51 protein-coding genes and 1 other annotated feature (1 of these 52 cut by a window edge) are annotated in these 57671 nt (G+C 43.2%); of the genes, 13 read left to right on the forward strand and 38 right to left on the reverse strand.

From position 1 onward, the window contains the following. Nucleotides 1-64 precede the first annotated feature (64 nt). Complete coding sequence (locus A5882_RS01480; RefSeq protein ID WP_016612776.1) at nucleotides 65-916, forward strand: MurR/RpiR family transcriptional regulator; 852 nt, start codon at nucleotides 65-67, stop codon at nucleotides 914-916. A gap of 258 nt (nucleotides 917-1174) precedes the next feature. Here the strand turns inward: A5882_RS01480 and A5882_RS01485 are convergent, their stop codons facing one another. The 3 genes from A5882_RS01485 to A5882_RS01495 all read right to left on the reverse strand — a co-directional run bounded on the left by A5882_RS01485 (nucleotide 1175) and on the right by A5882_RS01495 (nucleotide 3962). Continuing rightward, nucleotides 1175-1546 carry a YccF domain-containing protein gene (locus tag A5882_RS01485; RefSeq protein WP_008380564.1) on the reverse strand — a complete coding sequence of 124 codons (372 nt, stop codon included), beginning with the start codon at nucleotides 1544-1546 and terminating at the stop codon, nucleotides 1175-1177. A gap of 160 nt (nucleotides 1547-1706) precedes the next feature. Then, on the reverse strand, nucleotides 1707-2771 hold the full coding sequence (locus A5882_RS01490; protein ID WP_008380562.1) for a DUF1002 domain-containing protein: 1065 nt from the start codon (nucleotides 2769-2771) through the stop codon (nucleotides 1707-1709). A gap of 177 nt (nucleotides 2772-2948) precedes the next feature. Continuing rightward, a complete protein-coding gene (locus tag A5882_RS01495; RefSeq protein WP_016612780.1) occupies nucleotides 2949-3962 on the reverse strand; it encodes an acyltransferase in 1014 nt (337 codons plus the stop codon). 235 nt (nucleotides 3963-4197) lie between these two features. On the opposite strand from A5882_RS01495, the gene A5882_RS01500 reads away from it, so the two are divergent. Then, a complete protein-coding gene (locus A5882_RS01500; protein WP_008380558.1) occupies nucleotides 4198-4989 on the forward strand; it encodes a helix-turn-helix domain-containing protein in 792 nt (263 codons plus the stop codon). Nucleotides 4990-5035: 46 nt separating this feature from the next. Here the strand turns inward: A5882_RS01500 and A5882_RS01505 are convergent, their stop codons facing one another. Next, nucleotides 5036-5704: a CPBP family intramembrane glutamic endopeptidase gene (locus tag A5882_RS01505; RefSeq protein ID WP_034872126.1), complete on the reverse strand. Its 669-nt coding sequence runs from the start codon at nucleotides 5702-5704 to the stop codon at nucleotides 5036-5038. Nucleotides 5705-6100: 396 nt separating this feature from the next. Between A5882_RS01505 and A5882_RS01510 the strand changes: the two genes are divergently transcribed. The 3 genes from A5882_RS01510 to A5882_RS01520 are packed head-to-tail and all read left to right on the forward strand — an operon-like array spanning nucleotide 6101 to nucleotide 8654. Beyond that, a complete protein-coding gene (locus tag A5882_RS01510) occupies nucleotides 6101-7075 on the forward strand; it encodes an ATP-binding cassette domain-containing protein (RefSeq protein ID WP_016612782.1) in 975 nt (324 codons plus the stop codon). Continuing rightward, the gene (locus tag A5882_RS01515; RefSeq protein WP_086372351.1) at nucleotides 7072-7875 is read left to right on the forward strand and encodes an ABC transporter permease; all 804 of its coding nucleotides are present in this window, start codon (nucleotides 7072-7074) and stop codon (nucleotides 7873-7875) included. Before A5882_RS01510 ends, A5882_RS01515 begins: the two co-directional genes overlap by 4 nt. Nucleotides 7876-7880: 5 nt before the next feature. Beyond that, nucleotides 7881-8654, forward strand: a complete 774-nt coding sequence (locus A5882_RS01520) for an ABC transporter permease (RefSeq protein WP_016612786.1) — start codon at nucleotides 7881-7883, stop codon at nucleotides 8652-8654. 55 nt (nucleotides 8655-8709) lie between these two features. Here the strand turns inward: A5882_RS01520 and A5882_RS01525 are convergent, their stop codons facing one another. The 4 genes from A5882_RS01525 to A5882_RS01540 form a co-directional block, all read right to left on the reverse strand. Next, nucleotides 8710-9168 (reverse strand): PTS glucose transporter subunit IIA, encoded by a 459-nt coding sequence (locus tag A5882_RS01525; RefSeq protein WP_016612787.1) that lies wholly within the window; start codon nucleotides 9166-9168, stop codon nucleotides 8710-8712. A gap of 13 nt (nucleotides 9169-9181) precedes the next feature. Next, nucleotides 9182-10348: an MFS transporter gene (locus A5882_RS01530; protein WP_016612788.1), complete on the reverse strand. Its 1167-nt coding sequence runs from the start codon at nucleotides 10346-10348 to the stop codon at nucleotides 9182-9184. A gap of 65 nt (nucleotides 10349-10413) precedes the next feature. Then, nucleotides 10414-11745 (reverse strand): 6-phospho-alpha-glucosidase, encoded by a 1332-nt coding sequence (locus A5882_RS01535; RefSeq protein ID WP_010749959.1) that lies wholly within the window; start codon nucleotides 11743-11745, stop codon nucleotides 10414-10416. A 28-nt stretch (nucleotides 11746-11773) separates the two neighbouring features. Beyond that, nucleotides 11774-13345, reverse strand: a complete 1572-nt coding sequence (locus tag A5882_RS01540; protein ID WP_016612789.1) for an alpha-glucoside-specific PTS transporter subunit IIBC — start codon at nucleotides 13343-13345, stop codon at nucleotides 11774-11776. A 180-nt stretch (nucleotides 13346-13525) separates the two neighbouring features. Between A5882_RS01540 and A5882_RS01545 the strand changes: the two genes are divergently transcribed. Then, nucleotides 13526-14299: a MurR/RpiR family transcriptional regulator gene (locus A5882_RS01545; protein WP_010749961.1), complete on the forward strand. Its 774-nt coding sequence runs from the start codon at nucleotides 13526-13528 to the stop codon at nucleotides 14297-14299. Between the two features lie 27 nt (nucleotides 14300-14326). On the opposite strand, the gene A5882_RS19695 is transcribed toward A5882_RS01545, so the two are convergent. From A5882_RS19695 to A5882_RS01570, 6 genes are all read right to left on the reverse strand, one after another. Beyond that, nucleotides 14327-14572, reverse strand: a complete 246-nt coding sequence (locus tag A5882_RS19695) for a hypothetical protein (RefSeq protein ID WP_016608418.1) — start codon at nucleotides 14570-14572, stop codon at nucleotides 14327-14329. A 227-nt stretch (nucleotides 14573-14799) separates the two neighbouring features. Further along, complete coding sequence (locus tag A5882_RS01550; protein WP_086372352.1) at nucleotides 14800-15426, reverse strand: restriction endonuclease; 627 nt, start codon at nucleotides 15424-15426, stop codon at nucleotides 14800-14802. A 492-nt stretch (nucleotides 15427-15918) separates the two neighbouring features. Further along, entirely contained in the window at nucleotides 15919-16182 is a 264-nt protein-coding gene (locus A5882_RS01555) for a type B 50S ribosomal protein L31 (protein WP_008380527.1), read from the reverse strand. Between the two features lie 99 nt (nucleotides 16183-16281). Then, nucleotides 16282-17577 carry a transcription termination factor Rho gene (gene rho, locus A5882_RS01560; RefSeq protein WP_005233978.1) on the reverse strand — a complete coding sequence of 432 codons (1296 nt, stop codon included), beginning with the start codon at nucleotides 17575-17577 and terminating at the stop codon, nucleotides 16282-16284. Nucleotides 17578-17579: 2 nt separating this feature from the next. Further along, entirely contained in the window at nucleotides 17580-18839 is a 1260-nt protein-coding gene (locus A5882_RS01565; protein ID WP_005233977.1) for a UDP-N-acetylglucosamine 1-carboxyvinyltransferase, read from the reverse strand. Between the two features lie 173 nt (nucleotides 18840-19012). Further along, nucleotides 19013-19882 (reverse strand): class II fructose-bisphosphate aldolase, encoded by an 870-nt coding sequence (locus A5882_RS01570; protein WP_005228297.1) that lies wholly within the window; start codon nucleotides 19880-19882, stop codon nucleotides 19013-19015. A 368-nt stretch (nucleotides 19883-20250) separates the two neighbouring features. On the opposite strand from A5882_RS01570, the gene A5882_RS01580 reads away from it, so the two are divergent. Then, complete coding sequence (locus tag A5882_RS01580) at nucleotides 20251-20706, forward strand: YehR family lipoprotein (RefSeq protein ID WP_005233973.1); 456 nt, start codon at nucleotides 20251-20253, stop codon at nucleotides 20704-20706. Nucleotides 20707-20970: 264 nt separating this feature from the next. On the opposite strand, the gene A5882_RS01585 is transcribed toward A5882_RS01580, so the two are convergent. Then, entirely contained in the window at nucleotides 20971-22578 is a 1608-nt protein-coding gene (locus A5882_RS01585; protein ID WP_008380521.1) for a CTP synthase, read from the reverse strand. 748 nt (nucleotides 22579-23326) lie between these two features. Between A5882_RS01585 and A5882_RS01595 the strand changes: the two genes are divergently transcribed. After that, entirely contained in the window at nucleotides 23327-24007 is a 681-nt protein-coding gene (locus tag A5882_RS01595) for a hypothetical protein (protein ID WP_086372353.1), read from the forward strand. 55 nt (nucleotides 24008-24062) lie between these two features. On the opposite strand, the gene A5882_RS01600 is transcribed toward A5882_RS01595, so the two are convergent. The 8 genes from A5882_RS01600 to A5882_RS01640 all read right to left on the reverse strand — a co-directional run bounded on the left by A5882_RS01600 (nucleotide 24063) and on the right by A5882_RS01640 (nucleotide 31655). Continuing rightward, nucleotides 24063-24779, reverse strand: a complete 717-nt coding sequence (locus A5882_RS01600) for a zinc metallopeptidase (RefSeq protein WP_005233966.1) — start codon at nucleotides 24777-24779, stop codon at nucleotides 24063-24065. Nucleotides 24780-24864: 85 nt separating this feature from the next. After that, a complete protein-coding gene (locus tag A5882_RS01605) occupies nucleotides 24865-25197 on the reverse strand; it encodes a zinc ribbon domain-containing protein YjdM (RefSeq protein ID WP_005228268.1) in 333 nt (110 codons plus the stop codon). Between the two features lie 183 nt (nucleotides 25198-25380). Further along, complete coding sequence (locus A5882_RS01610) at nucleotides 25381-26040, reverse strand: methionine ABC transporter permease (RefSeq protein ID WP_086372354.1); 660 nt, start codon at nucleotides 26038-26040, stop codon at nucleotides 25381-25383. Then, on the reverse strand, nucleotides 26033-27058 hold the full coding sequence (locus A5882_RS01615) for a methionine ABC transporter ATP-binding protein (RefSeq protein ID WP_086372355.1): 1026 nt from the start codon (nucleotides 27056-27058) through the stop codon (nucleotides 26033-26035). The genes A5882_RS01610 and A5882_RS01615 overlap by 8 nt, the downstream gene beginning before the upstream one ends. Before the next feature lie 14 nt (nucleotides 27059-27072). Continuing rightward, nucleotides 27073-27930 carry a MetQ/NlpA family ABC transporter substrate-binding protein gene (locus A5882_RS01620; RefSeq protein ID WP_074934143.1) on the reverse strand — a complete coding sequence of 286 codons (858 nt, stop codon included), beginning with the start codon at nucleotides 27928-27930 and terminating at the stop codon, nucleotides 27073-27075. Nucleotides 27931-27980: 50 nt separating this feature from the next. After that, nucleotides 27981-28215, reverse strand: a binding site (T-box leader). Nucleotides 28216-28307: 92 nt separating this feature from the next. Then, the gene (gene dapF, locus A5882_RS01630; protein ID WP_086372357.1) at nucleotides 28308-29141 is read right to left on the reverse strand and encodes a diaminopimelate epimerase; all 834 of its coding nucleotides are present in this window, start codon (nucleotides 29139-29141) and stop codon (nucleotides 28308-28310) included. Nucleotides 29142-29164: 23 nt separating this feature from the next. Beyond that, nucleotides 29165-30481: a diaminopimelate decarboxylase gene (gene lysA, locus A5882_RS01635; RefSeq protein WP_005228260.1), complete on the reverse strand. Its 1317-nt coding sequence runs from the start codon at nucleotides 30479-30481 to the stop codon at nucleotides 29165-29167. Between the two features lie 4 nt (nucleotides 30482-30485). After that, nucleotides 30486-31655, reverse strand: a complete 1170-nt coding sequence (locus A5882_RS01640) for a M20 family metallopeptidase (protein ID WP_086372358.1) — start codon at nucleotides 31653-31655, stop codon at nucleotides 30486-30488. Between the two features lie 222 nt (nucleotides 31656-31877). On the opposite strand from A5882_RS01640, the gene dapA reads away from it, so the two are divergent. Genes dapA through dapD form a run of 3 tightly spaced genes read left to right on the forward strand, consistent with a single transcriptional unit; the run spans nucleotide 31878 to nucleotide 34254 of the window. Next, a complete protein-coding gene (dapA, locus tag A5882_RS01645; RefSeq protein WP_008380503.1) occupies nucleotides 31878-32759 on the forward strand; it encodes a 4-hydroxy-tetrahydrodipicolinate synthase in 882 nt (293 codons plus the stop codon). A 13-nt stretch (nucleotides 32760-32772) separates the two neighbouring features. Then, a complete protein-coding gene (dapB, locus tag A5882_RS01650) occupies nucleotides 32773-33528 on the forward strand; it encodes a 4-hydroxy-tetrahydrodipicolinate reductase (protein ID WP_086316561.1) in 756 nt (251 codons plus the stop codon). 12 nt (nucleotides 33529-33540) lie between these two features. After that, nucleotides 33541-34254 (forward strand): 2,3,4,5-tetrahydropyridine-2,6-dicarboxylate N-acetyltransferase, encoded by a 714-nt coding sequence (gene dapD, locus A5882_RS01655; protein ID WP_086372359.1) that lies wholly within the window; start codon nucleotides 33541-33543, stop codon nucleotides 34252-34254. A 144-nt stretch (nucleotides 34255-34398) separates the two neighbouring features. Here the strand turns inward: dapD and A5882_RS01660 are convergent, their stop codons facing one another. The 8 genes from A5882_RS01660 to A5882_RS01695 all read right to left on the reverse strand — a co-directional run bounded on the left by A5882_RS01660 (nucleotide 34399) and on the right by A5882_RS01695 (nucleotide 44935). Then, the gene (locus A5882_RS01660; protein ID WP_008380500.1) at nucleotides 34399-35352 is read right to left on the reverse strand and encodes a bifunctional oligoribonuclease/PAP phosphatase NrnA; all 954 of its coding nucleotides are present in this window, start codon (nucleotides 35350-35352) and stop codon (nucleotides 34399-34401) included. 54 nt (nucleotides 35353-35406) lie between these two features. Continuing rightward, nucleotides 35407-36738 carry a DRTGG domain-containing protein gene (locus A5882_RS01665; RefSeq protein WP_005233948.1) on the reverse strand — a complete coding sequence of 444 codons (1332 nt, stop codon included), beginning with the start codon at nucleotides 36736-36738 and terminating at the stop codon, nucleotides 35407-35409. A 37-nt stretch (nucleotides 36739-36775) separates the two neighbouring features. Then, complete coding sequence (locus A5882_RS01670) at nucleotides 36776-37459, reverse strand: metal-dependent hydrolase (RefSeq protein ID WP_005233945.1); 684 nt, start codon at nucleotides 37457-37459, stop codon at nucleotides 36776-36778. A 198-nt stretch (nucleotides 37460-37657) separates the two neighbouring features. Next, entirely contained in the window at nucleotides 37658-39097 is a 1440-nt protein-coding gene (locus A5882_RS01675; RefSeq protein WP_086372360.1) for an MFS transporter, read from the reverse strand. A 242-nt stretch (nucleotides 39098-39339) separates the two neighbouring features. Then, entirely contained in the window at nucleotides 39340-41022 is a 1683-nt protein-coding gene (locus tag A5882_RS01680; protein WP_005228243.1) for a ribonuclease J, read from the reverse strand. Between the two features lie 122 nt (nucleotides 41023-41144). Beyond that, the gene (locus A5882_RS01685; protein ID WP_008380394.1) at nucleotides 41145-42197 is read right to left on the reverse strand and encodes an aspartate-semialdehyde dehydrogenase; all 1053 of its coding nucleotides are present in this window, start codon (nucleotides 42195-42197) and stop codon (nucleotides 41145-41147) included. Between the two features lie 304 nt (nucleotides 42198-42501). Then, complete coding sequence (locus A5882_RS01690; protein WP_034872136.1) at nucleotides 42502-44289, reverse strand: glycoside hydrolase family 13 protein; 1788 nt, start codon at nucleotides 44287-44289, stop codon at nucleotides 42502-42504. 160 nt (nucleotides 44290-44449) lie between these two features. After that, entirely contained in the window at nucleotides 44450-44935 is a 486-nt protein-coding gene (locus A5882_RS01695; protein WP_034872137.1) for a MarR family winged helix-turn-helix transcriptional regulator, read from the reverse strand. 138 nt (nucleotides 44936-45073) lie between these two features. Between A5882_RS01695 and A5882_RS01700 the strand changes: the two genes are divergently transcribed. Together A5882_RS01700 and A5882_RS01705 are read left to right on the forward strand one after the other, a co-directional pair. Beyond that, nucleotides 45074-47416, forward strand: coding sequence for an ABC transporter ATP-binding protein/permease (locus tag A5882_RS01700; RefSeq protein ID WP_008380388.1), 2343 nt, complete (start codon nucleotides 45074-45076; stop codon nucleotides 47414-47416). 156 nt (nucleotides 47417-47572) lie between these two features. Further along, nucleotides 47573-48922 (forward strand): Nramp family divalent metal transporter, encoded by a 1350-nt coding sequence (locus A5882_RS01705; protein WP_086372361.1) that lies wholly within the window; start codon nucleotides 47573-47575, stop codon nucleotides 48920-48922. 42 nt (nucleotides 48923-48964) lie between these two features. Here A5882_RS01705 and A5882_RS01710 read toward each other — a convergent pair whose 3' ends face one another. From A5882_RS01710 to A5882_RS01740, 7 genes are all read right to left on the reverse strand, one after another. Next, entirely contained in the window at nucleotides 48965-50188 is a 1224-nt protein-coding gene (locus A5882_RS01710) for a DUF1015 domain-containing protein (protein ID WP_086372362.1), read from the reverse strand. After that, nucleotides 50188-51372 (reverse strand): phosphoglycerate dehydrogenase, encoded by a 1185-nt coding sequence (locus A5882_RS01715; RefSeq protein ID WP_016609459.1) that lies wholly within the window; start codon nucleotides 51370-51372, stop codon nucleotides 50188-50190. Before A5882_RS01715 ends, A5882_RS01710 begins: the two co-directional genes overlap by 1 nt. Then, nucleotides 51373-52452 (reverse strand): 3-phosphoserine/phosphohydroxythreonine transaminase, encoded by a 1080-nt coding sequence (serC, locus tag A5882_RS01720; RefSeq protein WP_086372363.1) that lies wholly within the window; start codon nucleotides 52450-52452, stop codon nucleotides 51373-51375. 125 nt (nucleotides 52453-52577) lie between these two features. Then, on the reverse strand, nucleotides 52578-53504 hold the full coding sequence (locus A5882_RS01725) for an alpha/beta fold hydrolase (protein WP_086372364.1): 927 nt from the start codon (nucleotides 53502-53504) through the stop codon (nucleotides 52578-52580). Nucleotides 53505-53709: 205 nt separating this feature from the next. Continuing rightward, nucleotides 53710-55116: a glycoside hydrolase family 43 protein gene (locus A5882_RS01730; protein WP_086372365.1), complete on the reverse strand. Its 1407-nt coding sequence runs from the start codon at nucleotides 55114-55116 to the stop codon at nucleotides 53710-53712. A gap of 30 nt (nucleotides 55117-55146) precedes the next feature. Beyond that, entirely contained in the window at nucleotides 55147-56940 is a 1794-nt protein-coding gene (locus A5882_RS01735) for a glycoside hydrolase family 2 protein (RefSeq protein WP_008380372.1), read from the reverse strand. Between the two features lie 18 nt (nucleotides 56941-56958). After that, nucleotides 56959-57671, reverse strand: partial view of a carbohydrate ABC transporter permease gene (locus A5882_RS01740; protein WP_008380370.1) — the 3' portion only. 121 nt of this gene lie beyond the right edge of the window; 713 of the gene's 834 nt are visible here — the last part of the coding sequence; the start codon falls outside the window, past its right edge; the stop codon is at nucleotides 56959-56961.

A 57671-nucleotide genomic window follows, 5' to 3' on the forward strand; every position in this document is an offset into this window, starting at 1 on the left:
TCTTTAAAAGAGGTAACGTAACAATACAAAGATGATAATGTTCATATAAAGGAGGTAACCGTCTTTGACTGTTTCGATTCGACTGCAAATAAAAACGCTTTATAAAGACTTAAGTCTCAAAGAACAAGCGATTGCCGACTACATTTTGGAAAATCCTAGTAAAGTCAGCCACAGTTCAATCAGTGATTTATCCAATGAATTAGGCATCGCTGATTCGACCTTTTTTCAATTCACAAAAAAACTCGGTTACAACGGATTTAAAGACTTCAAAATGGCAATGCTGATGCAGGAAAATGATTTTTCTGCCATTTCGATCCATGAAAATATCCAGAAGTCTGATAATGAATTGACTATGGCTCAAAAAGTATTTGATTCCAATATGACCACACTGACTGATACCAAAAATCTTTTAAAAGAAGAAGATTTAAAGATTGCTGCTGCAATGGTCAATAAATCTAAACGACTTTTTTTCTTCGGCGTTGGTGGTTCAGAAATCGTGGCAACCGATGCCTATCACAAATTTTTGCGCTCGCCGATCACTGTTTTCCACAGCAGTGATTATCACATCCAACTGATGGAGGCTTCATTGTTGACGCCAGATGATTGCGGCATTTTTATCTCTCATACTGGAAAATCAAGAGAAACCATTGAACTAGCTCAAGTTGCCAAAAACAATGGTGCCAAAATTATCGTCATTACTAGCCATGCTGCTTCTCCTTTAGCCAAACTCGGCGACGTGGTTTTCATCTCTATTTCCGAAGAAACTGAGTTTCGCTCAGAGGCATTGGCATCCAGAATCGCTCAACTGAGCATCATGGATTCCCTCTATGTCATCTTAATGTTTATTAATCGAGACAAAGCACAACAATCGATTGCCAAAATTCGGCGCTCCATTTCAAAAATCAAAGAACCCTGAGAAGGGAAGAAAAAAACTTAACATTTTTCTGTGTTTCGCTAAATCTTTTGTGAATCACGGTTGATATGCAAAAAAACTTGTGTGTTTTTTCCTGTCCTCTTCTTTGGTTTCTTAACAACTTTTTCAGTTCTGAAATTCAACTGCGGTGAGCCTGCCAAAAATCTTGTCCCTTACTCTTGCTGATATTCGCAAAAAAAACCACATCACAAAGCTATCCGCTCTGTAATGTGGTTTTTTAAGACTATTTTTTGGGGTAAATCAATAACGACTAGACACAATCTCTGCTCCAAAGGGCATCAACGCTAAGCGCGCCATTTTCAATGATTGCGCCGCAAATGGAATGCCGATGATCGTGATGGCTAGAAGGACTGCGCTAGCTAAATGTCCTAAAGCCAGTGGTATACCAGAAAAAATCAACCATAAAATATTGAGAATCACGGACACGCCACCGCCACGGTAAACGATGTCTTTCCCAAATGGTGCTAATGACAAAGTCGCAAACTTAAAACATTGCAGACCAATGGGAATGCCGATGATGGTAATACACCATAAACACCCAGCCAAAAACCATGAGATCGCACCGATCAAGCCGCCAAAGACAAACCAAATCACGTTGCCTAAAAAATTCATCTGATTGCCCTCCTTCTCTTTTAATAAAGACTGCTCCTGTTTTAGCAAAGAAAGCAGAGGACATCGTTAGCACTCAGATGTGCACTAGCGTCCCTGCTCCTTCCCCTGCGCTCTTCTCTTTTTTCTTAATACAAGCGAAATACGTTATTTTGTAAAATGCTTATTGTCCAGAATCAACCGTTGATTCGCTGCTGTTATTTGATTCATTTGAGTCATTGCCGAAGACACCGGTGATCGAAGACCAGATGCCGCTAAAGAAGCTCTTGATATTTTCCCAAAGGCCCTTAGAGGTTTCTTCGATTTGCTTGCGGGCTTCTGACAGATCCAATTCTTTGATGAAGTCATCGAAGATATTGTTGTCTCGCATGTCGCTCATCAAAGAGGTCAATTCAGAAATTTGATTTTCCGTAACGATTCCTTCAAGTCCGTTGTCCTTCAAGGCTTTTTCTACTGTTTCTTGAATATCTGCTTGGGTTAATTCCGTACCATCTGCAGTTTGAGCAGCCAAATCGGTTTTCGCTTGTTCTTGCGCTGCATTCAAAGCTTCATCGGAATAGCCTTCTTTATCTTTATTCTCTTCGGTGATCGTAGACAGCACATCCATCTCATCTTGAGCTACGGCTACTCGATTCTGATTGATGACACCGCCTGATTCTTCAACGATTTTGTATACCCCAGCTAAAGCTCCGGAACCGTCGATCGGTACGGCAGAAGCGACCGTTAGCTTCGCATCAGTGATCCCTGCCGTCAGCGCTGCATTTTGGTACTGGGCTGCAGTGATGCGGGTAATGTTATCTGGTGTCGCGATATCGACAGTGATTCCTGCCCCGCTTTCTAAAGTCTGCATTCTGACCGAGCTATAGACCGCCCAATCTGCAGTAAAGCCGCCATCGGGAATGTATTTCATCAAGTCATTACCGTTTGTCGTATAAATCGGTGTTTCGCCTTGGATGCCTAAGCGCTCAAGTGTGTAGTCTTCTTGTGCTTTCGTCAAGGCATTTCCGATCGCCACAGCATTGACTTGCAAACGATCTGAACTGCTGTCAGAGGTACTTGTTTGACTGTCGGTAGTGGCTGTCGTTGCGGTAGAACTGCTTGTTGCAGTGGAACTGCTCGTCGTTGAATTGGTTTCGTCAGCAAAAACTTGTGGTGCTGCTAATAAAACTTGGCTAGATACCAAGAGAGTCGCTAAAATCATCGCTGGTTTTCGAGTCTGTTTTTTCATCACTATATCCTCCAAGTGTTGATCTCTTTTTCAGGGATTTTTCCCTCTTACTGCTGTTATTGTACTATAGGTTTTCTTGCAAAGCCTACGTCTAGGGTCTGAAATGAAGAAAAACTTAGAACTCTGCTGCTATTTAAAAAAAGTGTAACTTGGTTTTATCCTTGGTGCAGCAATGCTTTAGGCGCTTTTCTTTTCATCAACTGTTTTTTTAGCAAACCCAACAGCATAGGATTTGAAATGACTGCCCACTTTCCTCAAGCCGAGAAAGGCTCCCGTTAAAACTATCGTATAAAAGAACAACGGAAACCCTCCTAGTAAAAAAAAGACTTTCCCGGATTCCAGAAACAGCGGGTGACTCAGAAAGATCAATCGACTAGCCTCAGCTGCTTGTTTTGCTTGCCAAGTCCGCTTTTGTGGTTGCTGCTTGATCAGCCAAGCAAGGAAAAAAAGAGTCGTCGGCACAAAGAACAGCATGAAATTCTTATCGTCCCCCTGATTGAGATACACCAGTCGACCTTCAATGCCTAATAAGCAAAGAGAGACCGCAAATTTTCTGCCAAGATGCTTCGCGAAAAAAGGACGTTTCTGGTGTTCACCTAAACAAAACCCGCACAGCAAAAAAAGAAACCCATAAAAAAGACCGTTTCTCGTTGTAAAAAATAGGGTCCGATAATTTTGATAAAATACCAATAATGGTCCACTTAAATAACTGCTGTACGTTTCAAGACAGCCAATCAAATACAAACTGATCGCCAGTAAAAACTGCCACCGATAGCCAAGAAAACGGGTTTTCCTTACTAACCACATGCCAAAGAGCAACGCTGGAAAATACCAAAGATGGTACCAGACCCCTACTGTTAAAAAGCCAGCAGCCAAACCGATGACCCGTAATGGATCGGCAAGATTTTGCTGTCCTAAATAAAACCAACCTAAGGGAAGGTACACGATCGACCAACGCAAATAAAGCTTGAGTTGTCGTTTGCACCATTGCTGCCATGAACAGGTGCTCTTTTGAAAAAAATAGCCATTCAGCAGCAGAAAAAAAGGAACCGCCAAACGACATAAGAGACTCTTTAACAAAAAATGAAGCCCGTTGTTTTCTGCCAGTCGACCACAGTGAACGAGAATCACCAGTAAGGAAGCGAAGAATTGGGTATAGCCAATTGGAACCATAAGGTGTTTTGTCTTCATTCGATCGTTTCTCCTTTCTCCGTCAAATTTGATCAAACATACTTCACTCTACTGGACCTTTCTTTTTATGACCAGCACTGAAAGCTTCCAGAATAGAAAGACAGTGCAACAAGTAGAAACATTGATAAATAAAGGATGTTACCCTTTGTTGCATCGTTAATTTCATAGATCCTCGTTCGCATAGAAAAGAGTTTGCTATAATATATAAGAAGAATGATGGAGGCAAAACAGACACATGGATATTGGGAAAATTATTAAAGAAGAACGCACCAAACGAAATCTCACGCAAGAACAATTGGCGCAGGAATTTTTTGTCACTCGGCAACTGATTTCAAAATGGGAAAACGGCAAGAGCTATCCTGATCTAGACCAAGTAGTCAAACTGAGCAACTATTTTGAATTGACCTTGGACTATTTATTAAAAGAAGACAAACAGATGGTCCAAGAACTCAATCTGACCACCCACCGAAAACGAATTGGCCTCGTATTGATCGCCCTTTTGACTGTTCTCAGTATTAGCTTAAGTACGATTTTGCTGGCAGGATTTTGGATCGATCCAGTCTTTTTCACAAAAGAAGACCTAACGATCACTTCTATTAAAAAGTACCACTTGCCTGCCACTGAGATAACGAATCAGGAAACCGGACAAGTGATTCAGCTGCCTGAAGATACGGAATACTTGATCACTTATACGATCGATCGGCCAATGGTAAAAACGGGCCGTCTGTCGGGTTATAAAGAATACAGCAGCGAAAATGCCAGCCAATTAATGGTTTCGGGTTATCACGGTTTTCATTTTGGCACGCAAACAAGCAAAATCGTCATTCGTAGCAATCGCGAAGACAATTTAGCTGCACCAGAATTAAATGCAAACAAGGATCTTTATCTTCGTAATATGAATAAAGCGCGCGCCTATCAAAAATCTGCAGCAGGTGACGCATTTTCTATCGAAGACGAAGGCGATCTCCTCTTTACTGCAGAAGAACTGGAACAATTACCCTTTGAACAAGGACAACTGCCAGAGTAAACAAAAACCACCGAATCGTTTTGATCGGTGGTTTTTTGCTGACTTCTTAACCTAACAAGATCATTGCGATCGCCGCCAAGGCATTATTGAGAAAATGCATGGCGATGGCTGTTTCTAAGCGCTTGGTTTTTACATAAATCAACGCCATGATCAGCCCCATAGCACCGTAGATCAAAAACTCGACCAGATTGGTGACGGAATGGATGATACTAAAAACGGCTACACTTGAAATGATCCCGACTATCGGGTATTTCTTGAATAAAAGGCCGATAAACCCACCACGGAAAACGATTTCTTCCATGATTGGCGCCGCCACAGCGATCAATAGGAAGATCAAAAGCGGATTTTCGCCTGTAAACAGTTCCCCTAACAATGCATCATTCGCGGTCGCCTCTTGATCGGATATATGCTGCAGATACATGGTACCACCAACAGCAACGACTCGACCTAAAACAAAACCACCGATGATCCATAGCCAGTTGCGCTTCGTTGACCACCCAAAGTCAAAGGTGGCAAGTCCTAGCTTCCGAGCCAAATACATCAGTAGGCCAATGTTTGCCAAAAGCAAGGCAATCAACCCGTAGCTCATCATCGCAGGAATCCTCGGCTCTCCTGCTTCCAAATAATAGATTTTTACCACACTGAATACGGTCATCCCTACTTGACTTAGTAAGAATAAGCCAATCAAAATAAATAAGTTCTTTACTGCTTTCATGCTCTCCTCCATTGTTTGCTCATTGCATTTTGCAGGATTGGGTTACGACAAATCATGACACAGTCCATCACTTGGTTCCCCATATATCCAGAAACTGCTTAGCCGCTATCGGCTTGTTTCTAATGATACTGAGTTTCCTCAGTATTTACAACAAATAAAAAATAAAAACAGTTATTTTGCGTATTTTATCCAACAAACCACGTTTTTTCTTTCGCTGCCCTCAAAAAAATATAAGTAGTGTTTGAAAAAAGCGCTCTCTTATGCTACACTGTTCCTACTTTTGTTTGGCTGACGAACCGCTGCCCCAACCATGTTCGTTTGGACCAACTCGTTGCGAGTATTCGATTTCGAATGCTCTTTTTGTCGCGTTTGTCAAAAGAAAGTGAGTGAATCCAAATGATCCAAGTAGAACACCTCAGCAAGACCTTCCAAGTGTCCAAGCGAAAAAGCGGCTTTCGCCAAGCAGCCAAAGCATTTCTTTCTCGTGAAACCACCACCGTCCATGCGTTGCAAGACATCAGCTTTACCATCAATGAAGGCGAAATGGTTGGCTACATCGGGCCTAATGGTGCTGGAAAAAGTACCACCATAAAAATCATGTGCGGGATTTTGACCCCTGATCAAGGCATTTGTCACATCAATGGTCGTACGCCTTGGCAAGAACGTATTCAACATGTCAAAGACATCGGCGTCGTCTTCGGGCAGCGCAGTCAACTCTGGTGGGATGTCCCCGTCAATGACAGCTTTGATTTGATCCGTGATATCTACAAAGTCGACGCTGCTAGTTATCAGCGCAACCTAGAAGAATTAGTCACCTTACTAGATTTAGGCGAGATCTTAAAAACCCCTGCTCGGTCCTTGAGTCTCGGTCAGCGTATGCGCTGTGAGATCGCCGCCTCCTTACTCCATGACCCCAAAATCTTATTTCTTGATGAACCCACCATCGGTTTAGATGCTGTATCAAAGATTGCCGTGCGTCAGTTTATTAAAAAAAGAAACCAAGAAAAAGGCACCACAGTCATCCTGACGACCCACGATATGCAAGATATCGAGGCGCTGACACAGCGAATTCTGTTGATCGGCAAAGGACAAATTTTGCTGGATGGTCGCCTCGATGAACTAAAGCATCGTTTTTCTGATGTCAAAACGCTGGAGATCGACTATCAAGGGAATGAACCTCATCTGCCAGAAAACGTCCAGCTGCTTCAAAAAGACGTTGGTCGCCTTGTTCTGAAACTTAATCCCAAAGAAGTGTCGGTCGCTCAGCTGCTCAGTCTGCTCAGCAATCAAGTCGAGATCACCGATTTGGCCGTTGCCAGTATCACCGCCGAAGAAATGGTCGCTAAGCTGTATCAGGAGTATCAAATATGAGGAAGTATCAGGCATTTTTCCGCATTCGCTTTATCAATACCTTGCAATACCGCTCGGCGGCAATTGCCGGGATGGCTACGCAACTAGCTTGGGGCTTGATGGAAATTCTGGCATTCCACGCCTTTTACCAAGCAGATCCTAGTGCCTTTCCCATGACCTTTCAACAAACCGTCTCCTATGTTTGGCTCCAGCAAGCCTTTTTGTCTTTATTTATGTTGTGGTTCTTTGAGGCAGAAATTTTCAATACCATCACCACAGGGACGATCGCCTACGAACTTGTGCGGCCGATGGATCTATACAACCGCTGGTTTTGCCAATCGGCTGCCAATCGCTTAGCAAAAGCGCTCTTGCGTTGCGGACCGATTTTTGTGATTGCCTTTTTACTGCCAGCACCTTATCGCTTGATTCTGCCAGCAAACATCGTTGCCCTGTTCTTGTTTCTTTTGTCTATGGCGCTGAGTTTAGGTGTAGTGATCGCTATGTCGCAGCTGGTCTATATCTCGACTTTTTACACATTATCCTCCATCGGGGTGCGGATCGTCATCAGCTCCATCGGTGAATTTTTAGCTGGCGGGGTCATTCCTCTGCCTTTCTTTCCACAGCCTTTTCGCCAATTCGTGGAACTATTGCCTTTTGCTTCCATGCAAAACGTCCCGCTGCGAATTTACAACGGGGATCTGACTGGCTTTGCGCTTGTTTCAGCATTGCTCTTACAAGCGTTTTGGCTCGTACTTTTGATCGCGATCGGAAAAATTTGGCTGCAGCAGGCACTCAAACGTGTCGTTGTGCAAGGAGGTTAAGGAATATGGTTTATTGGCATTATTTTTGTATTCATCTCAAAAGTCAGATGCAGTATAAGGTTTCCTTTGTGTTAACTGCTTTGGGACAATTTCTAGGTTCCTTTACCGCTTTTTTAGGCATTTGGTTTATGTTTGCCCGGTTTCATCAAGTGGATGGCTTTACCTTTGAGGAAGTCCTGCTTTCCTTTGCGACGGTTTTGTTTGCCTTTTCGATTGCGGAATGCTTCTTTCGCGGGTTCGATCTTTTTCCACAAATGATCAGTAATGGCGAGTTCGATCGGGCACTCGTGCGTCCTCGATCCTTGATCTTTCAAGTCTTAGCTTCCAAAATGGAGTTCTCTCGTCTCGGTCGTTTTATTCAAGCCTTGCTGTTGTTTGCGTATGCGATTCCCAATAGTGGAATTGCTTGGCATTTTGGAAATGTCCTGACTCTTTTTCTAATGATCGTCTGCGGCGCCCTCTTTTTCGCCCTATTGTTCTTAGTGTATGCCGCCATTTCCTTCTTTACGATCCAAGGACTTGAATTTATGAATATTTTTACCGATGGTGCCCGAGAATTTGGTCGCTACCCATTTAGTATCTACGGAAAACACGTCTTGCGTTTGTTGACCTACGTCGTGCCGATGGCTTGGTTTCAGTATTATCCATTCTTGTATGTCATTGGTCGCATAACTAATCCTTGGTGGATCTTATCGCCGTTGGTTTGTCTGCTCTTTGCCTTTCCCGCCTTCTTCTTTTGGCGAGTAGGTTTGAAGAACTATATTTCTACGGGTTCGTAAATAAAAAGGAGCGCCTCTCTTTGAAACTAAGAGAATGCGCTCCTTTTTTATTCGGTTATTTCAAGTGAAAAACAGCTTCTCCTTGCTGAATATCGCCGTCAGTTCGCAGGCACTTCCCGCCTTGTTCCTCCATGAAGACAACGATCACCATGGTCTCTTTGCCCATTTCCTCAACTGCTGCTACATCCATTTCTGCCAGCAGCTCACCTGTCGTGACTGACTGGTTTTCTTGGACCGCGATCGTGAAGGGCTCCCCTGCTAACGCCACTGTTTCAATTCCCATGTGGATCAAAAGGGAACGGCCATCCACCAACTCAACGGTTAAGGCATGCTGTGTTGGAAAAATCGTTCGAACCGTCCCGGCTGCTGGTGCATAGATTTTTCCGTGATGATGAGAAACGGCAAATCCATTTCCCATCATTTTAGACGAAAATACCTCATCTGGTACTTCTTCGATCGGTAGCAGTCGGCCTGTTGCCGGTGCACAAATTTCTATTTTTCTTTTAAAAAGCATCCGTAATTCCTCCTTAGATTGCCGACAGTGTTCTCTGACAGCTAGAATAGATAAGAAAAGCTACGAAGGGCAATAAACCAAAGATAAAGATGGCAGTATCGAGGGACAGCACCTGCGAAAGAAAGCCGCCAGCTAATGGCGAAAGAAACGATGCCGCACCAATGTACACACTGATCGATATCAGTTGTCCAGAAGAAAAAACAGCTGGCGGTGTAATAGCACTGATAATCATTCGACTGCCGATGGTAAATGCCGGTACAGTGAAAAACTGCAGAAAACTGGCTGCCAAAAGTAAGAATGGGCTACTAGCAAGCCAATAGACAAAAAATTGTAAGGTTAAAAATATGCCTGCAATCAAAATCAAGCGCTCATTTTTCCATTTAGCAATCATGCGATTCAGCAAAAGGTACGCTGGAATTTCACAAAAGGATTGGATCGACCATTTCAGACCAACAAATTCACTGCCTCTTTCCATTGTAATCAGCTTGTCGATAACGACCGTATTGTTCGCAACGATCGTCAAGTACAAGAGAAAGAACAGTCCCGTATAAACCAAAAAGCGTCGGTCTTTGCATAACAGAAGAATGTCTGCCAGCGAGACACCGCTGTTTGTTGCTGTTCCTTGCTTTTGCGGTAAGGCGTTTTTCTCTGGGATCGTTCGTGAAAATGTATAATTGATAAGCAAAAAGAGGAGCAGCGGCAAACTAAACCAGCGATAATTATTGGAAAATAAAAAGAATGGCACGCAGACACTCATCATACTCCACCCTAAAGAGCCGTTTGCTTTGATTGAAGCAATTCTTTTTGAAGTACTGGACTCCGATAATACCCAGTTATCGAGCACCGTTGCTGTTGTATTGGCTAATCCACCCGCAATAGCCAATACCAGAAAATGGATCAGCCAGTGGTCTTTTCCTAACCAATAAAAACTAATGGAGAAGAAAACCAGAAAGATCATCAGAAGCAGCGAAATACGTTTTAATCGTTTGCTCTTGTCCGAATAATAGCCGATCACTAACTGAAAAAGAATTGTCGTGATGCTGTAGGAGGCTAAAAACCAGCCTCTTTCAAGCGCATCATAGCCTTGCTCAGTTAAAAAAGGAACGATTTGTGTCATCAAAATCGCCATCGTTGCATATTGAACAAAATAGATTACTTGAAATTTGTGTTTGATTTCCATTCTTTGTTTATGATCGGCTGAAGGAAATTCCTTCAGCCGATCCCTTTCCTTTTTACCTGCTGGACCTATTTAAGTTCTGGCCAATATGGTTCGTTCGCCACAATCATTTCATCTAATATTTCTTTGGCGACTTTCGCACTTGGTACAGTTTTGTTCATAGTAAAGGACTGCCACAATTTTTGGTAAGACTCTTGTTCCCAAGCATCAACTGCCAATTTTTCAGATGCGATCTGCTGCTCCATCAATCCCTTTTGGAATGTTGGAATATCACCGATCGACAAGACTTCGTAGCCATCTTTTCCAACTAGACAAGGCAGTTCCACCATTGCATCATGGGCAAAGTTGGCAATTGCGCCGTTGTTTTCAACAATAAGAATCATGCGTTCTTTCGTATTAAAGGTTAGTGCGCAAGCAAGGTCTGTAATAAAGGAAGCATGTTCGTTTGAGGCAAATGTTGTATCAACTGCTGTGTTGTTTGCAACGATTCGTCGGCATTCATCAAACACATACTTCTCTCGTCCGTCAATGATCTCATTGGCACGGGTATACTCTTTGTCCGCATGAGCCACCGTTTCATCAGCCATCAAATAATATTTCAGATAGGTATTCGATAAAAATTCTGGTTCAATTTCGTGCAGATCTTTAGCCGCCCACATCGTTTCCAGCCAACTGCTTTCTTTATGCTGGCCTTTTTGTGTTTGTTCGGTGTAGCCGTACTTTTGAACATGCGCACTGATTTGTGGCATCAAGTCATTGCCGTCATGGTCTTTGATGCTGGTCCACCAGCCAAAATGATTCAAGCCGAAATAGCTCGTCTCAAATTCTTTCCGATCCTTCAACCCAATCACTCGCGCCATGATATCTTCCAAACAAACTGGCATATCACAAATATTGATGATTCTTGAATTTGGTCGGAATCTTCTGGTCGCTTCGGCAACGACTGCTGCTGGGTTGGAATAGTTCAAAAGCCAGGCATCTGGCGAGTATTTTTCCATGTAGTCGACTAGTTCTAAGATCGGTCCAATCGAGCGCAGGCCATAAGCTAAACCACCAGGTCCGCAGGTCTCTTGTCCGACAACATTATGCCTGAAAGGAATTTTCTCATCTTGTTCCCGCATAGCATATTTGCCGACACGAAGCTGTGCCATTACGATATCGACATCCGTAAAAGCTTCCTTTGGATCGGTTGAATATTCGAACTGTACTTCTGGCGCTCGCTCGGCAATAATGATCGCACAAGCTTTTGCTACGGTTTCTTGTCGCTTTTCATCGTTGTCATAAAATTTGATTTTTCTAACTGGAAAGCGCTCTTGACTTTCTAATAACATCATAACTAGCGATGGTGTATAGGTACTTCCGCCACCTGCAATTAAAATTGAACTTTTTTTCTTACTCATGGTACTTGTTCCTCCTTGTGATTCTGTTTTATTCGGCCATTAGTTCTTCGAATGATTCTCTAACCGTTGGTACCGTTAATCCTACAATGATTTGAATGCCGCCATTTCCAGGGTTGACCAATCCTGAGGCACCTGCTTCTTGAAACTGCGTACTATCTGCAACTTTGTCGGCATCCTTAACAGTCAAACGCAGCCGTGTCGCACAATTCGTTACATCAATGACATTGTCTTTCCCACCTACCAAGTGCATATAGGCCTGTGCTTGCCGCACATGTTTTGGTAATTTTTCATCTTGCTTTTTGTTGTCATAATCTGCTTTTGTATACAACTGCATTGCTGCAGTATCATCCTCACGTCCAGGCGTTTTTAAGTTGAACTTCTTGATCATAAAGGAGAACACAAAATACCAGATAGCGGTAAAAATCAGCCCGATAATGATTTGGGTAATATAAGTTGAACTGTGAAATTTCCACAAGGGCAGCCAATTTAGACCTAACCAGTTGATCAATCCGCCGCCAAAGTCCCCGACAACCCCGAAAGCATAGGAGATTGTGGCGATCGAAGCATCCAGTAAAGCATGAACAAACCATAATGCTGGTGCAACAAACAAGAAAGTAAACTCGATTGGTTCAGTGATTCCGGTCAAAATAGCCGTCAATGCTGCCGGTGCAATCAATGCGATCACTTTTTTCTTTTTATCAGGCCGAGCCGCTTGGATCATCGCTAAACTCAGACCTGCCGTTCCAAAGACTTTCGACATTCCTGATAGTGAGAAACCGCCAAACGGATAGAGCTCTTTCAGCGAAAACGCAGTAGTTTGGAACTCGCCAATGTGGGAGGCCCAATAAACGGCCATTCCCCCTTCGACAACCGCACTGTCATAGGCAAACGGTGCATAAACAAAGTGATGCAAGCCTGTTGGAATCAGTATTTTTTGCAAGAACTGATAAATAAAGACACCGAAGTTTCCTGATTCAATGAAAAAGCCTTGCATGCTTCTCATTCCCTCTTGGATAACTGGCCAGACAAAACACATGAGTACTGCCAAAGGAACCATGGCAAAAAAGGAAATCATGGTTACAAAGACTGATCCGCTGAAATTCGACAGCATTTCTGGCAATTCTTTTTCATAGAAGCGATTGTGGAGATAGACAACGATTCCCGAAATCAGCAAGCCGCCCATCATGCCGGTATCTAAGGTGATGATTCCTGCAATCGAGGTCAACCCAGAACCAGCAGTTGCCCCTTGAGCTAAATCTACCGCAAATGATTCTGGCCACAAAGTTAAAATTGCATTTACAAAATAATTAAAAGCGATATAAGTAACGAGTGCCTCCATCGTAGCGCGAGCGGCGTATTTTTTAGCTAGACTGATCGGCAGCCCTACTACAAATAAAAGCGGTAATTGGAAGAAGGGCGTCCAGCCTCCTGCTGCGATCACATTCCAAAATTTGAACCAGAGGGTATCTGGTGCTGCGATATCCCCCATAATCGTCTGATTCGAAAATAGCAGAGAAAAGCCGATAACGATCCCGAAAAAGGAAAACAGCATGACCGGTGCCAGCATCGCTCCGCCGAACCTTTGAATTTTTTTCATCATAGTTTTTCGTCCTTCACGTTTTTTAGTTAAGCGCTTTACTGATTCTCATTTTACTATTAAAATGATGCTATGAAACCCTTTTCCGTTGTTTAAAAGTTTCTCACATTTGAAAGGTTTTTTTCACATAAAATGTGAATTGTCACACAGAATCAATGGAGAGATAAAATGAGGAGATAGCCTATGCTGCAAGACCGTATCACTACCTACCAGTCAAGATTAACCGAGAATGACTTTTTGATCTGGTCCTACATCACCACTCACAAAAAGCACTGCTTGGCAATGTCCATCAATGATTTAGCCAAGGAGTGCATCGTTTCTAGGACGACGATTATGCGCTTTTGTCAAAAAATCGGCTTTGATGGCTTTTCAGAATTCAAATACCATTTAAAGAACGAGGTACAACAAGAAAATGCCCTACTCTCTGAGATTGAAGGCGAAATTCTAGACAATCATATTCAAACGATTGAAAATTTAAAAAAGAAAGATTTTACAGCATTGTGCAAGATGATGGCTCATGCCAAACGAATCTTTGTCTATGGTTCAGGGGACATTCAAAACCTTGTTTCCAATTATATGAAACTCTTATTTTTGCCTAATGGACTACTTGTCTACGATTTTGGTGCGATCTCAGTCAATGAACAATTTTATCGCATCATCGAGCCAGATGATTTAGTGATTTTGATTACTTTAAACGGTGAGTCACCCACCGTTGTCAAACTAGCAAAGCAACTGAAACAGCGCAATATCAACACGATCGGGATCACGAAGCTGAGAAACTCAACGGTTTCTAAACTCTGTTCTGAAACGATTTTCTTTTTAAATCCAGAGATCCAGTCAACCGAAAATGCGATCGCTCCCTTTGAAACGACCGCCACACTTTTCTTTGTGATCGAGTACTTATTGTTAAAATATGATGCTTGGCAAAAACAAGCCGCAAGCGTCTCAGAGCCATAAAAGTTCTCTTGGTTTTCCTTAATTCATTTAACTTACAGTATTTTGAAAGACGCTTGAATAAGCCATTTTCAGCCAATTTCTGCTAGGAAAAGCAGCCAATCTCTGGTAAGATAAATAAAAACGTAAAAGAGGACCAGTTATGGAATATTTAGCGATTTTACTTGTTTTCTTTCTATTGAATGTAGTGATACTTGTACTTGGATTGAAGAAGAAACGAATCATGCTGCTTTTTCTGTCACTCTCTGGTTTATTGTTGGTTTGCTTGATTGCCATTTCTTACGTTTTCTTCTATTCAAATACACTTTAAGTCGTCAAAAACACGGGAAGCTGGCTACGAACCTACCGAAACAAACGAGGCTGTTTTAGTCATTACACCCGACGTATAGGACACATTTGTTAAAATTAATTTGAGAAAAAAAATGACTGTGACATAAGTCGCGAAAAAAGCGTAATGAATAACGGATATCCGTTCATTCATTACGCTTTTCTCTTGTTTTTTTTCATGATGAATAATTAAACGAGCTATACTCACCGCACGTTTCACAGATATAGTAATAGTTGCGTTTCTTCTTATTGTAAAGTTTCAACTTCTTCCCATTTTTACAACTCTTGCATTCTTCTAATTCAGTCAAGGTTTTATAATAAAATAACTCACTGATCATTTCTGGATAAAAATGCGCAAGCAGCTCAATCAGTTTTTTTCTGTCAATTAACAGTAGATTCTCACCGGCTATTTCTAAAGCTTGATCTGTAAAAAAATGTGTAGTGATGAAAAGCCCATTGGGAAACCCTTTGTCTGGAAAAATCCCTTTAAATGCGGCAACGAGTGGCTTACTGATCCGCTCCGTTGTTTTTTGCGGATTCCAGGCTTTACATTGGACCGCTATTGCCTTTTTATTATTAGAAAAAGCATACACATCAATACCACCATCTTTGTAACCATCGATGTTTTGGACGGTATATCCCATCTTTTGTAAAATACATTCAGCAATATAATTCAAATCCTCTGATTTACAGGTTTCTAATTGAGCCACAATCTTTTTCAATTTTTTCGGGTATGTACGTTCATTATGGTTGCTTAGTTCTGGGAAATTAATGACTTCCTTCTTTTTCTTAAATGAAAACATGTCTCTTCCTTTCTTGATTGTTTTGGATGTGATTAGTTAAAGCATAGCTAGTGAGTGGTCTTTAATTATGTAGAATAGAAACTGGTTCTTAAAGAGAGAACTATCTACTTTTCTCAATAAAAATCGTGTGAACTCGATAAAATAAGTCAAAAATAAGAAACTTATAACGGAATATTATTAATTTAATGATAATTTTATTCAAGATAAATGTCAATTAAAGTTTGAATATTCAATAATAATCGATGATTAAATCAAACCACTCTTGATCATTGCTCCATTTCGAAAATTACTAGATAGGATTCGTTACAGTGCTAATTTCCACATTCTTGCCTACAGATTTATTGAGTCCTTTTACTTTGTTTGTAACAGATTCTGAATGTTTTTTTTCGGTTTAGCAGTTGAGTGTCTATTACCTATAAAAACAAAAAAGGTTTCCCTCGTAAAAGGGAAACCTCAGAAATGTTATCGAAACAACATTTACATTTATTTGTCTTATTCTGCAGCGTTGTTGTCTTTGAGACCGTATTTTTTGTTGAAACGGTCCACACGTCCGTCTGCTTGTGTGAATTTTTGACGTCCAGTGTAGAATGGATGTGAATCAGAAGTTACTTCGACACGGATCAATGGATACGTGTTGCCGTCTTCCCACTCAACAGTTTCTTGAGAATTCTTTGTAGAACCTGATAAGAATTTGAAACCAGTAGTTGAGTCCATGAATACAACTGGATGATAATCTGGATGGATATCTTGTTTCATTTCTTCTTCTCTCCTTTGCCCTGGCTCATTTGCTTCACCAGAGTTGATTTGTCGATTTTACAACATGACTATCTTACCATGTTTGGATTTTAGATGCAATTATCTTTTTATATTTCTTTTTGGCCGCTTGTCTCCGAAATGGACATCATGAAAAGCCGCTAAAAACTCTTCATTCTTTTTCGTTTTGCGCAAGAATTGAATGAATTGTTCTGTGAACTCCAAGGAATCCCCCAACATGTTGTTGCGTAAGCGCCAAGTTTCTTCCAATTGTTCACTGCTCATCAGCAATTCTTCTTTACGGGTACCAGATTTCTTGATGTCGATCGCTGGGAAGACCCGGCGTTCTGCGAGGCTGCGAGAAAGCTGCAGCTCCATATTGCCGGTTCCTTTAAACTCTTCATAGATGACATCATCCATGCGGCTGCCGGTATCTACCAAAGCTGTGGCAAGGATCGTCAAACTACCGCCTTCTTCAATATTGCGGGCAGCGCCAAAGAATTTCTTCGGTTTGTACAAAGCAGCTGGATCGATCCCGCCGCTTAGTGTACGTCCGCTTGGAGGAACGACTAAGTTATAAGCTCTCGCCAAACGAGTGATACTATCCATCAAAATCACGACATCACGCTTGTCTTCCACCAAGCGCATCGCCCGTTCTAGTACCAATTCTGAAACACGGGTATGATTGCTAGGCTGTAGGTCAAAGGTTGAAGAAACCACGTCACCCTTGACACTACGTTCTAGATCAGTTACTTCTTCTGGACGCTCGTCGATCAAAAGTACGATCAATTCCACCTCAGGATAGTTGTCCGTAATCCCATTGGCAATTTCTTTCAATATACTGGTTTTCCCAGCTTTAGGCGGGGCAACGATCAGTCCCCGTTGACCAAAACCCACTGGCGCCAGCATATCGATCATCCGAGTCGAAAGACGTCCTGACGTTGTTTCTAATTTTAAATGACGGTTCGGATAAAGGGGCGTCAGCGCTGGAAAATGCGGACGCTCTTTGGCATCTTCTGGATCTTTGCCGTTAACAGACTCAACGTGCATCAATCCATAATAGCGTTCAGATTCCTTAGGCGGGCGCGCCTTACCGGCGACTTTATCGCCATTACGCAAACTAAACCGACGAATCTGTGAAGAAGAAATATAGATATCTTCTGCACTCGGTCCATAGTTGATTGGACGTAAAAAACCATAGCCTTCTTGGCCTACGATATCCAAGATTCCTTCCATATAAAAGAAGCCTTGTTTTTCCGCCTGCGCCCGTATCACAGCCAATGACAATTCTTTTTTATTCATTTGGCTGTAATAAGGAATTCGAAACTCTTTGGCAAAGGTGTAGATCTCTTTTAAGGTTTTGTTTTCCAACTCTGCCATCGTAAGATAATCGCTCATAATTACTCCTCTATCATTTGAATATCAGCTCCAAGAGCCGTTAGTTTTTCGATGATATGATCATAGCCGCGCAAAATGTACTCGACATTAAAGACGCTAGTCGTGCCAGTCGCCATCAATCCGGCAATAACTAGACAAGCCCCTGCCCGCAAATCAGAAGCGACAACTTCTGCTCCGTGCAATTGGCTCGGTCCGCTGACAAAAATCATGTTGCCTTCTGTCGTTGCTTGTGCGCCCATCCGTGCTAATTCAGGAATATGGTTGACCCGTTTGGCATAAATCGTGTCCATAATCTCCGATGTTCCCTTTGCTTTTAGCAATAATGGTGTGATCGGCTGTTGCAGGTCTGTGGCAAATCCCGGATAAGGATAAGTTTTCACAGTCGCTGGTTTCAACTCTTTTGAGGGATGCACATAGATTTCATCTTCGCTGATATCCATTCGCACACCGATTTCTTCCAATTTCGCAATGTAGCTTTCTAGATGCTCATAAATCACATTTTTGACTGTAATGCCTTCACCCGCTGCTGCGGCTAAAGAAAGATAGGTTCCTGCTTCGATTCGGTCTGGAATAATAGAATGACGACAACCGTGCAGTTCTTCCACACCTTCGATACGAATTTCATTGGTACCTGCACCTCTGATTTTCGCTCCCATATTATTTAAAAGGGTCGCGACATCAATGATCTCAGGTTCCCGTGCAGCATTTTCAATGATCGTTTTACCTTTGGCTCTTACTGCTGCCAGCATTACATTGATTGTTGCTCCGATGGAGACCATATCTAAGAAAATCCGTTCGCCAGTCAAGCCTTCTTCTTCGGTACGCAAATACATGGCGCCATGCTCGTTGGTGACTTTTGCGCCAAGTGCTTCGAAGCCTTTGATATGCAAATCGATTGGTCGCGGGCCTAAGAAACAGCCGCCAGGCAACCCAACGACGCCTTCACCAAACTTCGCCAATAATGCCCCCATGAAATAATACGAAGCCCGTAGACTATTGATTTTTCCGTTAGGCATCGGGATCGAAACGATATTGGTTGGATCGATCTCTAGCGTATTGTTTTCAAAATGGGTCTTCACGCCCATGATTTCGATAATCTCAATTAATGAGTGCACATCTTGGATGTCGGGCACTCCTTCTAAAATGACCGGTGAATCAGCTAAGATCGCTGCCGGGATCAATGCGACTGCACTGTTTTTTGCGCCGCTAATGGTGACTTCACCTTTTAAGGGACGATTGCCGTTGATGACAATTTTTTTCATTGAACTCCACCTATACTCTTTTTTAATTTATGTGTATCATTCCAATTTTAGCACAGATTACACAAAGAAAAAAGATGCAGTATATTTTTGATCCCCGCATCAAGAATATTTTCTTAGAAAACAAAAAAACTCTTAGAATCAGTGATTCTAAGAGTTTTGATCTTTGATTAAGATTAAGCTTTACCAGCTGAACCGAACCAGTCGATGTGTTCTTCTGCATCTTTAACGATTGCCGCAACACCTGGTGCTAATAATTTACGAGGGTCGAATCCTTTGCCTTCTTTATCTTTGCCAGCTTCGATGTATTCACGAGTTGCTTTAGCAAATGATAATTGGAATTCAGTATTTACGTTTACTTTAGAAACACCCATTGAGATTGCTTTTTCGATTTGGTCTTGAGGAATACCAGAACCACCGTGTAATACTAATGGTACATCAGAACCTACTGCATCAGCGATTGCTTGTAAGTGGTCAAAAGCAAGGCCTTTCCAGTTTTCAGGGTATTGACCGTGAATGTTACCAATTCCGCAAGCTAGGTAATCAATACCAGTTGCAACCATTTGTTTACATTCTTCGATGTCAGCTAATTCGCCAGAACCGATGATTCCATCTTCTTCTCCGCCGATTGAACCAACTTCACACTCAACAGAAACGCCTTTTGCGTGTGCTTTTTCGACAACTTCTTTAGCCAATTTCAAGTTTTCTTCAAATGGTAAGTGAGAGCCATCAAACATAACAGAAGTGTAACCAACTTCGATACATTCCATTGCTGCATCGTAATCACCATGGTCTAAGTGGATTGCAACTGGAACAGTGATGTTCATTGAATCAACCAAGTTTGTAACGATGTCTTTAGCAACTTTGTATCCGCCCATATATTTGGCAGCACCCATTGAAGTTTGGATTAGAACTGGCGCTTTTTTCGCTTCAGCAGCTTTTAAAATCGCTTGTGTCCATTCTAAGTTGTTTGTGTTGAATCCGCCGACTGCATATCCGCCTTGACGAGCAGCTTTTAAGAATTCAGCTCCTGATACTACTGGCATAAAAAATTCCTCCTAAGTTTTGAAAAACTTTATTTGTTAAGCAATGCTTAACCGACAATGCTATTTTAGCAAAGATTTGCGGTATTTGCTACTAAAAAGAGGAATTTCTCTTTTCAAAAAAAGATTGCACAAATATAAAAATCCAGCATTTTCATCATCTTTTCTGAAAGTCTACGATTCTGTAAGGTTTTTCTCTTCTGTCTGCGGTCGTTAGATAACAAATCGGCATGTGAAAATTCGAGAAAAATTTCACATATTTTTTCGTCATTTTATCATAATCTTCCAGTAAATCCTTCCTTCTTCTCCTCTGAGCATAAGAATAGCCTTGTGAAAGCGGCTATATTATTATGTAAAAAAGGAGGGATAAAATGAAAAAAGCGCTTATTGGATTTTTGGCAGTCATCGGGGTTCTTTTCTTGGCAAGTTGCAGCTCGGGGGCCAAAGAAGAAACCAAAACATTCACAATGGATCAAAATGGGGTTTCGATGGAACTGGTCTTCACTTATGAAGGCGATAAAGTAAAAACCCAGACTGCGAACAATGTCATGCCGTATTCAGCGATTGGGGTAACGACCAAAGAAGAAGCACAGACGGTACTTGATCCGATCGCAGAGCAGTATCAGCAAGTCAAAGGGTTGGACTATTCCCTCGACTATACAGATAGTGAAGCGACTGAATCATTGACCATCAATTATGATGAGTTGGATTATGATTCAGCGAAACAATTGCCTGGAGTTAGTTTTGAAGGAAACACCGAAAATGGGATCAGCATGGAACGTACAGAGGAAATGCTCTTAGACCAAGGGTATAAGCTAAAAGAATAATCCTCTCTAAGCACCAGCAAATCAACATGCATTACCGCTGGCGGATTTCATTCGAACTGTTAGCGAAAAAAATAATGCATCAGTCAGAAACTTCCGGTCGCTTTGACGGAAGTTTTTTTGTGTGCAAAAAGGGATAGCTTCTACCAACGCTCAAGCAAGTTTCAACCTTTTACGGATTACTGGGATCGCACAACTCAAAAAAACTCCCCATCTTGAGATGAGGAGTTTCGCACATTCATTGCTTGATTTTGCCGCTAGCGATTATTATGCTTGGCGGTTGTCTAATGAAGCTCCAACAAAGGCTTTGATCAAGCGTTGTGGGCGAGTTGGACGAGAAATCAATTCTGGGTGGAATTGGCAACCCACGAAGAATTTGTTTTCTGGGATCTCAACGATCTCAACCAAACGATTGTCTGGTGACACACCTGAGAAAACCATCCCGTTTGCTTCAAAGATTTCACGGTATTTGTTGTTGAATTCATAACGATGACGGTGACGTTCTTGAACAACTTCCTCCCCATCATAAGCTGCAGCTGTTTTGGTGCCTTTTTTCACTTTACATGGATACAAGCCTAAACGCAATGTTCCACCTAAGTTTTCGATGTTTTCTTGGTCAGCCATCAAGTCAATGATGTTGTTGGCTGTTTCAGGATCTGTTTCTGCGGAATTGGCATTTTCCAAGCCAACGACATTGCGGGCATATTCCACACAAGCCATTTGCATCCCTAGACAAATCCCTAAGAATGGCACATCGTTTTCCCGAGCATATCGGATCGCTTCGATTTTTCCTTCAATCCCGCGATCACCGAATCCACCAGGAACAAGAATACCGTCTACTTCACCTAAGTAAGAATCCACGTTTTCTCGTGTGATTTCTTGGGCTTTGATCCAATCGATCTCGATGTCTGCATCAAAGGCAAAACCAGAATGTTTCAAGGCTTCGACAACTGATAGATAAGCATCTGGCAATTCCACGTATTTTCCGACTAATGCGATGCGTACTTTTTTCTTCAAATTCAGTACCTTTTCTTCCAATGCTTGCCATTCAGTCATGTCAGCAACTGGTGCAGTCAGTTTCAAATGATCACACACGATTTGATCCATGCCTTGCGCTTGCAGTGCCAATGGGATCGAATACAGGGTCTCAACGTCACGAGATTCGATCACGGCTTCTGGTGCCACGTCACAGAATTGTGCCAATTTGTTTTTTGTTGATTGTCCTACAGGTTGTTCTGTCCGAACGACCAAGATATTTGGTTGAATCCCTAAGCCGCGCAGTTCCTTCACACTATGTTGTGTCGGCTTTGTTTTCATTTCGCCTGCTGCTTTCAAATAAGGAATCAGCGTCGTATGGATGTACATCACGTTGTCCGCACCTACGTCTGCCTTCATTTGACGCAAAGCTTCTAGAAACGGCAATGATTCAATATCCCCTACTGTTCCGCCGACTTCTGTGATGATCACATCTGAATCAGTCATTTTGGCTGCCCGCATGATTTTTTCTTTGATCTCGTTGGTGATGTGCGGGATCACTTGAACAGTCGCGCCTAAGTATTCTCCTTTACGCTCTTTCCGCAAAACTTCTGAATAGATTTTTCCAGTTGTTACATTTGAGTATTTGTTCAAATTGATATCGATAAAGCGTTCATAGTGACCTAAGTCTAAGTCGGTCTCTGCTCCATCATCGGTTACGAATACTTCACCATGTTGATATGGGCTCATCGTTCCTGGATCGACGTTGATGTACGGATCGAATTTTTGAATGGTTACTTTCAAGCCGCGATTTTTCAACAAACGTCCTAATGATGCTGCTACGATCCCTTTACCAATAGAAGAAACCACACCGCCGGTTACAAAAATATATTTTGTCATAAACTGAAAAACTCCTTTAATCTATTTTACAGGAAAAGCATTTAGAAAATAATAAAAGCTCCCTATCCATAAATGAATAGGGAGCGAAAATTCTAAATCACTTTCTGACTCTTGTAAAGAGTGCCCAAACAGAATGATACATTCTCACCTCACAAATGTCAAGAAAACTTTATCTGATTTTTTCAGAAAAAACGGAGGTTTCCAAACGAAGCGCTTTACGCTTCGTTGCAGCTGGTTTCTTCTTTTTCACGACTAAGTTCTATGGTTATTCTTTCTTAAACAACCTTCATGTTTTCTGCACAACTTTTTGCAATTTTTTCATTGCTTCTTACGAAATCGTTGAACTCTCTTTGGCATAATACAAAGTGTAGATGAAGTCTGGCGCTTTACTCGTTTTGGTAAAAATGATCGGAACGTATTTCTGGTTATTTTTGGCAAAGACGAGGTGCAGGTTCGATTCCTGCCTTCTACGCTAATATAATTTTTCTTTTGCAGGATAGAGCTAACTATTCTGCTATTTTTGTCTGCCAAGTAATGTGCTCTGAATGATTATTCCCCAATAAGGAGTGCCCTCAATAAATACCAAAATTTGATTGCGCTTTTTGATTATCTTTGAGATTATAGATATATATTTAAATTATTTTTTTATGGCATCTTCCGGTAATCATTTACCGATAAGGAAACAATCAAATTCTGTTGTCTCCCAAAAGAGATTCTATAGAAGCCACAATTTTGGAGGAAGAAGACAATGACTGCTAAAAACCAAAAAGCACCAGATACTGTCAAGACACTAATCCGGCCTCGAAATCCTTTACAGATTTTTTTCGCATTCTTGCTCGTGATAGGGCTACCTACCATGCTTTATTGTTATTACTATAATTACAGTCCTTTCCCTAGTAAAAAAGTAGCTGGCGTTCCCAATAATCACCTTGTTCAGCTAAAGAACCCTATGGACCTTTCCAGTTTATTGTTGGATTTTGGCTCACAACTGAAATTTAACACAGTGGCTGAGTCCATGACGGTTTACTTTGATTATTATCAAAAAGGGGAGATAAAAGAACACAAAATAGTCGCTTCCCTGACAACAGAGCCAAGAAGTGATTATAATGGCTATTTGAACATAGGAATTACTAAGAGCGATTCTCTACTCTTCGTTGATTTATTTTCAAATGGTTCCTCATCAAATACAATGACCGACTTATCTAAATTCCACTATACGTCCCTTGGAGAAGATAGTTTATCTCCTACTGGAGCTAGTACTAGTATTCCCAATAACGAGCTTAACATTGAGAAAAAACAAGAAATTCCGTTGCTTTATATTGCCAAGGGCGGTGACCTAAAACTATATGCTGAAATGGAAAACAATCTATCTGAAGAAAATTTAAAAAGCGTTGAAAACGTCTATTACGTTTACTTAATAGTAGAATAACGAAAAAAGACCAGTTCAGGATGCTGAGCTGGTCTTTTTTCTGTCACAGTGTCGATTAATTCCGACGGTTGTTATTACCAAATAAAATAATCAAACGTAAGAGTTGCAATAAGGTTGCTACGGCAGCTGCGACATAGGTCAACGCTGCGGCAAAGAGCACTCTTCTCGCTTGTGGTACTTCCTCTTCTGTTAACAAGCCACCATCTGCCAAAATACGGATCGCCCGTTTTGAGGCATCGAACTCGACTGGCAAGGTCACTAATTGGAAAATAAACGCCAATGAGAAAGCCAACAAGCCTAAGTTGATCAGAAACGATCCTCGTAATAGGACCCCAATCAAAATCAACGGGATCGAGATGCTGGTTCCGATATTGGCGATCGGTACGATCGCATGACGCAAACGCAAAGGAAAATAGCCTTTGGCATCTTGGACTGCGTGACCACACTCATGGGCCGCAACACCGATTGCTGCTACCGAAGTTGATTGTGCAGTGGATTGCGATAAACTCAGCATTTTGTTGCCAGAATTGTAATTATCCGTCAAATCACCAGCGATCGCTTGCACACCCACATTATTGATTCCTTGGCTTTGCAAGATGTACTGCGCCGCTTTTGTGCCGGTAATATTATTTTTACTTCTGACTTTGTCATATTTGTTAAAGGTACTTTTGACGTACGCTGACGCTGCTAGCGAAATCACCATACCGATAATTACAAGAATGAAAGTCGGGTCATAAAAAAAGCCGAACCCGTATCCGCCCATACCATACACGATAAAATTCCCCCTTTTAATCTTTGACCTTATTTTACCATTAAAGTGGTGAAAAAATTATGAAGATGACTGGAAGATTTTGTTTTTAACCTTTTTTTACAAATTCTGATTTTAGTTTCATTGCGCCGAAGCCATCGATCTTGCAATCAATGTTGTGGTCGCCTTCGACTAATTTGATGTTTTTCACTTTCGTTCCTTGTTTGATGGCGCCAGATGCGCCTTTGACTTTCAAGTCTTTGATGACCGTTACTGTATCACCATCGACTAAAATATTGCCGTTGGCATCTTTATATACGGGTGCTTCTTCCGCCGCTTGTTGCTCTTGCCATTCGTTTCCGCATTCAGGACAAACAAACAGCCCGCGGTCTTCATAAGCGTATTCAGATTGGCAATTTGGACAGTTAGGAATTTGAGTCATAGTGTTGCTCCTTTAAAATATAATTTTCGCTGTAAAAAAACAACTCACCATCAGCATACCGAAAAACCATTAGAGGTGCAACCAAAAATCAGTGACCTGTAAGTAAAAAAAATCGCTTCTGTAGAGTAATAACAGAAGCGATAGCTCAAGTGTATTCGAAAAGGAACTACAAAGCGTTGGTTTTTATTTTGAGAAATGATTCGCACAAGCATCGCCGACCCACTGGATGATTTGTACCAGAAGAATCAGCAGGAGAATCACCACAATCAAAATCGCCGTTTCATAGCGATAATAACCATACTGAATTGCTAAATCGCCAATGCCGCCTGCGCCAATTGTTCCCACCATCGCTGAGTAGCCTAAAAGACTGATCAAAGTTAGCACAAATCCGCGAATCAAAGCTGGCAGACTTTCTGGTAAAATCACTTCGCGAACGATCTGTCTCGTCGATGCTCCAGAAGCGACGCTGGCTTCAAGGACGCCATAGTCGATTTCGGCAAATGCGGATTCAGCGATTCGGGCGTAAAAAGGAATCGCGGCAATCGATAAAGCAATCGCACCACCCGCTGGGGTATAAGGATCACCGATCAGCATCGCTGATAACGGAATCAGCGTAATCAATAAGATCAAAAATGGCAGCGAACGGATTGCATTGACGATAAAATCGGCCAGATGATGCAAGAAAATATTTTTATGAAAAAGGTTACTGCCGACTAAAAACAGGACTAATCCAATCAATAAGCCGAAAACTACTCCTATAATTGCTGAGGTCCCCACCATAAAGAATGTTTCCCATAGTGCTTGAGGCAGGTTTATTTTTAAAATCTCAATCGTTTCAGCCATTTCTCTCACCTATCTTTCTTAGAGAAAAGACGTTCGCAGCTAAGTGTTCTCGGGCTTTTGCTGCTTCTTCGGCGGGTCCCGTCAAATAGATATACAAAATACCTATCACATCTTTTTTGATATACTCAATTTTCCCATGGATGATATTGATCGACACATCGTAGGCTTTCGCTACAGTCGAAATCAGCGGTTCTAACGTATACTCACCTTGGTAGCGCAATTCCAGCAAGTCGCCTTGCGTGAAAGATGCTAGAATCTCTTCAGGAAGCGTCAGATCCAAGTAGCGGCCTACCAGTTTTTTCGTAATAGGCTGTTTAGGCTGACTGAACAAGCCATAGGTCGTTTGTTCTTCAACGATGCGCCCCTTTTCCATCACTGCCACCCGATCAAAAAACTTACGGGCAACATCCAATTCATGAGTGATAAAGACGATGGTGATGCCTGTCTGTTCCTTGATTCGGATCAACAATTTCAAAATTTCTTCGGTCGTTTCAACATCTAACGCACTGGTAGCTTCGTCACACAACAAAATCTCAGGTTCGTTGGCAATCGCTCGTGCAATGCCGATCCGTTGCTTTTCTCCCCCAGACAAATTATTCGGATACTCGTGAATTTTGTGAGGCAGATCCACCATTTCCAACAGTTCCTTGATCCTCGCTTCTTGCTGATCTTTCGGATAATCACCAGCGCGCAAAGCAAAGGCTAAATTTTCCTTGATGGTTCGATTATGGATCAGATTGAAATGCTGAAAGATCATCCCGATTTTTTGTCGTACTTCACGCAAGTGTTTGCCTTTGGCTTGCGTGATGTCTTGACCATCAATCAGAATTTGACCGCTAGAGGGCACCTGCAGTAGATTCAACGTACGAACCAAGGTACTTTTCCCAGCCCCGCTCAATCCGACGATCCCGTATACTTCTCCAGCTTGAACGGAAAAATCAACGGAATCCACTGCTTTTTTGATTTGTTTTTTATGAGTGAATGCCACTGATACTTGTTTTACTTCTATTTTTGCCATAAGATATGCCTTTCTTACTCAGTCCAAAATTTCGGTTGATCAAAGTTGCTGAACGGTGATTCGGCAATCGCTTCTTTAAATGCATCACTTTCTAATACTTCCGTAACTGCCTTAGCAAAATCACTGTCTTCTTCTTCGGTGGACACCACAAAGACATTTTTATATTCTTCTTTCAACGACTCCAACGCCAAAGCATCTGCAGGATCAAGAGAAGCCGCCCAAGCGAAGTTTCCTGGTACTAAAGCTAAATCGACTGTATCTAACGAACGAGCCAATTGGGCTGCGTCTAATTCTTTAAATGTCAGATTCTTCGGATTTTCTTCGATATCATTCACCGTTGCCTTCGTTTCGTCGATATTGTCTGCGATGGTGATCAACTCATTGGCAGCTAACAGTTGCAAGGTCCGAGCTAAATTTGAGGCATCATTGGCAATCGAAACAGTCGCCCCGTCTGCTAACTCATCCAAACTAGACAGTTGCTTCGAATAGATGCCCATTCCCAATGTTGGCACTTTTTGTAATGCCGTAAGAGATAACTGGTTATCTGCCGAAAATTTTTCTAGATAGGCCGTATGCTGAAACAAATTGGCATCGATTTGGCCATTCGCCAAGGCATTGTTCGGCTGAATATAATCATTAAACACTTTGGTCGTTAGTTGATACCCTTTTTCTTCCAGTAATGGAGAGATCACCTCTGTCACCATATCCCCATATGGTCCAGGTGCCACTCCAACGACTTTTTCTTCCACTGCATCTACACTGTTTTCACCAGACTGTGTATCCTCTGTGCTGCTAGTATTGCCACAAGCTGCCAATGTAATTAAGACAGCAGCAGCAACTAACCCAACGATTCCCTTTTTCAACTGTTTCATTTTTTAGTTCCCCCTTTTTATAATAAAAAAACGTCCTTTCTCCATCATAGAGAAAGGACGAAACAACCATGTTCGTGGTACCACCTTTAATTCATCGGCACAAGCTGCCAACCTTATCAGTTTATCAACTGCTTTGCTGTAACGGGCAATCCCGCTGCACGCTTGCTTTTGCTCACGTCCAAACGCTCCAAGGCCATCTTCAGTCAAACGGCTGTGCTCTTTCTCACCAATCCGAGCTCTCTGATCCAATCGAAACTGACTTACTCTTCTTATCATCGCGTGTTTTTAAGTTGTGTTTAACTATACGATAGCCTCAAATGAATGTCAATTCTTTTTTTCACGAAAACACCATCTTTTTACAATGATTTTCACAGCGTTTACACAGTCAAATTCTCATCTAAAATCAAGCCTTCAGATACCATAACCGCATCGCCGATCAATTCTAATGCGCCCTGATCAACATCAACTTCTACCGTTAACTCGCCACCTAACACGTGCAGCAAGACATTCGCTGCCGCTTGCTGGTGACGTTTGGTCACGACATACGCAGTGGCACCAGAACCTGTGCCGCACGCATAGGTAAAACCTTCCACCCCTCGTTCATACGTGCGAACGATCAGATCACCCTTGTCATCTTCTTCATAGAAATTGACATTCGCCCCTTTTGGGAAAACTTCCCAATAGCGTATCTCTTTGGCAAGTTCAGCCAGCTGTTCCAACTCAGTTTCTGCCAGACCAGGATAGTGAACCACCGCATGAGGGATTCCTGGATCACCCAATTCCACATAGTCCACGAAAGAAACCATTGGATTCGGGTACGCTTGATCAAATGTAGTCACGGTCGGTGGATTCAAGGTTACTTTGTAGTGTTTTGCCGACAAGCGCCATGCGGGGACATCGCCAGCAACTGTTTCGATGGTCATCTGCTCGCCAGCAATTCCCTTCTCAAAGGCATAACGGGCAATACAGCGAGCGCCGTTGCCGCACATTTCTGCTTCGGTCCCATCAGCATTGTAAAACCGCATCCGAAAATCAGCGGTTCCTGCGGGAAAATCCACAGCCATGACTGCATCCGCGCCAACAGAAAATTTCCGATGGCAAACCTGAGCAGCAAATTGCGACAGTTGTTCATGGGAGAATTTCAATGTGCGGTTATCGATTACGATAAAATCATTTCCTGCACCTTGCATTTTTGTATAAGGAATCGTCATGTTGTCACCTGCTTTTCAAAATTTTACTTGCTGGAAGCTCCCTCTTTTAGAAACGAAGGAACCACTTCATTTTGCAGCATTTGCTCGTAGGACTGGCGTTTAACGGCTAATTCCGCTTGGCCGTTTTCCACAAAGACGACTGCAGGAATCTGTAAATTATTGTAGCTGCTGGCCATCGAATAGCCATAAGCTCCTGTTGCGAACGTAGCAAACAGATCCCCAGTTTCAACGGGCGGTAATGCAAGATCTTTTACTAAGATGTCCGTACTCTCACAAGCTTTGCCAGAAATGGTGACCTTTTGTGTCGCAGCTTCGGAAGCGCGGTTGGCTAAGATCCCAGTGTATGTTGCTTGATAAAGACCTGGACGAATATTGTCTGTCATGCCACCGTCAATGCTGGCGTATGTTCTGATTCCCGGCAATGTCTTGATACTGCCGATGGTGTGCAAACTGATACCTGCTTCTGCGACGATACTGCGCCCAGGTTCAATAACGATGGTCGGGCGTTCGCTCTGGTGCTGCGCATAAAAGGCGTCGATTTTTTCCATCACAGGATCTAAAAAGTAGCTGTAGGGTTGGCGAATATCTGCATCTGTGTATCGAACGCCAAAGCCGCCGCCAACATTTAGTTCTTTGATCCAATAATCAAAGCGTTCATGAATGGTTTGGACAAGGGCCAAAGCCGCATCAACTGCCGCTAGATGTGAGCGATTGTCCGACAATTGACTGCCGACATGAAAATGCAGGCCATAGAAATCCAATTCAGGTGCTTGAATCACTTCTTCCACTAATGGAAATAAGATTTCTTCATCTAAAGGAATCCCGAATTTTGAATCTTTTTGTCCGGTCGAGATAAATTGATGGGTGCTGACCGAAACCTCGGGTGTGATGCGCAACAAGATTTTAGCAACGACTTGCTTTTCTTGACATAACGCGCGGATCAAGCCGACTTCTTGAATGCCATCAACGATGATCCGTCCCACGCCATAATCAAGGGCGGCTGCTAATTCTTCAATGGATTTGTTATTGCCGTTAAACTCGATGTGTTCTGCTGGAAAATCAGCTTGGATCGCTGTATACAGCTCCCCACCGCTAACCACGTCTAATGAAAGTCCTTCTGACTTGATCACTTGCAGCATCGCTGTAGTACAGAAAGCTTTAGCGGCATATGCTGCTCGTGTCTTGCTGTAGCGCGTCAAAAACTGCGCCTGAATCTTTTGGCATTCTTCGCGAATCTCCGAAACGGAATACACGTAAAGGGGGGTTCCAAAGGTTTTTGCCAGCTCAACGGTATCGCAACCGTCAATGTATAAGTGATTGTTCTTGATTTCTTTTGCCATCGCTTTACTCCTTGTCTGTCGGCTCGTTCAACGCCTCGATCAAACGAACGTAGCATTCGATGCCTTGCAATAGATTTTTTTCGTCAAAATTCATTTTGCTGCTGTGTAAAGGGTGGACATAACCTTTTTCTTCATTTCGGGTACCGACAAAGAAAAAGACGCCGGGGATTTCCTTTTGGTACATCGAAAAATCCTCTGCCAACATATATGGCGGTGTTTCTCGGTAGCTCTCCCCGACCACTTTTTCCAATACTTCCACCATCTCAGGATCATTGTCCACGACACGATAAAGATGTTCGAATTCAACATCCGCCGTGCAATCATATCCTTTGGCGATTTCTTGTGCGACAGTGGTGATTCTGCGCGTCATCGTTTCATAGACTTCATCTTCAAACGCCCGCATCGTTCCTTTTAAAACGACCTTGCCGGGAATGATATTTTCCGCATCTCCCCCATGGATCTTCCCAAAAGTGATGACCCCAGCAGAAAGCGGGCTGATATTGCGTGAAATGATCGAATGCAATCCTTGAATGATCGCAGCCGCAGCTAAAATGGCATCATGTCCTTGATGAGGCTGGGCACCATGGGCACTCGTGCCGTTGATCGTTAGATTGATCTCGCCGTTACGGGCCATCATCGGACCTTTCCGACTCGCAATGACTCCTTCGGGAAAATCTGGGAAGACATGCAGCCCCACGATTTTTTCCACGCCAAAATCTCGTAAGATGCCTTCATCGATCATCAATTGAGCACCACCGGGGCTTTCCTCGGCTGGTTGGAAAATCAAAACGATCGTTCCACGAATCACTTCAGGATGCGTCGCTAAGTATTTGGCAAACCCCAGCATCGTTGCCATATGGCCATCATGCCCGCAGGCGTGCATTTTTCCTTCATGTTTGGAAACAAAGGAAACACCGGTCTCTTCTTTGATCGGCAGTGCATCGATATCCGTTCGAAAGGCCAGCGTCTTTCCTGGGCGCTCACTGCGAAAGACAGCAATCAAGCCGGTTTCAATCACTGGATAGATTTCTTTGATCCCAAAGGATTGCAACTGACGCAGCAAGTATTCCTTTGTTTTGAACTCAGTTAACCCTAATTCAGGGATTGTATGTAATTCACGACGAAAACGAACCACGTCTTCGGTTAATTCTTTGACTGCTTGCGATACTTGCATGTTAAAACACCTTTCTATTCATTCCTTTTAAAAATATCCATAAAAACCAACGAATATTCAGTTTTTCATTGATATTGTTTAATATTATAGTATATAATTCGAATAATCTATAGTATAAATTGTCGAAATGTTTCGATTTTTATTGAAAAATTTACCCCTCGTTTTGGTACACTTATACGTAGAGTTACGAAAAATAAATTGGTTGAAAGGATGTGTCGTAGTTTGACAATATTCAAAGGTTCTGGCGTTGCGTTGATCACCCCTATGCTTCAAGATGGTTCGGTGGATTTCGATAAGCTGAAGGAGTTAGCGGAGTGGCATGTGCAGCAAGGAACGAATGCAATCATTGCATGCGGTACGACCGGTGAAGCATCCACGTTAGACGATGAAGAACATATCGCGGTGATCGAAGCGGTGGTAAAACAAGTTGCTGGTCGAATCCCCGTCATCGGAGGAACAGGCTCCAACAATACCCAACATGGGATCCATCTTTCAAAAGAAGCACAGCGCGTTGGTGCTGACGCATTATTGGTTGTAACACCCTACTACAACAAAGCGACCAAGAAAAGTTTAGTCGCTCACTATGAAGCAATCTGTCAAAGCGTTGAGCTACCAGTGATCTTATACTCCGTCAGCTCAAGAACCGGCTTAAATTTAACACCTGAAGCTGTGGCAGAACTGAAAAAAATCCCTAATATCAAAGGCATCAAAGAAGCCAGCGGCGACATTTCGCAAATCGCAGAAATCGCTCGTCTTGCGGATGATGACTTTGCGATCTATTCAGGAAATGACGATCAAGTAACCCCAATTCTAGCTTTAGGTGGCTCTGGCGTGATTTCAACGATCGGCAATATCGCTCCGAAACAAACGGCACAACTCGTTGCTGATTTCTTAAATGGTGATGTAAAAGCCGCCATCAAAGAGCAATTGCGACAAAAACCGTTGATCGATGCGATTTTCAGTGAAGTAAATCCTGTGCCGATCAAAGCAGCGGTCTCCTTGCTAGGCAAATGCGAATTGCATTATCGTTTGCCTTTGGGTGTCCCAGAAGATGCGACCCTCGTTCATTTAGAAGAAGAAATGACCAATTACGGATTGCTGTAAGGAGGAGTTTTTGGTGAAACAAATTTTATTAAGCGGTGCAAACGGTCGCATGGGCAAAGTGTTGCAAATCCTGATCGCAAAGCACCCTCAGTTAGAAGTGGCCGCCGGCTTGGATCGTACCGAGCAGTTAGATGGTCCGTTTCCGATCTATGATCGTCCAGAAAAAATCACGCAGCCGATCGATTTGGTGATTGATTTTTCTCATTATAGCAATGTCCCTGCCTTGTTGAACTATTGTGTCGAACAGCAGCTGCCAATCGTGGTTGCTACAACTGGTTTGACGGAAGACACGCAGATGATGCTGCCGTTGGCTGCTAAAGTGATTCCGGTTTTCTATTCTGCCAATATGTCGTTGGGGATCAATGTACTGATCAAAGCACTACAAAGTATCACCCCCGCATTAGAAGCTGACTTTGACATTGAGATCATCGAAAAGCATCATAATCAAAAACTTGATGCACCAAGCGGTACAGCTTTGCTGTTGGCAGATAGTATCAATGACAGCTGCGAAACAAAAAAAGAGTATCTCTACGGACGTGAAGGCAGTGATCTAGTAAATGACCGCAAGCAGATGGGCATCCATGCCGTTCGCGGCGGAACGATCCCTGGGGAACACATTGTCATCTATGCTGGGCAGGATGAAATCATTGAATTAAAACACACTGCGCTCTCCCGCGAAATTTTCGCCAATGGTGCGCTAAAAGCAGCGGAATTTTTAGCCGATCAACCAGCCGGTTTTTATTCCATGCAAAATCTAATCGACAAGTAAAGGTGGTCTCTCATGACAGAATTACAATTTTCCGACCCTTATCAATTAGCAAAATATATCAAAGAAGCAAATAAACAAACACCTGTAAAAGTCTATATCAATGGAGATCTTGGCGACGTCCAAGCAGAGGGCATCCAATTGTTTGGTAACGGCACCTTCTATTTCGTGGTTGGTGACAGTCAAAAAGTAGCTGAGTTTTTAACCGCGCACCAAGACAAGATCACCGATCACTATCTGGAAAATGATCGTCGCAACTCAGCGATCCCTTTGTTGGACTTGACGAAAGTCGATGCCCGTATTGAACCAGGTGCCTTTATCCGTGACCAAGCCATCATTGAAAAAAATGCCGTTATCATGATGGGGGCAGTGATCAACATTGGTGCTGTGGTTGGTGAAGAAACCATGATCGATATGGGTGCGATTTTAGGTGCCCGGGCAACCGTTGGGAAAAAAGCCCATATTGGCGCTGGTGCTGTCTTGGCTGGCGTTCTTGAGCCACCTTCAGCAAGGCCAGTCATCATTGAAGACAATGTTTTGATCGGCGCAAATGCCGTCGTCCTTGAAGGCGTCCGTGTCGGCGAAGGTGCAGTCGTTGCTGCCGGTTCTGTGGTGACGGAAGATGTCCCTGCTGGAGCAGTCGTTGCTGGCTCACCAGCTAAAGTCATCAAAATGAAAGACGAGAAAACGAAAAGCAAAACCGAATTTTTAGACGATCTACGGGGGTAAACTTCTTATTTTCTCGTAAATACGCAACAAAAAAACGCAGTACCGGTTCAGTGATGAGCCTGCGCTGCGTTTTGTCTAAAAAAGGGCGTGCCGAAAGCTTTTGGCACGCCCTTTTTCTATTGGCAAATGTGCTTGTAAAAGTGTTTATTCTGCTTGAAATTCTTTGATCGCTGCTTGGATCTCTTGATAGATCACTGCAACTTCTTCAAGGTCTTTTGCATTTGCTCCACTGGCAAGCGGATGTCCACCACCATGATGGCGTTTGGCGATCTCATTGATCACTGGACCTTTCGAACGCATCCGCACCCGGTAATAGCCTTCTGGTTGTTCGACAAAGATCGCCCAAGCCATCACTTCGTCGATTTTCCCTGGTAAGGAAACGACTGCTGAGGTTTCCGAATCTACTACGCCAAAACGCTGCTGCAATTCTTGTGATAGGATCACTTTGCCAGCACCAATCTCATCAATCTCGATGTTTTCGTAGACATACCCTGAAAGGCGAGCAACACTGCGAGAGACTTGATCCAATTGACGATTGATCTTCGGAGCATCGAAGCCGTAATCCAATAGTTCAGCCGCTAAGCGCAGGGTTGTCGCTGTCGTTGCCGGATATAAAAACCGTCCAGTATCACCAACAATGCCCGCATATAACAGACGAGCCGCTTCTTGCGTCATCGTCAGCTCGTTTTGAAACATTTGCCAAAACGAAACGATCATCTCACTACAGCTGCTGGCTTTCGTATTGACCCAAACCAGCTCTCCGTAAGGTTCATCATTAGGGTGATGATCGATTTTGATCAATTTCGCCCCTTGATCATAGCGTTGGTCACTGATCCGTGGTGCATTGGCCGTATCTGTAACGATCACCAGCGCCCCTTTATACAAATCATCAGGGATCGTCTGCATCAGCGCCAAGTAATCCAATCCTTCAACGGGTCCGCCAACTTGATAGATTTCTTTTTTGGGAAAACTAGCTCGTAAAATTTCTGCCAACCCCACTTGTGATCCTAATGCATCTGGATCAGGGCGCTGGTGCCGATGGATAATGATCCGGTCGAATGCTTTGATTGTTGCAAGTATTTCTTCTTGTACCTTCATGAATGGTCTCAACTTTCTCTCTAAAATTTTTCCATAAGTGCCGTTTTCGATGATTTATGGGCGTTCCATTACTTGGCATACCACGATCGCTTTTGCCACTAAGGAATTTTCGATCGATACTTCGATATCGATTTTCGCCGAACGTCGCCCCAGTTCTAGAATCTTCGGTTGAATGATGATCTCGCTTTCTAATTGGATCAAACGGAAGTAATGCAGATTGACTTGCTCGATCCAGCTATTGCGTCGTTGATTCAACTGCATCGTACGTTTCGCCGTATTAGCGATTACTTCACTCAAGACACCAAAAGAGATCGTTCCGACTTCATTAACCATTTGGGGCGTCACCGCAAAGCTGAAATACGGCTGCGGCAATTTGTTCCCTTCAAAATCTTGTTCGATAACTTGCATCTGTCCCGAGATTTGGTCAGAAATCGTATCTGAAATTTGCGTTTGTCGTTGGACCATCTGCATCGCTTTCATAATGTCTTGGCGTGTGACAATCCCAATCAAAGAAAGGTCATCAGCTACGACGGGCATCACTTCTAAGCCATCCCAAATCATCTGATGGCTGGCAGAGGCCACACTCATCTCTTTTTTTACGACCCGTGGTTCCCGGGTCATGATTCGTTCGATGATCTGCGTATCAGGCTTTTCTAAGACATCTTTGGCTGTGATGATCCCAACGACCCGCATATTCTTGTTGACGACTGGATAGCGGGAGTGATTGGTAGACTCCGAAAGCAGTTTGTAATCCTTGACCGTATCAAAGGTGTGCAGATACTTGGTTTTTTCCAATGGCATATAAATGTCACTCACCAGCATAATGTCCTTTTTGATCAGCTGGTCGCTTAAGGCACGGTTGATCATCGTTGCCACGGTAAAGGTGTCATAGGTCGTTTGTAAAATCGGCAACTCCAATTCGTCTGCTAAACGACAGATTTCCTCTGTTGTTTCAAAGCCTCCCGTGATCAAGACGGCTGCGCCATCCTCCAGTGCCAACTTGTGGACTTCGTTGCGGTTTCCGACGATCACTAAGGAGCCAGGCGTGATGTAGCGTTCCATTGCTGATTCTTTCATGGCGCCGATAACAAATTTGTTCAAGTCTTTGTCCAAACCGGCAGCGCCGCCCAAAACATCACCTTCAATGATTTGGACGACTTCGCCGAAAGTTAGTTTTTCAATGTGTTTTTTTAGTTTTCGTTCGATACGGATGGTTCCGACACGTTGGATCGTTGAAACCAAGCCGATATTTTCCGCATCTTTGATCGCCCGATAGGCTGTTCCTTCACTGACATTCAAGTCTTTTGCGATTCCCCGCACCGAGATGCGATCGCCTACAGGCAGATTCTCGATATGCGCTAAAATCAAGTCGTGTTTTGTCGCCATAATTATCCCCTATTCCTACTACGAATCTTCCTGTTGCTTAAACTTCTAATGTCTCACCGACTGCAAGGATCTGGCCCACACCTGCCGGCAATAAATTCACGAAGGTTTGCGGATCTTGCTTGATCATTGGAAACGTATTGTAATGGATCGGTACTACTTTGCTCGCGTTTAAAAGGGCCGCTGCTGTTGCGGCATCTTGAACGCCCATCGTAAAATTATCCCCGATCGGTAAAAATGCCACATCGATGTCGAAACGTTCACCGATCATCGCCATATCGCTAAAGAGTGCAGTATCTCCAGCGTGGTAGATGGTTTTGCCTTCTGCTTCTAAAATGATTCCAACAGGATTGCCCATATAGATCATCGTTCCGTCTTCTTCAAGGCCAGAGCTGTGTTTCGCTTCCACCATTGAGATTTTGCCAAACGGAAACTCAAAAGAACCTCCCATATTCATGCCATGCGTCTCAGCAACGCCTTTGCGGGCTGCATAGCGGCAAATTTCAACGACACTGATCACTGGCGCTTCATTTCTTTTGGCGATCGGCACCATATCCCCAATATGATCACTATGACCATGCGTGATCAAAAGCCAATCGGTTTCCACTGTCTCTGCATCTAAATCAGTCAGAGCATTTCCAGTAATAAAAGGGTCAAACAACAATTTTTGGCCATCCGCTAATTGGATAGCAAGCACTGAGTGTCCGTGATACGTGAGTTTCATACAACATTCCCCTTTCCATCTAAGTAATACAGTCTAATATTTTTCATTATAACAGATAACGCCAGAAATCCAAAAGCACAAATTCTGGCAGCTTTATTACATCCGTCCTTTTTCTGGTTCTTGTCAAGAAAAATAAAGAAACTGTTCTACCCTTTCTGAATAAGGAATAGAACAGTTCGACCTGATGACTTCAAGCGATCATAGCGTTTTCTTACGTCCGCCTTGTTTATAGATGCGCCAGATGGTTAAGAATAACGCCGTGATACAAAGAAGGAACGCCCCAAAGAAGGTGATTTTCATGCCATAGGCAAAAATATCTGCCCGACCTGCGATATAGGTCGTCACATGCTTTCCATACGCTTGACTCATTGCTGCATAGAGAATCGTCGTTGCTAAGGATATCCCTAACACCATGCCCAAATTGCGGGCAAAGGAATTTAGACTACCTGCCACCCCAAGATTTTCTTTGGTGACACTGCTCATTACCATCGTATTGTTTGGGGATTGGAACAACGAATTGCCAAGTCCCATGATGGCAGTGGCAACGATATAATACCAAATCGGCGTATCCTGATTCATAAACATATACATCACCTGAGTGATCGACAGCAACGCTAAGCCAGCTAAGACCAAAATCTCCGGTCCTACACGGTCCGTCAAATACCCGCTAAGTGGTGAACCAATGACCATCATCAAAGGAAAGACCATCATCAGCATTCCTGCCACGCTCGGCGTTAAGCCTCGGGCACTTTGCAAGTAAAAGGGAATCACGACATTGACAAAAAAGTTTGCAGAAAAGATCAGCAACGCCGTGATCAGGCTCATGGTGAAAATTTTATTACGAAAGATCCCAAAGGTAATCAGCGGTTTGCTCACACGCGCTTCTACTCGCAAAAAGACGATGAATGCCACTAAAGCGATCCCACCCAACAGCAGCGGCAGCCACGTTAGAAAGCCACGCTCTTGTCCAAGAAAAATGCCGCCGAAGAAGCTGATAATTGCAATTGAAAACAGCACAAACCCGGTTTTATCAATGGAATCATGACTCATGGTAATATCTTTTGGTAACACCTTTTCTCCAGCAATCATCGTCAGAATACCGACAGGAACATTGATCCAAAAAATAAACGGCCAAGAAAAATGCGCCAAAATCACTCCGCCTAATCCAGGACCGGCGATGGAGCCTAACGAAACAAAGGCACCAATCATCCCTAAGGCGCGTCCTCGTTCACTCATAGGAAAAACTTCAGTAATGATTCCGGTATTCGTCGCCATCGTCATGCTAGCACCGATCGCTTGCACCACTCGGGCAAATAAAAGAAATGCTAAGGAGTGATTAAACCCGCATAACAGCGAACCGATAATAAAAATTAGCATTCCCAAGCGGAAAACTTTGATTTTGCCCCAACTGTCCCCTACCTTACCGAATAATAAAAGGCAGGCACAAACGATCATCAAGTAAACGGACACGACCCATTCCGCTTGATTCATAGGTACACCCATATCTGCCGAGATCGTCGGCAATGCGATATTTACGATACTCCCATCCAGTGTTGACATAAAGGTAAACATCGAAACAGCAATGAGAATCCACCACTTTCTCTGTTGTACTATGGGATTTTCTTGATAACTATTCACAAATCGACCATCCTCTCTTTGCTTGTTTTGTTCCTCTAGTCTTAGGGGGACAACTTTGTATTATTGATCGAAATCCATTCGCCGTCAATCCTTATCTGCTCATCACGACCAAAATAAGGGTCATTTCGTAAAAAAAACGCCACCTGTTTTCTTACATAAAAAAAGACAAAAGCTTCGGTGAAAAGAAATCGGCCGTCAAACGGCTATTCTTTCACCTGCTTTTGTCAGTAGGTCAAAACGAATTATTTACGGTTGCGATTTCTTTGGCTTGATTCCATGATGACCGGCAAGATGACTGGACGGCGTTTGGTTTGTTCAAACAAGAAACGACTCAAACGATCACGGATATCTTGTTTCAATTTGCTCCATTCAAACTCTTCATCATGAAGGTGTTTTTCTACGATTTCTTCTACGATCTCGCCACTTTCACGAATCAGGTCACGGCTGGCTTTCACGTAGACAAACCCGCGAGAAGTGATTTGAGGGGCAGAAATAATTTTCTTTTCGCGACGATTGATCGTCACTACTGCAACGAAAATTCCATCTTCAGATAAGACTTTGCGGTCTCGCAGGACGATATTCCCAATATCTCCGACACCGATCCCGTCGATCATGACGTTCTCAGCTGGAACCGCACCTGCGGCGATCATTTCGCCTTTTTTGTATTCTAAAACATCCCCGCGTGCAGTAATGAAGATATTTTTCATCGGAATCCCGACTTCTTGCGCCAAGTCCACATGGGCGGCTAATTGGCGGTACTCGCCTTGAATAGGGATAAAGTACTTCGGTTTCATCATATTCAACATCAGCTGCAGATCATTCGGGTTGGCATGACCAGAAACACGGAAATTATCCGAGATCTGTTTCACGGTACCGCCAGCGCGATAGATGATATCTTCCGTTTTCGCAACCACCGTTTCCATTGCCGTTGTCGGCGTCGTCGTGATGTAAACAAGATCTCCTTCTTTGATACGCAGCGTCCGGTGAGAGCCGTTGGCCATTTTTTGCAACGCTTTGATTGGTTCCCCCATGCGTCCTGTTTCTAAAATCAACAACTGTTCGTCTGAGTATTTTTTCATTTCTTTTTGGGTGATCAGCAAGTCTTCGGCAGGTAATTTTAATTTCCCTAACTTCATGGCCGTTTTGATGATCCGACCAAAATCTTGACCAGTCAAAACGACTTTGCGGTCAGAACGAAACGCCGCATCTAATACTTGTTGCACCCGTTGCAAATTGCTAGCAACGCTAGCGACGATGATCCGACCTTCCCAGTAACGGATATTGTCATAAACTTCATCTTGGATCGTCAATTCAGAAGCAATCGGCGTTGGATTTTCGGCATTTGAGGACGTACTTAGCAATGCTAAGACTCCTTCTTTTCCAATTTCCGCTAAGCGGCCAAAATCGGTTTGATACATAGGGATCGCTGTTTGGTCAAACTTGAAATCTCCTGTATAAACGATATTGCCAGCTTCTGTTTTTACGCTGATTCCAACAGAATCAGGGATAGAGTGGGTCGTACGGAAAAAGCTGATGGTCGCATGGCCAAAGTCGATCTCCGAATGTTCATCGATCACATGAAAATCTTTGAAGCGCTTGGTAGCTTCATTTTTATTCACGGTCAATTTTGCTAGTTCGATCGTTAACTCGGTCCCAAAGACCGGCACTTGGATATTCTCCAAGAAATAAGGCAATGCACCAATCGCATCTGCATGCCCATGGGTCAAGAAGACACCCGCCACACGGTCGGCATTTTCTTCTAAATATGTGAAGTCTGGAATCACTGTATCGATCCCTAATAATTCATTTTCTGGATAACGGACACCGCAATCCAGCACAAATATATCCTCGCCAACTTCAGCAATGTACATGTTCTTTCCGTTTTCGCGTACACCGCCAAGAGGAATGATTTTTATCGTTTCCACTTTTATTCACCTCTTAATTTTTTTCTACTGTATTATTTCCCAAGCATAAGCCGTCCCTATTATTATACAACAAAAAAAAGAAAAGCGTGGCATTCACCACACTTTTCTGAAAAACTTATGGTTTACACATGAACTAATCCTTGCTGATGCAGGCTTTCGGCGATTTGAACAGAGTTCCATGCCGCACCTTTCAGCAAATTATCAGAAACGACCCATAAATGCAAGCCGTTTTCGACATCCAAATCTTTGCGAATCCGACCAACAAAGGTTGCCGTTTTGTCCACACTGGTCAAAGCTTGCGGGTACACTTGTTGACTCGGATCATCTTGCAAGACAGCTCCTGGGGCTTCGCTGATCCACTGCCTAACTTCCTCAACACTGGCATGGTCTTTGGTCTCGATATAAATCGACTCCGAATGACCGCTAAACACAGGGATTCTCACACACGTAGCTGCTACTTTGATCTGCGCATCTTCCATGATCTTCTTCGTTTCATTGATCATTTTCCACTCTTCGTAAGTATAGTCGTCTTCAGCAAAGACATCGATTTGTGGCAAGGCGTTAAACGCGATTGGGTAGTGCTTTTTATCGCTGCCTGCTGGTAAAATCTCAGGGTTTAGTTCATCAGCGGCTTTGCCGGCTAATAGTTCTTGAGATTCACGAGTCAATTCAGCCAATGCTTGTGCGCCAGCACCTGAAACTGCTTGATACGTTGAAACCAAGACCCTCGATAAACCGACTTTTTGACGAATCGGTTCTAATGCCACCATCATTTGAATCGTTGAACAATTCGGATTGGCAATGATTCCTTTATGTTGCGCTAATGCATGAGGATTCACCTCAGGAACGACTAGAGGAACATTCGGATCCATCCGAAAATGACTGGTATTGTCGATTACGACTGCACCGTGTTTGACTGCTTCTGGAGCAAATTGTTTTGAAATGCCACCACCGGCACTGAACAATGCAATATCGACTCCCGCAAAGGAATCTGCGGTCAGCTCTTGAATAACGAGTGGTTCATTTTTGAACACAAGGGTCTTCCCAGCAGAACGTTTGGATGCCAACAACGTTATTTTTTTGATCGGCAACGTGGTCTTCTCCAACATCTCAATCATTTTTGTTCCTACTGCGCCGGTAGCTCCGACAACTGCTATGTGATACCCTGTACTCATCAAATCACTCCTCGAATAAAAATACATTTTTACTAGTTTATCATATCTTGTAAAAAAGAAAAGGCCTTTCGTGGAAAGAAGCGCAAAAAGAAGGCAGAACTATCTAAATTTTCAATCGTTTCCCCCGTTTCAGGAAAAAACTACCTATATTTAAGGGTTATCATTTGTCACATTTAGGTGTTATAGGATATAATACCGACAGAAGGAATTTTGGGGAAGATTCTTTCCAACGTGCATGGGGAAATTAAAAATACCCAAAACATTGAATGAGGCAAGAATTGCATATGCAATTCTTGCCTCATTTTTATGCTTCATTCGATTCTTCGTTATTTACTTTCACGATAGCAAAGCCTTTGTTATCGATGATCATCGTCTCATCTTCCAGTTGGACAAACTGTTCCATCAAAATTGAATCAGGACGAGAGAGTGTAAGTTGGTCCTCACCAGTGTTGAAAATACCGATGATCCGCTGTGCCCCCAACTCTCGTTCGAAAATGATCAGGCCATCTTCTTCCGAAACCCAGTTCCAACTCAAGGAACCTTCAGATAAGACTTTTTGGTTGTCTTTGCGTAGTTTGATCAATGACTGGGTGAAATGCAGCAAATCACGATCTTGCTTTTCCTCATCCCAAATCATACATTTACGACAATCCGGATCCATATCACCGGTCAAACCAATCTCATCGCCGTAATACAGGCAAGGAACTCCTTGTTGCAGATACGTAAAGGCCATCACTTGGCGCATCAAGTCTTTGTCTCCCCGAGCCAAAGTTAACAAACGCGGGGTATCATGAGAATCCAAAATATTGAACTGCACTTGGTTGGTTTGCTCCCGATACAACATCAGCTGGTTATTTAATTCCGAGACCATTTTCGTCATGGAGATCTCGTCTTTGACAAAATATTCAATGATTGCATCTGTAAAGGCGTAGTTCATCACTGCATGAAACTCGTCGCCTTGTAACCAGCGTTGAGAAGAATGCCAAATTTCCCCAAGGATATAAAAATCATCTTTGGCCTCATCACACACTTGGCGGAATTTTTTCCAGAAGAAGTGACTAACTTCATTAGCCACGTCCAAGCGCCAAGCATCGATATCAAATTCTTCGATCCAATAACGAGCGATCTTCAACAAATAATCTTGCACATCGGGATTTTCCGTATTGAGTTTCGGCATATGCGGCGTAAAGGCAAAAACATCATAGGTGATGTCATAAGCATCTTCAAAGTTTTCCCCTTCTTTGTAGTTGACAGGAAACTCATTGATGTGGAACCAATCAGCAAACGGCGAATCTTTGCCGTTTTTGATGACATCTAGCCATTGATGCGAAGTATCCCCCATATGGTTGAAAACAGCATCCAGCATAACTTTGATGCCGCGTTTGTGGCATTCCTCCACTAATCGTTTAAAGGTATCGTTATCACCAAAAGCAGGATCGATGGCCAAATAATCGATGGTATCATACTTGTGATTCGAATATGCCTCAAAAATCGGACAGAAATAGATCCCATTGATTCCTAGATCGACAAGGTAATCCAAATGATCGATGACTCCTTGTAGATCCCCACCGAAAAAGTCTTGGCGATCGGGATTTTTTGAGCCCCATGGCAACACACCTTCAGGATCATTTGATGGGTCCCCATTTGCAAAGCGCTCAGGGAAAATTTGATACCAAACCGTTTCTTTCGCCCACTCGGGAATTTTGAAACGATCGGCTTCTTGGAAGTAAGGCATCCGAAAATAATTGTTGTTCATTTCTAAATATTGCTGTTCAAAGGGGTAGACCCCGTGATCCCCATAGAAGACATGCAACCCATCGTAACTTTCGATGGAAAAGCCGTAAGACAAACGGCGGAATTCTGCTCCGACCGATACTTGCCAATAATCATGCAAGTCCGTGGAAAGAATTTTTTGCATTTCAATTCTTTGTTGGTACCAAGCTTCTTTATACAGTGTGTAAGGATCACCGCAAAGTAGCTGGACATGGCGGACGTCTTGACGGGCGGTACGCAAACGGATATGCATTTTATCCTTCTCGTACAAATACGCAAATTCACTTTCGGGACGATGATAGATGGCAGTAGTATTCATAGCAGACTCCTTTGACTTGTTTGATATACCCATTGTCGCACAAATCAGAAGTCAAAACAAGAGAAAAACGCAATCGGTTGCTTTATCTAATAAATCGATAATATAGGTCAATATGAAATTAATTCAGCAATTAAAAAGCAAACGATTGCTTCACCCTTTTTTAATCAAACGGTGTCTTCTTCTCACATTGATTGCCAGTCCGTAAAATGTCATATTTCCGCAAGATCCCCACTGCCTCCGTCAACGATTGACTCAACTGCTGGATATCTTCCGCAGCCATTTGAGCGGTTTTGGCATTCAAGCGGTCTTCCACTTGTTTTTTCTTTTGGATAAACAACTGCTTCCCAGCTTCTTCCAAATAAACATTGACGTTGCGACGATTGACGCCATTGGTTTTGCGTACCACAAAGCCAGCCTTTTCCAACCCCGAGATCGAACGACTGATTTGGACTTTTGACGTACCGATTTGCTGAGCCAACTCGGACATCGTAATTCCTTCATTACTAGAGATCACCACGAGTTCCAAGATTTCCATTTTGGTCAATTTTAAATCTTCCAGACCGATTTCTTCAAACAATATGTTTCCCATCAGCGAAAAGATCTCCGCAAACACCGCCATATTGAATGTTCCTAACGCTTTTTCCATACTCTCCCTCTTTTCTGTCTTTAGTTTAGTATAAATTATTTGTTTAAACAATGATAATCGTTGATTTTTGTTAACCATTATGATAGCGTGGTTACATAATGAAAATAATCGTGAAAACGGCAAGAAAAGAGTGACCCCATGTTAGAATTAAAAGATATCAAGAAGTATTATACAGTTGGCGCCAGTACTACGAAAGCCCTCGACGGCGTCACCGTCGCCTTTCGTAAACAAGAGTTTGTTGCCATTTTAGGGCCAAGCGGCTCTGGGAAAACAACCATGTTGAACGTGATCGGCGGCTTAGATAATTACGACTCTGGTGATATGATCATCAATGGCAAATCAACCAAGTCCTTTAAAGACCGCGACTGGGATGCCTATCGGAACAATTCGATCGGCTTTGTCTTCCAAAGCTACAATTTGATCAGTCATTTAGGCATCATCGACAACGTCGAGCTTGGAATGACCTTGAGCGGTGTGTCAAAAGAAGAAAAACGCGCCAAAGCAACCGATGCTTTGACGCGTGTGGGCTTAGCTGAGCATATGCACAAAAAACCAAATCAGCTTTCTGGTGGTCAAATGCAGCGGGTAGCGATCGCTCGTGCCTTAGCAAATGATCCTGATATCCTCCTTTGTGATGAACCTACAGGTGCCTTAGATTCAGAGACAAGTGTCCAAATCATGGAACTGATCCAAGAACTATCAAAAGAAAAATTGGTCATCATGGTTACTCATAATCCTGAATTGGCCCACAAATACGCTGGACGGATCATTGAATTCAAAGACGGACGAATCATTAAAGATTCGAACCCCCATGTCGAAGGCCAAAAGAAAGACCAATTCGAATTAAAGCACACAAAAATGAGTTTTATGACGGCCTTACGTTTGTCGTTTAACAATATCCGAACCAAAAAAGGGCGCACCTTCTTGACAGCCTTTGCTTCTAGTATCGGAATCATCGGAATCGCCATTGTTTTGTCACTATCAACGGGATTCCAAAAACAAATCGACAATACCCAGTCAGAAACATTAGCTCGTTTTCCGATCACGATCTCACAAGTGGCCACTGAACAAGATCCATCAGCGATGGGTACGCGGGATAAATCTGAAGATTTCCCTTCAGATAAAGAGGTCACTGCCAAATTAAGTGATACGGATCGTGCAACCCATATCAACAAAATCGATCAAGAGTTTCTCGATTACATCAACGACATTGATCCTGAGTTAAGTAACAATATCGGCTACACTCGTTCAACTTCATTGAATCTTTTCCGCAAGATCGATGACAATGTGGAACAAGTCAGCTTCTCCAACGCGTCGCCTGACAATGAACAGACCAATGCCATGATGTCTGCCATGAGTGCCTCAACCGGTATTGGGGTTTCGACTTTCCCTGAGCAGTTATCAGAGGATAACGGCAATTTCTTGAAAGACAACTATGACCTTTTAGAAGGCAGCTACCCAAGTGCCAGCACAGATGTCGTTTTGATCGTCGATGAAAACAACGTAACGAATGTCAATGCATTGATCAATCTCGGTTTTGATATTGAAGATGGTGACACGGTTTCCTTCGACGATATCGTGGGAACAAAAATCACATTGGCGTCTAATGATGCCTTTTACACCGAATTGCCGACTGGAAACTTCATTCCAAACCAAGATTTAAATGAAGTTTTCGATAACAGCAACAACAAAGAATTAACGATCAGCGGAATCTTACGTATCAAGCAAAACTCTACGATGAACTTGCTTTCAACCGGCATTGCCTACAGTGATGCCCTCGCGCAAGAAGTGATCAAAGAAAACCAAGACTCAGCGATCGTCCAAGCACAAAAAGATAGCGACACCAACGTGATGACGAATGAACCCGTTGACGAAAGTGCCAAAGATTCATTGATCGCTTATCTCGGCGGCAGTGATTTACCAAACAGCATTATGATCTATCCAAATGATTTCAGTGCCAAAGAAAAAATCCTTGATTACTTGGATGACTTCAACAAAGGCAAAGACAAAGAAGACCAAATCGTTTATTCCGATTTAGCCGGTACGATGACTCAATTGACTGGTGGCTTGATGGATGCCATCACCTATGTCTTGATCGCTTTTGCAGGAATCTCCTTGGTAACCAGCATGATCATGATCGGTATCATCACTTATACCTCTGTACTAGAACGCACGAAAGAAATTGGGGTCTTAAAAGCATTAGGTGCTCGTAAAAAAGACATCACCCGCGTCTTCGATGCCGAAACCTGTATTTTAGGGATCGCTTCAGGGGCTTTAGGTGTCCTCATTGCTTGGTTAGCCACATTCCCGATCAACGCGATCTTATATAGTATGACTGATCTCGAAAATGTTGCTCAATTAAATCCGGTCCACGGCCTGATCTTGATTGCCGTCAGCACCGTTCTAACCATGATTGGCGGCCACATTCCAGCTCGAATGGCAGCGAAAAAAGATGCAGCGATCGCTTTACGCGCCGACTAATTTTATAAGAAAACCTAACAGGCAGCAGCCATCCCCTTGGCTGCTGTTTTTTTGTCCTTCCTTCTGACTTCCAAAAGGTTTCTCTTGAAAAATCCATAAATGAGGAATACAATAGATTTGTTTTTAGGTATACCTAAAAAGATAGGGTGTGAAACGATGAATGAAGAAAAAAAATTGATCCAAGCGGCCAACGGTCCTAGCTTGGAAGAAATAAATAATACAGTTGCCATCCCAAAAAACGGCAGCTTTTGGCGCAATCTCTTAGCGTTCTCTGGTCCTGGGGCATTGGTAGCCGTGGGCTATATGGACCCAGGAAACTGGATCACCTCGATCGGAGGCGGTGCTGAATATGGCTATCTCTTACTTTCTGTAATCTTGATTTCCAGTTTGATCGCTATGCTACTGCAATACATGGCAGCCAAGCTAGGGATCGTGACCCAGATGGACCTTGCGCAAGCAACTCGTAAACACACCAGCAAAGGTTTAGGCTTTGTCTTGTGGATCGTCACCGAATTGGCTATCATGGCAACGGATATCGCGGAAGTGATCGGAGGAGCGATCGCTCTCAATCTACTATTCGGCTTACCGTTATTAGTTGGGGTCATCTTAACGATTTTCGATGTATTGCTTCTGCTCTTTTTAATGAAACTAGGTTTCCGTAAAATCGAAGCGATCGTCATGACACTGATTTTGGTCATTATGCTGGTCTTTTGTTACGAAGTCATTATTGCTCAACCGGATCTACCGGCTGTCTTGCAAGGCTTTATTCCGCAAAAACAAGTCTTGAACCATGGACAGCTGACAATGGCATTGGGGATCGTTGGTGCGACTGTGATGCCCCATAATCTCTATCTGCATTCTTCGATCTCCCAGTCACGAAAAATCGATCGCAGCGATACCCAAGAAGTGGCAACGGCCGTGCGGTTCGCTACTTGGGATTCCAATATCCAATTATCCGCTGCGTTTTTGGTCAATTGCCTGCTTTTGATCTTAGGAAGCGCCTTGTTCTTTGGTCATAGCGAAGAAGTCGGCACCTTCTCCGCGCTGTTCAATGCATTGCAAGATTCCTCCATTGCTGGTGCTGTCGCCAGTCCAGTCTTGAGCGTTCTGTTTGCCGTAGCGCTCTTGGCATCCGGTCAAAATTCAACGATCACTGGGACACTGACAGGCCAAGTCGTGATGGAAGGATTTATCCATATGAAGATCCCTACTTGGGCGCGACGTCTGATCACCCGTGGCTTATCGGTGATCCCCGTCTTGCTTTGTACAATTTACTTTGGCGGCAACGAACAAGCTCTGGACGATCTGCTGATCTATTCGCAAGTCTTTTTAAGCATCGCCTTACCCGTTTCGATGATTCCGCTGGTTCTTTTTACCAGCTCAAAAAAAATTATGGGGAAACGCTTCAAGAATCCGCTATGGGTCTCTACCTTAGGCTGGATTTGTGCCATTGCACTGACGGTCTTGAATGTCCGCTTGATCATCGAAACACTCGGCAACTTCTAATATCGAAAAAAGCTTACGAGGTAGCCTCGTAAGCTTTTTTGGTTAATTCGTTTCTAAATCATGTAAAAACAGACCGCTCAACAGTTTTGGTTCAAACCAAGTTGATTTTGGCGGCATGATTTCTCCCGCATCGGCTACTGCCAAAAGATCGGCCATTTGCGTTGGATACATGGAAAAAGCCAATGTCCATTCTCCGCTATCCACCAAACGCTCCAATTCTTCTGGACCACGAATCCCGCCGACAAAATCAATGCGTTTGTCTGTCCGCACATCTTGAATCGCAAAAATATCAGCCAGCACGTATTGTTGTAAAAGCGACACATCCAGCTGTCCTACCGCATCTTGCGGCACAGATGCCGGTTTGATGGTCAACTCCCACCACGTATGGTTTAGGTACAGATGAATCGAACCACGTTGCGCTGGTTTCTTCGTTGTAGTTTCTTGAATCGTAAAATGCTGGGCTGCCTGCTCAAAAAAGGTTTCTGGCACCGGTACCCGCAAGACCCGATTGTATTCCCAAATCGCTAATTCATTTTCTGGGAATAAGATCGCTAAAAAGCGGTCGCTTTCTTGGCTGCTTTGGCCATCGGCTCGCTTTTGCAAGCCAACTTTAACTGCTGACTCTGTGCGGTGATGCCCATCCGCAATATAAAGGGCATCTACAGCTTGAAATTGCTGGGCAAAAGAGGCGACTAGCGCTGGATCATCGATCAGCCAAACACGATGCTGCACCTCATGATAGCTGACAAAATCATAGATCGGCGCATGCTCTGCTTGCCACGCATCGATTGCTTCTTTGACTGCTGCTGGTTGGCGATAGCTCAAGAAAATCGGACTTGTATTGGCATCACATGCCAGAATGTGATTGATCCGATCGATTTCTTTTTCTGGTCGGGTAAACTCGTGTTTCTTGATTTTCCCAGCGACATAATCATCGATCGAGGTACAGGCGACAAGCCCAGTTTGACTTCTGCCAGCCATCGTCAATTCATACAAATAATATGCGGGCGCCGTTTCTTGAATCAACCAGCCTGCTTCTTGAAAAGATGCAAGATTTTCTGCCGCTTTTTGATACACCTGTGGATCATAAGGATCGATTCCTGGCAAGTCGATCTCCGAACGGTCGATGTGGAAATAGCTGTAAGGATTGCCTTGCGCAAACGCTGCGGCTTCTTGTGAATTGACCACGTCATAAGGCAGCTCGGCCACTTTTTCTGCCAATGAGGCTTCTGGACGAATGGCTTTAAACGGAAATACTTGAACCATTAATACCCAACCTCCTGATTCTTGATGACCCGTACACGAACGATATTTTCGTTCTCCCGCAGTTTATCGGCTAATTGATTCAATAAGGCTTCATCTTCAGAAGCGACATCGGCTAGGGTGTAAGCAAAGTCTTCCCGGCCACGATTCAGCATATTGTCGATATTGATCCCAGATTCCGCAATGATCGATGAAATCTGACCTAACATATTCGGTACATTGCGATTGATGATCGTCAGACGATAAGGCGAATGAAAGGCCATCTCAACGGTTGGAAAATTCACCGAGCGCTTGATGGTTCCGAATTCCAAGAATTTTTTCAATGTTCGGGCTGCCATCTTGGCACAGTTGACTTCAGCTTCTTCTGTTGATGCTCCTAAATGCGGCAAGACGAGGACTTTTTCATTGTGCAGCAATTGTTCATCCGCAAAATCAGTCGTATAGCCCGCTAAACGGTCGGCTTTTAACGCACGTAAAACGGCATCTGTATCGACGATTTCTTTACGGGAAAAGTTGAATAGCTTCGTTGTTGGTTTCATTTTCGCGAGTTCGGCTTCCCCGACGAGATGATGGGTATTTTCCATTAGCGGCACATGAACCGTAATAAAATCACAGGTTGAAAAGACTTCCGCAATATCATTGGCACGCTTGACCCGACGAGAGATCGTCCAAGCAGTATCCACTGACACGTAAGGATCATAACCGACTACTTCCATCCCTAGACGATAAGCATCGTTGGCGACCATCGCTCCAATAGAACCAAGGCCGATGATTCCTAACTTTTTGCCTTCTAACTCTGTTCCAGCAAATTGACTTTTTTGCGCTTCTGCTTGTTCTTCCACATTATCACCACTCAAGGTTTGGACCCATTGGGCACCTCGTAAAATCGGGCGGACACTTAAGAGCAGACTAGCAATCACTAATTCTTTGACCGCATTGGCATTGGCACCGGGTGTATTAAAGACGACGATCCCTTTTTCAGTACATGCTTTGACGGGAATGTTGTTGGTCCCAGCCCCTGCACGAGCAATACCTAAGACACTTTCAGGAAAAGCGTAATCGTGCAATTTCTGGCTGCGCAGCAAAATCCCTTGCGGTTGGTCGCTCTCGTTGATGGCATACTTTTCTTTTTCTAAACGCTGTAATCCTTCTGGTGCGATCGCATTGAATGTTTTGATTTGGAACATTTATTTGACCTCCGCTTCAAATGATTTCATAAAGTCGACTAACGCTTGAACGCCAGCTAATGGAAAGGCATTGTACAAGCTTGCTCGCATTCCTCCAACGGAACGATGCCCTTTCAAGTTCTCAAAACCAGCTTCGACAGCTTCTTCATTGAAGCGCTGATCTAATGCTTTATCCCCTGTTACAAAAGGAATATTCGTTAGTGAACGGCTATCAACAGCCACAGGACTACTGTAAAGAGCAGAGGCTTCGATCGTTTCGTATAAAAGCGCCGCTTTTTGGCGGTCTTGTTCTAAAATTGCAGGAATGCCGCCTAATTCTTCCAACCATTCAAACACCAATTTAGCAATATAGATAGCATACGTTGGTGGTGTATTGTACAATGAGTCATTTTTAGCCTGTAGACGATAATCCAGCATTGGAGCGAAAACAGCATCATCATTGAGTAAATCTTCTCGGATGATCACTACCGTCAACCCTGCAGGACCAATATTCTTTTGGGCCCCAGCATAAATCACACCGAAGTCTTCTACGCGATAGTCATTGGCTAAAATATTTGAGGACATGTCTGCTACGATCGGCACATTGCCAGCCTGCGGAATCGTTTGAAAGGCCGTCCCTTCAATGGTATTGTTCGTGGTGATATGCAAATAAGCCGCTTCTTGATCGATCGCATCTTCTGAAATTTCTGGAATATAGGTAAAGTTTTGATCCTCACTAGAGGCAACAACTTCCACCGTCACGTTTCCAAGCGATTTTGCTGCTTCAATAGCTTTTTTCGACCAAGAACCGGTATTTACGTATAAGGCTTTTTTGTTTTGTGCAAGATTTAAAGGGATCATACTGAATTGGAGACTCGCGCCGCCTTGTAAAAACAGTACCTGATAGTTTTCAGGAATTCCCATCAATTTTCGTAAAAGTGCTTCTGCATCTTTAATGATCGCTTCAAACAAGGAGGACCGATGACTCAGCTCCATAACGGACATCCCACTTCCGCGGTAATTCAAAAGTTCGGATTGTGCTTTCTCCAATACGGGACGGGGCAATACGGCAGGACCAGCTGAAAAGTTATAAACTGTCATACAAAAAATCTCTCCTTTATGTTAGATGTGAAAATCATTATAACAGATAGCCGAAAATGAAAAAAGCCTTAAAAGAGAAAATAATTTTGAATTTTCAGAAAAGACTACCAATTTCTTAACGTTCGTCATTTCGGCATTTTTTCAAACAGCCAGCGAGAAATTTCATTGTAAACGATCTCGCGGTTGCGCTCATTCAAAATCTCATGACGTCCCTGCTCAAGCAAATACATCGTCACGTCAGCATTTTGCTTCAGCTGCTGAGCCAATTGGCGGACGCTTTTGCCATAGTGCCCCACAGGATCGTCTGCACCTGAAATCAAGAGCAGCGGCAATTCTGGGTCAATCCTGCGCAGTTGTTCCGGATCACTGGCAGCTTGCGTCAATGTAAAGAGATCCTTGTAAGCCGCTAAGGAAAAATGAAATTGCGTGTAAGGGTCCTTCAAGTAGCGATCCACTTGTTGCGGATCACTGGTCAACCAATCCTTGGCGGTCCGATTGGGACGAAAACGCCGGTTGTGCTGGCCAAAAACTAGCTGTTCCATTACGTGATAAGGCCATTGCTGAGCGGCAAACGGCCGCAACAAGTTCGTGACAAGTTTGCCTCCTTGCATCAGCACGGCTTTTTCCATCGTGGTGCCCATGAGGATCGCTCCTGTCAATGGATGTGGCTGACTAAACAAATAATTCCGCAACACCAGCGACCCCATACTGTGCCCTAAGATAAAGTATGGTCGGTCTGGGTAGCAAGCAGCGGCGTACTGATGGACCACTCCCACATCTGCCACTAAATAGTTGGCGCCCTCTTTTTCACCAAAATGCCCATAGGCCTGTGTTTCTTTCACGGATTGCCCATGCCCTAAGTGATCATGACCGACCACCGCATAGCCTTGCGCAGTCAAACATTCCGCAAACTCGTGGTAACGTTCAATGTGTTCGATCATTCCGTGAACGATTTGCACGACTGCTTTCGGCTGTTCTTCTGGCAGCCACGTTTTGACAAAAAGCTGATCCTTCCCATTTGATGAAGTCAGCTTTTCTTGATTCATCCTCATAGTTCGCACCTCTTTTGCTTTTTCTTTTCCCTTCGCCAAATAAAACGGTCGTTTTCTTTATTATACATGGAATTTTAGGCTATGGCGGTAGGAGTTGGGAATTTTCAAGGATAAAAAAATCCTGCCACATTGTCTAAAGACAAAGTAGCAGGAGTCAAACGATCATCACCCATCGCTTGGATTTAAAAAACTTCCTCATTATTCTTTATTGGAATTTGACGATTTCTAAACGATCAATACTTAGCGTATCAATCCCAATCTCAGACGAAAGGGTGATTTCCTGCGATCCTTTCGGTAACTTCATGCGGACTTGTAGCGGTTGATAATATTCGGAAGGATAGACATCAACCACGTGACTCGCTTGTTTCGTTTCAATCATGACCTGAATTGGGTCATTTAAGGAGAGATAATCAGTGGTTTTGACATAGGCAATCACCAGAAATTCATCTGATTCTTCAATCTGCGGGGTAAAGATAATTTTGTCAGTCGTTGATTCAAAGCCTTGGACGACTTTTTTCGAGAGTGCTGCCTCATCTTCGACAAGCGCTAAATCGCCTTCCAACAAAGCACGGCTAGCAGTTAATCGCAGTCGATTCGGCTCAGCTTTTGGCAACGCTTGAACATGCCACTCATCCAAAGGAGCTTCCAGTAGGACTTTATCCTCTTGATCCCAACCAAACTTTTGCAAGCGGATCGAACGGTCCCAGCCCGAATGATCCCACCGAGCAGCGTGATAAATCAACCAGTCTTCAGAACCATCTTTTGATTTGGCAAATCCATTATGACCAGGTCCATAGACAGTGTTTGTCTGTTGGAAAATCGGCTCTGGTTCCTTTTGCCAATTCGCTCTTTCTAGCGGATCATCAGCCACATCTAGGGTCATAAGACCAAGAGCGTAATCATTGTCCCAGCTTCCACTGGCAGAGTATACCAAATTGACTGTTTCGTCTTTGATCATCACTTGAGGGGCTTCATTGATCAATGGTGTTTGCCGCATTTCCCATTCATATTCTGGTTCTGAGATAAGTCGTTTCTCCCCGATCACTTCCGTAGGGGAGGCCATTTCCGCTAAATAAAGATTTTGCGCAACATTTTCATACCCTTCCCAGCCCGACCAAAGGAAATAGCGTTTGTCATTGATCTCTAAGACTGTTCCATCAATCGCAAATTTATCATCCATCCCTTTGATCTCTTCCAATTGCCACTCACCCATGTAAGGATCTTTTTGATGATTGACTAATGCGTACATACGATGCGTTTCTGAAGGACGATTAGCCGCGAAATACATCACCCAGCGATCATCTAAGTAATGAAGCTCAGGTGCCCAGATACTTTCAAATTCTGCTGGCATTTCCCAGATGATCTTTTTTTCACCAGCAGCAACGTGAGAGAGGTTTTCAGCACGCCAAAGCGTTAAATTATTCCCAGTCGTTTTGGTATAATAAAAGAACGCTTCCGTTTGCAAGATCCAAGGATCTGCCCCATCATTATCGATAATTGAAGTAAAATCGGACACTTCTTCCCCTGGATCAGTTCCAGCGCTACAACCGGTTATCATAAGCGCAGCAATCAAGATACTTACTCCACTGAGCCAAGCTGCTGATTTCCCCATCGGACATCGCCCCTTTCCTTACCAATCATTTTATTCTACCTGCGGTGGATGAAACTGCTCATTGATCTCTTTAATTGCTGCCAAATCAACTTTTGGTTGGCGATCATAGGTCAGTAACCCATTGATTTCTTGTTCGACATCTGTCAACTGAGTGTAGCAATAGCCCCAGAGTCCGACAGAGTCATAAACAGCCACCATGATTCGCTGATAATCCTTCAAGAAATCTTGTTGATTTTCCACTGAGGTATAGCCCCAACCGGGTTGCCCCGAAACATCGAAGCCAATACCACCAAACTCGGTCAATAAAATAGGCTGATCCTGATAAGAAAATCCTCCAGCGAAAATCGGCCAGGGGGTCGATACTCGACTCACCAATTTTTCTCTCGTGCTGAGACTGTCTTTAAAGTATAGATATTTTTGCCGCTCAGATTCTTGCCCATGCGCATAATTATGAATCGCACAAATATCGGTCTCCGTCATCGCCCAACCATCATTTGAAATAACCAACCGTTGCTGGTCTAACGAATGGATAAAGTGATACATCGCTTGAGAAAAATGCTGTTGCTGACGATCAAATGAGATTTTTGGCACACCCCAGCTCTCGTTGATTGGGACCCAAGTAACGATCGAAGGATGACTATAATCCCGAGTAATGATTTCTGTCCACTCTTGCATCAAGCGCGTTACCGAAAGATCGGTATAGATTGCCGGCGCCGCACACTCTCCCCAAACAAGAAATCCTAATTTATCTGCCCAGTATAAAAAGCGTGGGTCTTCTGTTTTTTGGTGTTTTCGGCAACCATTAAATCCCATTTCTTTGGCCAATAAGATGTCTTGTTTAAAGTCCTCATCTGTTGGTGCAGTTAACAAGCCGCTCGGCCAATAGCCTTGATCGAGAACCAACTTCTGGTAGTAAGGCTTGTTATTTAAGTAAATCATACCGTTTTCTGTATGTATTTTACGCATACCAAAATAACTTTTTAGCTGATCGATGGCCTTCCCTGCTTCTCTAAGAGTCAATTCAACATCAAATAATTGCGGTTTTTCAGGTGTCCAAGACCAGCCTTCATGGTGAAAATTCGTCCGAAAAATTTCTTGCTGGAAAATGTCAACCGCAAAACTCAACTTAGAAGTGATAAAGTCTGCCTTTCCGCTGGTAACTAAAGCACCTTTAAAATAGATTTGATATTCTAAGACTACTTGTGGCTGTAACTGGTTCAGTTCTACATCGATCTTAACGGCGCCAGCATCAAAATCACTCGTAAATTTCACCTGTTGCAGATGGGATTCGGCAACTACTTCAAGCCAAACTGGCTGCCAGATCCCTGTTGAGTTTGTGTACCAGATTCCTGCTGATTCTTCTTCCCAAAATTGTTTCCCCCGTGGAATGCTTTCATCAAAATGTGGATCAAATGCTCGCACACTTAGTATTTGCTCTTGTCCAGATACTAAAGCATCCGTGATGTCTATATCAAAAGAGGTATGCCCTCCGCAATGATTTTTCACATGATTGCCATTGACAAACACATCTGCTTCATAGTCCACCGCCCCAAAATGCAAAAGGACACGACTTTTTTCAGGGACTTGCACATTGAAGGTCCGATAATACCATACAACGTCGTGCACTTCTCGATGATCAATGCCGCTCAATGCACTTTGATAGACAAAGGGAACATTGATCTTGTACGGATAGTTTGCTTCATTTGTGTACCACTTTTCTTTTAAACCAAGATTTTGGTCATCAAAGGTAAATTGCCATTCACCATTTAAGCTTAACCAATTCTCTCTCTCAAATTGCGGTCTCGGGTATTCTTCTCTACTCATATTTCCTCCAAAAACAAATTATTTTATGCCACTTTGCAACGACATTGACGCCATAAAGCTTTTTTGCGCCACCAAATACAATAAAAAGGTAGGGATCAAAGCCAAGATTGCTCCGGCAGTTCCAATTCCCGGATAGGTCATGTATTGCCCTTGTAGCAACTGCAGCCCCGGTGTAATCGGTAATTTATCAATATCGTTTATCACGATCGATGGCCACAAGAAGTCATTCCATGAGCCAGTAAAACTAAATAACGCAACCACCGTCAATACAGGTTTGATCAGTGGTAAGATAATATGATAAAAGATTTGAAACTCGTTGGCCCCATCGATCACAGCCGATTCATCCAATTCTTTAGGAATCCCTAAAATGAACTGCCGAACGAGGAAAATGTTATAAACACCTGCAGCCCCAGGAACGATGACTGCCAGAAATGTATTGGTCCAACCTAACGTATCAACGATTTTAAAATTCGGGATCAAATTGACCACCCCGGGAAACATCATCGTTCCTAACAATAGGGCAAAAATCAAATCTCTCCCCTTAAAGGTGAGTCGTGTATAGCCATAGGCTGCAAACGAGACGATCACCATAACCAACAGCGTATGTGAAGTTGAAATAATCATTGAATTCACAAACCAGCGGAACACAGGAGAAGAATCATTGCCTTGTAACAAGCCAAAAAAATTAGCCAGCGTCCAATCTTGTGGAATCAAACTGAACCCAACCTTTT

It is taken from the genome of Enterococcus sp. 4E1_DIV0656, from assembly GCF_002140695.1.
In the GTDB taxonomy this organism is placed as follows: domain Bacteria; phylum Bacillota; class Bacilli; order Lactobacillales; family Enterococcaceae; genus Enterococcus_D; species Enterococcus_D entomosocium.

What these genes read in the sequence shown, in the direction of transcription:
- rho (WP_005233978.1), bottom strand. Translation starts at nt 17,577, where the DNA reads ATGAGCGATTATCTTACGATGGCAGAGTTGGAAAACAAAACCTTAAAA.
- A5882_RS01565 (WP_005233977.1), bottom strand. Translation starts at nt 18,839, where the DNA reads ATGAAAAAAATTGTCATCAACGGCAATCGTCCCTTAAAAGGTGAAGTC.
- A5882_RS01585 (WP_008380521.1), bottom strand. Translation starts at nt 22,578, where the DNA reads ATGACAAAATATATTTTTGTAACCGGCGGTGTGGTTTCTTCTATTGGT.
- A5882_RS01615 (WP_086372355.1), bottom strand. Translation starts at nt 27,058, where the DNA reads ATGGCAAAAATAGAAGTAAAACAAGTATCAGTGGCATTCACTCATAAA.
- lysA (WP_005228260.1), bottom strand. Translation starts at nt 30,481, where the DNA reads ATGGCAAAAGAAATCAAGAACAATCACTTATACATTGACGGTTGCGAT.
- dapD (WP_086372359.1), top strand. Translation starts at nt 33,541, where the DNA reads ATGACAGAATTACAATTTTCCGACCCTTATCAATTAGCAAAATATATC.
- A5882_RS01725 (WP_086372364.1), bottom strand. Translation starts at nt 53,504, where the DNA reads ATGAGGATGAATCAAGAAAAGCTGACTTCATCAAATGGGAAGGATCAG.
- A5882_RS01710 (WP_086372362.1), bottom strand. Translation starts at nt 50,188, where the DNA reads ATGGTTCAAGTATTTCCGTTTAAAGCCATTCGTCCAGAAGCCTCATTG.
- A5882_RS19695 (WP_016608418.1), bottom strand. Translation starts at nt 14,572, where the DNA reads ATGGCAATCAAGCAAACCAACAATAAACCAGAGAGTGACAGAAAAAGC.
- A5882_RS01620 (WP_074934143.1), bottom strand. Translation starts at nt 27,930, where the DNA reads ATGAAACAGTTGAAAAAGGGAATCGTTGGGTTAGTTGCTGCTGCTGTC.
- A5882_RS01670 (WP_005233945.1), bottom strand. Translation starts at nt 37,459, where the DNA reads ATGAAACTCACGTATCACGGACACTCAGTGCTTGCTATCCAATTAGCG.
- A5882_RS01705 (WP_086372361.1), top strand. Translation starts at nt 47,573, where the DNA reads ATGAATGAAGAAAAAAAATTGATCCAAGCGGCCAACGGTCCTAGCTTG.
- A5882_RS01545 (WP_010749961.1), top strand. Translation starts at nt 13,526, where the DNA reads ATGCTGCAAGACCGTATCACTACCTACCAGTCAAGATTAACCGAGAAT.
- A5882_RS01520 (WP_016612786.1), top strand. Translation starts at nt 7,881, where the DNA reads ATGGTTTATTGGCATTATTTTTGTATTCATCTCAAAAGTCAGATGCAG.
- A5882_RS01500 (WP_008380558.1), top strand. Translation starts at nt 4,198, where the DNA reads ATGGATATTGGGAAAATTATTAAAGAAGAACGCACCAAACGAAATCTC.
- A5882_RS01610 (WP_086372354.1), bottom strand. Translation starts at nt 26,040, where the DNA reads ATGGCTGAAACGATTGAGATTTTAAAAATAAACCTGCCTCAAGCACTA.
- A5882_RS01595 (WP_086372353.1), top strand. Translation starts at nt 23,327, where the DNA reads ATGACTGCTAAAAACCAAAAAGCACCAGATACTGTCAAGACACTAATC.
- A5882_RS01700 (WP_008380388.1), top strand. Translation starts at nt 45,074, where the DNA reads ATGTTAGAATTAAAAGATATCAAGAAGTATTATACAGTTGGCGCCAGT.
- A5882_RS01540 (WP_016612789.1), bottom strand. Translation starts at nt 13,345, where the DNA reads ATGATGAAAAAAATTCAAAGGTTCGGCGGAGCGATGCTGGCACCGGTC.
- A5882_RS01690 (WP_034872136.1), bottom strand. Translation starts at nt 44,289, where the DNA reads ATGAATACTACTGCCATCTATCATCGTCCCGAAAGTGAATTTGCGTAT.
- A5882_RS01570 (WP_005228297.1), bottom strand. Translation starts at nt 19,882, where the DNA reads ATGCCAGTAGTATCAGGAGCTGAATTCTTAAAAGCTGCTCGTCAAGGC.
- A5882_RS01510 (WP_016612782.1), top strand. Translation starts at nt 6,101, where the DNA reads ATGATCCAAGTAGAACACCTCAGCAAGACCTTCCAAGTGTCCAAGCGA.
- serC (WP_086372363.1), bottom strand. Translation starts at nt 52,452, where the DNA reads ATGACAGTTTATAACTTTTCAGCTGGTCCTGCCGTATTGCCCCGTCCC.
- A5882_RS01525 (WP_016612787.1), bottom strand. Translation starts at nt 9,168, where the DNA reads ATGCTTTTTAAAAGAAAAATAGAAATTTGTGCACCGGCAACAGGCCGA.
- A5882_RS01730 (WP_086372365.1), bottom strand. Translation starts at nt 55,116, where the DNA reads ATGGGGAAATCAGCAGCTTGGCTCAGTGGAGTAAGTATCTTGATTGCT.
- A5882_RS01505 (WP_034872126.1), bottom strand. Translation starts at nt 5,704, where the DNA reads ATGAAAGCAGTAAAGAACTTATTTATTTTGATTGGCTTATTCTTACTA.
- A5882_RS01485 (WP_008380564.1), bottom strand. Translation starts at nt 1,546, where the DNA reads ATGAATTTTTTAGGCAACGTGATTTGGTTTGTCTTTGGCGGCTTGATC.
- A5882_RS01555 (WP_008380527.1), bottom strand. Translation starts at nt 16,182, where the DNA reads ATGAAACAAGATATCCATCCAGATTATCATCCAGTTGTATTCATGGAC.
- A5882_RS01660 (WP_008380500.1), bottom strand. Translation starts at nt 35,352, where the DNA reads ATGAAGGTACAAGAAGAAATACTTGCAACAATCAAAGCATTCGACCGG.
- A5882_RS01515 (WP_086372351.1), top strand. Translation starts at nt 7,072, where the DNA reads ATGAGGAAGTATCAGGCATTTTTCCGCATTCGCTTTATCAATACCTTG.
- A5882_RS01535 (WP_010749959.1), bottom strand. Translation starts at nt 11,745, where the DNA reads ATGAGTAAGAAAAAAAGTTCAATTTTAATTGCAGGTGGCGGAAGTACC.
- A5882_RS01735 (WP_008380372.1), bottom strand. Translation starts at nt 56,940, where the DNA reads ATGAGTAGAGAAGAATACCCGAGACCGCAATTTGAGAGAGAGAATTGG.
- dapF (WP_086372357.1), bottom strand. Translation starts at nt 29,141, where the DNA reads ATGACGATTCCTTATACAAAAATGCAAGGTGCAGGAAATGATTTTATC.
- A5882_RS01715 (WP_016609459.1), bottom strand. Translation starts at nt 51,372, where the DNA reads ATGTTCCAAATCAAAACATTCAATGCGATCGCACCAGAAGGATTACAG.
- A5882_RS01665 (WP_005233948.1), bottom strand. Translation starts at nt 36,738, where the DNA reads ATGGCGACAAAACACGACTTGATTTTAGCGCATATCGAGAATCTGCCT.
- A5882_RS01495 (WP_016612780.1), bottom strand. Translation starts at nt 3,962, where the DNA reads ATGAAGACAAAACACCTTATGGTTCCAATTGGCTATACCCAATTCTTC.
- A5882_RS01530 (WP_016612788.1), bottom strand. Translation starts at nt 10,348, where the DNA reads ATGGAAATCAAACACAAATTTCAAGTAATCTATTTTGTTCAATATGCA.
- A5882_RS01640 (WP_086372358.1), bottom strand. Translation starts at nt 31,655, where the DNA reads ATGCAAGTATCGCAAGCAGTCAAAGAATTAACCGAAGACGTGGTTCGT.
- A5882_RS01695 (WP_034872137.1), bottom strand. Translation starts at nt 44,935, where the DNA reads ATGGAAAAAGCGTTAGGAACATTCAATATGGCGGTGTTTGCGGAGATC.
- A5882_RS01605 (WP_005228268.1), bottom strand. Translation starts at nt 25,197, where the DNA reads ATGACTCAAATTCCTAACTGTCCAAATTGCCAATCTGAATACGCTTAT.
- A5882_RS01580 (WP_005233973.1), top strand. Translation starts at nt 20,251, where the DNA reads ATGAAAAAAGCGCTTATTGGATTTTTGGCAGTCATCGGGGTTCTTTTC.
- A5882_RS01685 (WP_008380394.1), bottom strand. Translation starts at nt 42,197, where the DNA reads ATGAGTACAGGGTATCACATAGCAGTTGTCGGAGCTACCGGCGCAGTA.
- A5882_RS01490 (WP_008380562.1), bottom strand. Translation starts at nt 2,771, where the DNA reads ATGAAAAAACAGACTCGAAAACCAGCGATGATTTTAGCGACTCTCTTG.
- A5882_RS01550 (WP_086372352.1), bottom strand. Translation starts at nt 15,426, where the DNA reads ATGTTTTCATTTAAGAAAAAGAAGGAAGTCATTAATTTCCCAGAACTA.